Origin of the sequence: Streptomyces sp. NPDC006798 (assembly GCF_040635975.1) — a bacterium.
Taxonomy (GTDB): domain Bacteria; phylum Actinomycetota; class Actinomycetes; order Streptomycetales; family Streptomycetaceae; genus Streptomyces.
This window is the reverse complement of record NZ_JBEYIS010000009.1, coordinates 49,187-105,451: the sequence shown is the minus strand read 5'-3', so window position 1 is coordinate 105,451 and position 56,265 is coordinate 49,187. Positions and strand designations below refer to the sequence as shown.

At 71.1% G+C, this 56,265-nt stretch carries 53 protein-coding genes and 2 pseudogenes (1 of these 55 running past the window's edge); 12 read left to right on the top strand and 43 right to left on the bottom strand.

The genetic code is table 11. The annotated features are described in order from the left end of the window. The 9 genes and pseudogenes from nuoI to ABZ714_RS08310 form a co-directional block, all read right to left on the bottom strand. Positions 1-564: pseudogene (nuoI, locus tag ABZ714_RS08350) on the bottom strand (NADH-quinone oxidoreductase subunit NuoI) (its annotated part extends 15 nt beyond the left edge of the window); the annotation flags it as partial. Between the two features lie 91 nt (positions 565-655). Then, positions 656-2,056, bottom strand: coding sequence for an NADH-quinone oxidoreductase subunit NuoH (gene nuoH / locus ABZ714_RS08345; protein WP_358824360.1), 1,401 nt, complete (start codon positions 2,054-2,056; stop codon positions 656-658). Beyond that, positions 2,053-4,563: an NADH-quinone oxidoreductase subunit G gene (locus ABZ714_RS08340; protein WP_358824359.1), complete on the bottom strand. Its 2,511-nt coding sequence runs from the start codon at positions 4,561-4,563 to the stop codon at positions 2,053-2,055. The genes nuoH and ABZ714_RS08340 overlap by 4 nt, the downstream gene beginning before the upstream one ends. Next, positions 4,560-5,936 (bottom strand): NADH-quinone oxidoreductase subunit NuoF, encoded by a 1,377-nt coding sequence (gene nuoF / locus ABZ714_RS08335; protein WP_358824358.1) that lies wholly within the window; start codon positions 5,934-5,936, stop codon positions 4,560-4,562. Before nuoF ends, ABZ714_RS08340 begins: the two co-directional genes overlap by 4 nt. Next, entirely contained in the window at positions 5,936-6,733 is a 798-nt protein-coding gene (gene nuoE / locus ABZ714_RS08330; RefSeq protein WP_358824357.1) for an NADH-quinone oxidoreductase subunit NuoE, read from the bottom strand. Before nuoE ends, nuoF begins: the two co-directional genes overlap by 1 nt. After that, on the bottom strand, positions 6,730-8,070 hold the full coding sequence (locus ABZ714_RS08325; protein ID WP_358824356.1) for an NADH-quinone oxidoreductase subunit D: 1,341 nt from the start codon (positions 8,068-8,070) through the stop codon (positions 6,730-6,732). Before ABZ714_RS08325 ends, nuoE begins: the two co-directional genes overlap by 4 nt. Continuing rightward, complete coding sequence (locus tag ABZ714_RS08320) at positions 8,067-8,795, bottom strand: NADH-quinone oxidoreductase subunit C (RefSeq protein WP_358824355.1); 729 nt, start codon at positions 8,793-8,795, stop codon at positions 8,067-8,069. Before ABZ714_RS08320 ends, ABZ714_RS08325 begins: the two co-directional genes overlap by 4 nt. Positions 8,796-9,069: 274 nt before the next feature. Next, positions 9,070-9,624, bottom strand: coding sequence for an NADH-quinone oxidoreductase subunit B family protein (locus ABZ714_RS08315; RefSeq protein WP_358824354.1), 555 nt, complete (start codon positions 9,622-9,624; stop codon positions 9,070-9,072). 16 nt (positions 9,625-9,640) lie between these two features. After that, positions 9,641-10,000, bottom strand: coding sequence for an NADH-quinone oxidoreductase subunit A (locus ABZ714_RS08310; protein WP_358824353.1), 360 nt, complete (start codon positions 9,998-10,000; stop codon positions 9,641-9,643). Positions 10,001-10,192: 192 nt separating this feature from the next. Between ABZ714_RS08310 and ABZ714_RS08305 the strand changes: the two genes are divergently transcribed. Further along, the gene (locus ABZ714_RS08305) at positions 10,193-10,342 is read left to right on the top strand and encodes a hypothetical protein (protein ID WP_358824352.1); all 150 of its coding nucleotides are present in this window, start codon (positions 10,193-10,195) and stop codon (positions 10,340-10,342) included. A 520-nt stretch (positions 10,343-10,862) separates the two neighbouring features. After that, positions 10,863-11,675, top strand: coding sequence for a C40 family peptidase (locus tag ABZ714_RS08300; protein ID WP_358824351.1), 813 nt, complete (start codon positions 10,863-10,865; stop codon positions 11,673-11,675). 170 nt (positions 11,676-11,845) lie between these two features. Here ABZ714_RS08300 and ABZ714_RS08295 read toward each other — a convergent pair whose 3' ends face one another. Together ABZ714_RS08295 and ABZ714_RS08290 are read right to left on the bottom strand one after the other, a co-directional pair. Then, positions 11,846-12,619 (bottom strand): SDR family oxidoreductase, encoded by a 774-nt coding sequence (locus tag ABZ714_RS08295; protein ID WP_358824350.1) that lies wholly within the window; start codon positions 12,617-12,619, stop codon positions 11,846-11,848. Positions 12,620-12,924: 305 nt separating this feature from the next. Continuing rightward, entirely contained in the window at positions 12,925-13,851 is a 927-nt protein-coding gene (locus ABZ714_RS08290; RefSeq protein WP_358824349.1) for an NAD(P)-binding domain-containing protein, read from the bottom strand. A 194-nt stretch (positions 13,852-14,045) separates the two neighbouring features. Here ABZ714_RS08290 and ABZ714_RS08285 point away from each other — a divergent pair, with 194 nt between their 5' ends. Together ABZ714_RS08285 and ABZ714_RS08280 are read left to right on the top strand one after the other, a co-directional pair. Next, positions 14,046-14,390 (top strand): helix-turn-helix domain-containing protein, encoded by a 345-nt coding sequence (locus tag ABZ714_RS08285; protein ID WP_358824348.1) that lies wholly within the window; start codon positions 14,046-14,048, stop codon positions 14,388-14,390. A gap of 142 nt (positions 14,391-14,532) precedes the next feature. Next, positions 14,533-15,036, top strand: coding sequence for a hypothetical protein (locus ABZ714_RS08280; protein ID WP_358824347.1), 504 nt, complete (start codon positions 14,533-14,535; stop codon positions 15,034-15,036). A gap of 135 nt (positions 15,037-15,171) precedes the next feature. Here ABZ714_RS08280 and ABZ714_RS08275 read toward each other — a convergent pair whose 3' ends face one another. Together ABZ714_RS08275 and ABZ714_RS08270 are read right to left on the bottom strand one after the other, a co-directional pair. Beyond that, positions 15,172-16,125: a hypothetical protein gene (locus ABZ714_RS08275; RefSeq protein ID WP_358824346.1), complete on the bottom strand. Its 954-nt coding sequence runs from the start codon at positions 16,123-16,125 to the stop codon at positions 15,172-15,174. A gap of 96 nt (positions 16,126-16,221) precedes the next feature. Further along, positions 16,222-17,508: a geranylgeranyl reductase family protein gene (locus ABZ714_RS08270; protein ID WP_358824345.1), complete on the bottom strand. Its 1,287-nt coding sequence runs from the start codon at positions 17,506-17,508 to the stop codon at positions 16,222-16,224. 100 nt (positions 17,509-17,608) lie between these two features. On the opposite strand from ABZ714_RS08270, the gene ABZ714_RS08265 reads away from it, so the two are divergent. Next, positions 17,609-18,121 (top strand): GNAT family N-acetyltransferase, encoded by a 513-nt coding sequence (locus tag ABZ714_RS08265; RefSeq protein WP_358824344.1) that lies wholly within the window; start codon positions 17,609-17,611, stop codon positions 18,119-18,121. 433 nt (positions 18,122-18,554) lie between these two features. On the opposite strand, the gene ABZ714_RS08260 is transcribed toward ABZ714_RS08265, so the two are convergent. From ABZ714_RS08260 to ABZ714_RS08240, 5 genes are all read right to left on the bottom strand, one after another. Next, positions 18,555-19,247, bottom strand: a complete 693-nt coding sequence (locus ABZ714_RS08260; protein ID WP_358824343.1) for a demethylmenaquinone methyltransferase — start codon at positions 19,245-19,247, stop codon at positions 18,555-18,557. Positions 19,248-19,342: 95 nt separating this feature from the next. Next, positions 19,343-19,969, bottom strand: coding sequence for a hypothetical protein (locus ABZ714_RS08255; RefSeq protein WP_358824342.1), 627 nt, complete (start codon positions 19,967-19,969; stop codon positions 19,343-19,345). Positions 19,970-19,982: 13 nt separating this feature from the next. Continuing rightward, positions 19,983-21,182: a cyclic dehypoxanthinyl futalosine synthase gene (gene mqnC / locus ABZ714_RS08250; protein ID WP_358824341.1), complete on the bottom strand. Its 1,200-nt coding sequence runs from the start codon at positions 21,180-21,182 to the stop codon at positions 19,983-19,985. Between the two features lie 95 nt (positions 21,183-21,277). Beyond that, entirely contained in the window at positions 21,278-23,236 is a 1,959-nt protein-coding gene (locus ABZ714_RS08245) for a serine/threonine-protein kinase (RefSeq protein WP_358824340.1), read from the bottom strand. A 100-nt stretch (positions 23,237-23,336) separates the two neighbouring features. Continuing rightward, entirely contained in the window at positions 23,337-24,158 is an 822-nt protein-coding gene (locus ABZ714_RS08240; protein ID WP_358824444.1) for a menaquinone biosynthesis protein, read from the bottom strand. Between the two features lie 586 nt (positions 24,159-24,744). Here ABZ714_RS08240 and ABZ714_RS08235 point away from each other — a divergent pair. After that, complete coding sequence (locus tag ABZ714_RS08235; protein WP_017948713.1) at positions 24,745-24,948, top strand: cold-shock protein; 204 nt, start codon at positions 24,745-24,747, stop codon at positions 24,946-24,948. 290 nt (positions 24,949-25,238) lie between these two features. Here ABZ714_RS08235 and ABZ714_RS08230 read toward each other — a convergent pair whose 3' ends face one another. From ABZ714_RS08230 to ABZ714_RS08180, 11 genes are all read right to left on the bottom strand, one after another. Continuing rightward, on the bottom strand, positions 25,239-26,666 hold the full coding sequence (locus ABZ714_RS08230) for a M1 family metallopeptidase (protein ID WP_358824339.1): 1,428 nt from the start codon (positions 26,664-26,666) through the stop codon (positions 25,239-25,241). 45 nt (positions 26,667-26,711) lie between these two features. Further along, positions 26,712-30,800 carry a Pls/PosA family non-ribosomal peptide synthetase gene (locus ABZ714_RS08225; RefSeq protein ID WP_358824338.1) on the bottom strand — a complete coding sequence of 1,363 codons (4,089 nt, stop codon included), beginning with the start codon at positions 30,798-30,800 and terminating at the stop codon, positions 26,712-26,714. Positions 30,801-31,528: 728 nt separating this feature from the next. Beyond that, positions 31,529-32,914: a dicarboxylate/amino acid:cation symporter gene (locus tag ABZ714_RS08220; protein WP_358824337.1), complete on the bottom strand. Its 1,386-nt coding sequence runs from the start codon at positions 32,912-32,914 to the stop codon at positions 31,529-31,531. 497 nt (positions 32,915-33,411) lie between these two features. Continuing rightward, positions 33,412-33,702 (bottom strand): DUF4229 domain-containing protein, encoded by a 291-nt coding sequence (locus ABZ714_RS08215; protein WP_358824336.1) that lies wholly within the window; start codon positions 33,700-33,702, stop codon positions 33,412-33,414. Positions 33,703-33,872: 170 nt separating this feature from the next. Continuing rightward, entirely contained in the window at positions 33,873-34,397 is a 525-nt protein-coding gene (locus ABZ714_RS08210) for a GNAT family N-acetyltransferase (RefSeq protein WP_358824335.1), read from the bottom strand. 16 nt (positions 34,398-34,413) lie between these two features. After that, the gene (gene mqnE, locus ABZ714_RS08205) at positions 34,414-35,577 is read right to left on the bottom strand and encodes an aminofutalosine synthase MqnE (RefSeq protein ID WP_358824334.1); all 1,164 of its coding nucleotides are present in this window, start codon (positions 35,575-35,577) and stop codon (positions 34,414-34,416) included. A 161-nt stretch (positions 35,578-35,738) separates the two neighbouring features. Continuing rightward, positions 35,739-36,194 (bottom strand): Lrp/AsnC family transcriptional regulator, encoded by a 456-nt coding sequence (locus ABZ714_RS08200; RefSeq protein ID WP_358824333.1) that lies wholly within the window; start codon positions 36,192-36,194, stop codon positions 35,739-35,741. A 167-nt stretch (positions 36,195-36,361) separates the two neighbouring features. Then, positions 36,362-37,150, bottom strand: coding sequence for a UbiX family flavin prenyltransferase (locus ABZ714_RS08195; RefSeq protein WP_358824332.1), 789 nt, complete (start codon positions 37,148-37,150; stop codon positions 36,362-36,364). A gap of 111 nt (positions 37,151-37,261) precedes the next feature. Further along, positions 37,262-37,822, bottom strand: coding sequence for a Uma2 family endonuclease (locus ABZ714_RS08190; protein WP_358824331.1), 561 nt, complete (start codon positions 37,820-37,822; stop codon positions 37,262-37,264). A gap of 46 nt (positions 37,823-37,868) precedes the next feature. Continuing rightward, positions 37,869-38,822, bottom strand: coding sequence for a menaquinone biosynthesis prenyltransferase MqnP (gene mqnP / locus ABZ714_RS08185; RefSeq protein WP_358824330.1), 954 nt, complete (start codon positions 38,820-38,822; stop codon positions 37,869-37,871). Beyond that, entirely contained in the window at positions 38,819-40,264 is a 1,446-nt protein-coding gene (locus ABZ714_RS08180) for a menaquinone biosynthesis decarboxylase (RefSeq protein ID WP_358824329.1), read from the bottom strand. The genes mqnP and ABZ714_RS08180 overlap by 4 nt, the downstream gene beginning before the upstream one ends. A 90-nt stretch (positions 40,265-40,354) precedes the next feature. Here ABZ714_RS08180 and ABZ714_RS08175 point away from each other — a divergent pair, with 90 nt between their 5' ends. Both ABZ714_RS08175 and ABZ714_RS08170 read left to right on the top strand, forming a co-directional pair. After that, the gene (locus tag ABZ714_RS08175; RefSeq protein ID WP_358824328.1) at positions 40,355-40,765 is read left to right on the top strand and encodes a PLD nuclease N-terminal domain-containing protein; all 411 of its coding nucleotides are present in this window, start codon (positions 40,355-40,357) and stop codon (positions 40,763-40,765) included. Positions 40,766-40,793: 28 nt separating this feature from the next. Next, positions 40,794-41,768 (top strand): LysR family transcriptional regulator, encoded by a 975-nt coding sequence (locus ABZ714_RS08170; protein WP_358824327.1) that lies wholly within the window; start codon positions 40,794-40,796, stop codon positions 41,766-41,768. Here the strand turns inward: ABZ714_RS08170 and ABZ714_RS08165 are convergent. The 4 genes from ABZ714_RS08165 to ABZ714_RS08150 form a co-directional block, all read right to left on the bottom strand. After that, complete coding sequence (locus ABZ714_RS08165; RefSeq protein WP_358824326.1) at positions 41,650-42,600, bottom strand: DMT family transporter; 951 nt, start codon at positions 42,598-42,600, stop codon at positions 41,650-41,652. The genes ABZ714_RS08170 and ABZ714_RS08165 overlap by 119 nt on opposite strands. Before the next feature lie 92 nt (positions 42,601-42,692). Then, on the bottom strand, positions 42,693-42,944 hold the full coding sequence (locus ABZ714_RS08160) for a DUF397 domain-containing protein (protein WP_358824325.1): 252 nt from the start codon (positions 42,942-42,944) through the stop codon (positions 42,693-42,695). Positions 42,945-43,091: 147 nt separating this feature from the next. After that, positions 43,092-43,334, bottom strand: a complete 243-nt coding sequence (locus ABZ714_RS08155; RefSeq protein ID WP_358824324.1) for a DUF397 domain-containing protein — start codon at positions 43,332-43,334, stop codon at positions 43,092-43,094. After that, positions 43,331-44,212 (bottom strand): helix-turn-helix transcriptional regulator, encoded by an 882-nt coding sequence (locus ABZ714_RS08150; RefSeq protein ID WP_358824323.1) that lies wholly within the window; start codon positions 44,210-44,212, stop codon positions 43,331-43,333. Before ABZ714_RS08150 ends, ABZ714_RS08155 begins: the two co-directional genes overlap by 4 nt. 152 nt (positions 44,213-44,364) lie before the next feature. Between ABZ714_RS08150 and ABZ714_RS08145 the strand changes: the two genes are divergently transcribed. Next, entirely contained in the window at positions 44,365-44,817 is a 453-nt protein-coding gene (locus ABZ714_RS08145; RefSeq protein ID WP_358824322.1) for an ATP-binding protein, read from the top strand. A 15-nt stretch (positions 44,818-44,832) separates the two neighbouring features. Here ABZ714_RS08145 and ABZ714_RS08140 read toward each other — a convergent pair whose 3' ends face one another. Continuing rightward, positions 44,833-45,606, bottom strand: a complete 774-nt coding sequence (locus tag ABZ714_RS08140) for a glycosyltransferase family 2 protein (protein ID WP_358824321.1) — start codon at positions 45,604-45,606, stop codon at positions 44,833-44,835. Positions 45,607-45,776: 170 nt separating this feature from the next. Here ABZ714_RS08140 and ABZ714_RS08135 point away from each other — a divergent pair, with 170 nt between their 5' ends. The 3 genes from ABZ714_RS08135 (at position 45,777) to ABZ714_RS08125 (ending at position 47,435) form a co-directional block, all read left to right on the top strand. Beyond that, positions 45,777-46,037 (top strand): type II toxin-antitoxin system Phd/YefM family antitoxin, encoded by a 261-nt coding sequence (locus ABZ714_RS08135; protein WP_358824320.1) that lies wholly within the window; start codon positions 45,777-45,779, stop codon positions 46,035-46,037. Beyond that, entirely contained in the window at positions 46,034-46,279 is a 246-nt protein-coding gene (locus ABZ714_RS08130; protein WP_358824319.1) for a type II toxin-antitoxin system RelE/ParE family toxin, read from the top strand. Before ABZ714_RS08135 ends, ABZ714_RS08130 begins: the two co-directional genes overlap by 4 nt. Positions 46,280-46,601: 322 nt before the next feature. Next, positions 46,602-47,435 carry a sugar nucleotide-binding protein gene (locus ABZ714_RS08125; protein WP_358824318.1) on the top strand — a complete coding sequence of 278 codons (834 nt, stop codon included), beginning with the start codon at positions 46,602-46,604 and terminating at the stop codon, positions 47,433-47,435. A gap of 87 nt (positions 47,436-47,522) precedes the next feature. Here ABZ714_RS08125 and ABZ714_RS08120 read toward each other — a convergent pair whose 3' ends face one another. From ABZ714_RS08120 to ABZ714_RS08080, 9 genes and pseudogenes are all read right to left on the bottom strand, one after another. Further along, positions 47,523-47,966, bottom strand: a complete 444-nt coding sequence (locus ABZ714_RS08120; protein WP_358824317.1) for an NUDIX hydrolase — start codon at positions 47,964-47,966, stop codon at positions 47,523-47,525. A 77-nt stretch (positions 47,967-48,043) separates the two neighbouring features. Further along, a pseudogene (locus ABZ714_RS08115) lies at positions 48,044-48,568 on the bottom strand (DUF6879 family protein); the annotation flags it as partial. Positions 48,569-49,163: 595 nt separating this feature from the next. Beyond that, positions 49,164-49,532 (bottom strand): hypothetical protein, encoded by a 369-nt coding sequence (locus ABZ714_RS08110; RefSeq protein WP_358824443.1) that lies wholly within the window; start codon positions 49,530-49,532, stop codon positions 49,164-49,166. 5 nt (positions 49,533-49,537) lie between these two features. Further along, on the bottom strand, positions 49,538-49,795 hold the full coding sequence (locus ABZ714_RS08105; RefSeq protein WP_358824316.1) for a hypothetical protein: 258 nt from the start codon (positions 49,793-49,795) through the stop codon (positions 49,538-49,540). Between the two features lie 298 nt (positions 49,796-50,093). Then, entirely contained in the window at positions 50,094-51,176 is a 1,083-nt protein-coding gene (gene ccsB / locus ABZ714_RS08100) for a c-type cytochrome biogenesis protein CcsB (protein ID WP_358824315.1), read from the bottom strand. Beyond that, on the bottom strand, positions 51,173-53,080 hold the full coding sequence (locus ABZ714_RS08095) for a cytochrome c biogenesis protein ResB (protein ID WP_358824314.1): 1,908 nt from the start codon (positions 53,078-53,080) through the stop codon (positions 51,173-51,175). The genes ccsB and ABZ714_RS08095 overlap by 4 nt, the downstream gene beginning before the upstream one ends. Positions 53,081-53,085: 5 nt before the next feature. Next, positions 53,086-53,862 (bottom strand): cytochrome c biogenesis CcdA family protein, encoded by a 777-nt coding sequence (locus ABZ714_RS08090; RefSeq protein WP_358824442.1) that lies wholly within the window; start codon positions 53,860-53,862, stop codon positions 53,086-53,088. A gap of 7 nt (positions 53,863-53,869) precedes the next feature. Then, positions 53,870-54,469, bottom strand: coding sequence for a TlpA disulfide reductase family protein (locus ABZ714_RS08085; RefSeq protein WP_358824313.1), 600 nt, complete (start codon positions 54,467-54,469; stop codon positions 53,870-53,872). A gap of 88 nt (positions 54,470-54,557) precedes the next feature. Next, on the bottom strand, positions 54,558-55,823 hold the full coding sequence (locus ABZ714_RS08080) for a hypothetical protein (RefSeq protein ID WP_358824441.1): 1,266 nt from the start codon (positions 55,821-55,823) through the stop codon (positions 54,558-54,560). Positions 55,824-56,265: the final 442 nt, after the last annotated feature.

The following is a 56,265-nucleotide window of genomic DNA, read 5'->3' as shown; positions in this document are numbered from 1 at the left end:
CTCGCCCTTCTCCCCCTTGGATACGGCGACCTGGCGGACCGTGCCGGGCGCGGCCTCGGTGACCTGCCCCCGGTAGTAGTCGCCCTCGTCGGTGCCGGGGTAGATGGCGTGGGGCGTCTCGACCATGCCTTCGGTGAGCCCGGCGAGAAGCTGTTCCTTGGTGTAGATCAAGTTCTCGCGGGAGCTGTCGGCCAGCTCGAACTCGTTGGTCATGGTCAGCGCCCGGGTGGGGCACGCCTCGATGCAGAGCCCGCAGAGGATGCAGCGGGCGTAGTTGATCTGGTACACCCGGCCGTACCGCTCACCGGGGGAGTACCGCTCCTCCTCGGTGTTGTCGGCGCCCTCCACGTAGATGGCGTCGGCGGGGCAGGCCCAGGCGCACAGCTCGCAGCCGACGCACTTCTCCAGGCCGTCCGGATGGCGGTTCAGCTGGTGCCGGCCGTGGAAGCGCGGCGCCGTGACCTTCGGCTGCTCCGGATACTGCTCGGTCAGCCGCTTCTTGAACATGGCCTTGAAGGTCACGCCGAACCCGGCCACCGGATTCAGGGACTTCTCCTCCGAAGCCGAAACCGAAGCCGAATCCGGCCCCGAGCCCGCTCCCGGAGACTCCGCAGCGCCCCGAGCACGCTGCACGTCCTTCGAACTCTCCGCTCGCTCAGACACCGTCGGCCTCCTTTCCGTCACGCGAGGGTCCGCCTTCCGAACCGTCACTCACAGTATTGACGCCACCACTGACAATGAGTTCCCGCTCCCGCCTCGGCCGCCTGCGCGGTACCGGGGGCAGCGTCTGGCCGGGCAGCGGCGGTACCGGATATCCGCCCGCCATCGGGTCGAACACCGGGGGCGGCTCGTGCGCCGCCTCGGCCTCGGCCCGCTTCTCCCGCCCGCCGCGGAACATGTCGGCGACAAAGGTGAGCAGCAGGATCGCCAGGATCGGGCCGCCCAGATAGAGCAGGATCTGCTGGAAGTCGTACTCCTCGTTCCGCAGCGCCCGCACGGTGGCGACCAGCATCAGCCAGACCACGGAGACCGGGATGAGGACCTTCCAGCCCAGCTTCATCAGCTGGTCGTAGCGGACTCGCGGCAGGGTGCCGCGCAGCCAGATGAAGAAGAAGAGGAGCAGCTGCACCTTGATGACGAACCAGAGCAGCGGCCACCAGCCGTGGTTCGCGCCCTCCCAGAACGTGGAGATCGGGTAGGGGGCGCGCCAGCCGCCGAGGAAGAGGGTGACGGACACGGCGGAGACGGTGACCATGTTGACGTACTCCGCCAGCATGAACATCGCGAACTTGATCGAGCTGTATTCGGTGTTGAAGCCGCCGACCAGGTCGCCCTCGGACTCCGGCATGTCGAACGGCGCCCGGTTGGTCTCCCCGACCATGGTGACGACGTAGATGATGAAGGAGACCGGCAGCAGGATCACGAACCAGCGGTCGGCCTGCGCGTCCACGATCGCCGAGGTCGACATGGACCCGGAGTAGAGGAAGACGGAGGCGAAGGCGGCGCCCATGGCGATCTCGTACGAGATCATCTGGGCGCAGGAGCGGAGCCCGCCGAGCAGGGGGTACGTGGAGCCGGAGGACCAGCCCGCGAGGACGATGCCGTAGATCCCGACGGACGCGATCGCCAGTACGTACAGCATGGCGATGGGCAGGTCGGTGAGTTGCATCGTGGTCCGCTGCCCGAAGATCGAGACCTCGTTGCCCGCGGGTCCGAAGGGGATGACCGCGATCGCCATGAACGCCGGGATGGCGGCGATGATCGGGGCGAGGACGTAGACGACCTTGTCCGCCCGCTTGACGATGACGTCTTCCTTCAGCATCAGCTTGATGCCGTCGGCGAGCGACTGGAGCATGCCCCAGGGGCCGTGCCGGTTGGGGCCGATCCGCAGCTGCATCCAGGCGACGACCTTGCGCTCCCAGACGATGGAGAAGAGCACGGTCACCATCAGGAAGGCGAAGCAGAACACGGCCTTGATGACGATCAGCCACCAGGGGTCGCGGCCGAACAGCGACAGGTCCTCGGCCGCGAGCACGGTCAGCGTCTGGCCGGTCATGAGCGCACCTCCGGGGCTTCCGCGACCGCGTCGGCGGGCCCGATCCGGACCCGGTGGCCCGGTACCGCCCCGGTGTCGGAGGCGACGCCGCCGCCGGTGGAGTTCAGCGGCAGCCAGACCACCCGGTCGGGCATCTCGGTCACCTGGAGCGGCAGGGTGACGGTCCCGGCGGGGCCGGTGACGGCGAGCGGGTCGCCGTCCTTCACCCCGGTCTCGGCGGCGGTGGCCGCCGACAGCCGGGCGACGGCGGCGTGCCGGGTGCCCGCCAGCGCCTCGTCGCCCTGCTGGAGCAGGCCCTGGTCGAGCAGGAGCCGGTGTCCGGCGAGTACGGCATCGCCGTCGCCGGGCCCTGGCAGCGGCTGCGGGACCACGGGGGCTTCCAGGGGATCGGTGGCGCGCGGCCCGGTCCAGGAGCCGAGCCGGTCCAGCTCCCGCCGTACCGCCTTCACATCGGGCAGGGCGAAGTGGACGTCCATCGCGTCGGCGAGCATATGGAGGACCCGGGCGTCGCCGGGGGCGAGGGTCCGGGTCATCTGTTCCGGCTTCAGCGCCGCCTCGAACATCCGGGCCCGGCCCTCCCAGTTGAGGAAGGTGCCGGACTTCTCGGCGACGGCGGCGACCGGGAGTACGACATCGGCCCGGTCGGTGACCTCGGAGGGCCGCAGCTCCAGGGAGACCAGGAAGCCGACGGCGTCCAGGGCCTCGCGGGCGCGGGCCGGGTCGGGCAGGTCGGCGATCTCGACGCCGCCGACGACCAGGGCGGCGAGCGCGCCGGTGGCCGCGGCCTCGACGATCTGGCCGGTGTCGCGGCCGTAGCCGTGCGGGAGTTCCCGTACGCGCCAGACCTCGGCGACCTCCTCCCGGGCCCGCGGGTCGGTGGCCGGGCGGCCACCGGGCAGCAGGGACGGGATCGCGCCCGCCTCGACGGCGCCCCGCTCGCCGGCCCGGCGCGGGATCCAGACCAGGGTCGCGCCGGTCGCGGTGGCGGTCCGGACGGCGGCGGTGAGTCCGCCCGCGACGCCCGCGAGCCGTTCGCCGACGACGATCACGGAGCCGTCGCGGCGCAGGTCTTCGGCGGCCCGGGAGCCGTCGCCTTCCAGGCCGACGGTGCCGCTGAGCGCGTCCAGCCACTCGGTCTCGGTACCGGGCGCGGCGGGCAGCAGGGTGCCGCCCGCCTTGGCCAGTCCGGGGGTGGCGTGGGTGGCCAGGGCGTAGGTCCGCTGGCCGTGCTTGCGGTTGGCCTTGCGGAGCCGGAGGAAGACGCCGGGGGCCTCCTCCTCGGACTCGAATCCGACGAGCAGGACGGCGGGCGCCTTCTCCAGTGCGGCATAGGTGATTCCGCCGCCGTCGATGTCCCGGCCCCGGCCCGCGACCCGGGCGGCCAGGAAGTCGGCCTCCTCGGTGGAGTGGACCCGGGCCCGGAAGTCGATGTCGTTGGTTTCGAGGGCGACCCGGGCGAATTTGGCGTAGGCGTACGCGTCCTCGACGGTCGGCCGTCCGCCGGTGAGGACCCCGGTCCGGCCGCGGGCGGCGGTGAGTCCGCCGGCGGCGGCGGCCAGGGCCTCCGGCCAGCTCGCGGGCCGCAGTTCACCGTCGTCGCCGCGGACCAGGGGGCTGGTGAGCCGGTCGGGCCGCTGGGCGTAGCGGAAGCCGAACCGCCCCTTGTCGCAGATCCACTCCTCGTTGACCTCGGGCTCGTCGGCGGCCAGCCGCCGCATCACCTTGCCGCGCCGGTGGTCGGTGCGGGTGGCGCAGCCGCCCGCGCAGTGCTCGCAGACGCTCGGCGACGACACCAGGTCGAAGGGGCGGGAGCGGAACCGGTACGCGGCCGAGGTGAGGGCGCCGACCGGGCAGATCTGGATGGTGTTGCCGGAGAAGTACGACTCGAAGGGGTCGCCCTCGCCGGTGCCGACCTGCTGGAGGGCGCCCCGTTCGAGGAGTTCGATCATCGGGTCGCCGGCGATCTGGTTGGAGAACCGGGTACAGCGGGCGCAGAGCACGCACCGTTCGCGGTCGAGCAGGACCTGGGTGGAGATCGGGACCGGCTTCTCGTACGTCCGCTTGCGGCCCTCGAACCGGGAGTCGGCGTCGCCGTGCGACATGGCCTGGTTCTGGAGGGGGCATTCGCCGCCCTTGTCGCAGACCGGGCAGTCCAGCGGATGGTTGATCAGCAGCAGCTCCATCACGCCCTTCTGCGCCTTCTCGGCGGCGGGCGAGCTGAGCTGCGACTTGACGACCATGCCGTCGGTGCAGGTGATGGTGCAGGACGCCATCGGCTTGCGCTGGCCCTCGACCTCGACGATGCACTGGCGGCAGGCGCCCGCGGGGTCGAGGAGGGGGTGGTCGCAGAACCGGGGGATCTCGATGCCGAGGAGTTCGGCGGCCCGGATGACCAGGGTCCCCTTGGGCACGCTGATCTCGGAGCCGTCGATGGTCAGGGTCACGAGGTCCTCGGGCGGTACCGGTGCCTGGTCGCCCCCGGAGGGAGCGCTGGTGGTCACCGTCATGCGTTCACCTCCGTGGTGGTGGGGTTCCGGTCGGCCCAGACGGTCGACTTGGCGGGGTCGAAGGGGCAGCCGCGGCCGTCGAGGTGGCGCTCGTACTCCTCGCGGAAGTACTGGAGCGACGAGAAGATCGGGGCGGCGGCGCCGTCGCCGAGGGCGCAGAACGACTTGCCGTTGATGTTGTCGGCGATGTCGTTCAGCTTGTCGAGGTCGGAGGCGACGCCGATGCCGTTCTCGATGTCGCGCATCAGCTGGACCAGCCAGTAGGTGCCCTCGCGGCAGGGGGTGCACTTGCCGCAGGACTCATGGGCGTAGAACTCGGTCCAGCGGGTGACGGCGCGGACCACGCAGGTGGTCTCGTCGAAGCACTGGAGGGCCTTGGTGCCCAGCATGGATCCGGCGGCGCCGACGCCCTCGTAGTCGAGGGGTACGTCGAGATGGGCGTCGGTCAGCATCGGGGTGGAGGAGCCGCCGGGGGTCCAGAACTTCAGCCGGTGTCCGGGGCGCATTCCGCCGCTCATGTCGAGGAGCTGGCGGAGGGTGATCCCGAGCGGGGCCTCGTACTGGCCGGGGTTGGCGACATGGCCGCTGAGCGAGTAGAGCGTGAAGCCCGCGGACTTCTCGGTGCCCATGGAACGGAACCAGTCCTTGCCCCGGTTGACGATCGCGGGAACCGAGGCGATGGACTCGACGTTATTGACGACAGTGGGGCATGCGTACAGTCCGGCGACCGCGGGGAAGGGGGGTCGCAGCCGGGGCTGGCCGCGCCGTCCCTCCAGGGAGTCCAGGAGAGCGGTCTCCTCGCCGCAGATGTACGCGCCCGCGCCCGCGTGCACCGTGATGTCGAGGTCGAGACCGCTGCCGAGGATGTCCTTGCCGAGATAGCCCGCCGCGTACGCCTCCCGTACCGCCTCGTGGAGCCGGCGCAGGACCGGGACGGTCTCGCCGCGGAGGTAGATGAAGGCATGGCTGGAGCGGATCGCGTACGAGGCGATGATCATGCCCTCGATGAGGGAGTGCGGATTGGCGAAGAGCAGCGGGATGTCCTTGCAGGTCCCGGGCTCCGACTCGTCGGCGTTGACGACGAGGTAGTGGGGCTTGCCGTCGCCCTGCGGGATGAACTGCCACTTCATCCCGGTGGGGAAGCCGGCGCCGCCGCGGCCGCGCAGTCCGGAGTCCTTGACGTACGCGATCAGATCGTCCGGCGCCATCGCCAGGGCCTTGCGGAGCCCTTCATAGCCTTCGTGGCGGCGGTAGGTCTCCAGGGTCCAGGAGCGGGGGTCGTCCCAGAAGGCGGAGAGTACGGGGGCGAGCAGCTTCTCCGGGGCGCCGTCGGCTCCCGTTCCGGTGTCTCCGTAGTCGGTGGACACGGTCATCACTCCCCCTCCTCGACGGCCGGTCCGGCGGTGGGGTGCGCCGGGCCGGAGGCGGACATGTCCCGGCCGGCGCGCGGGGAGACCACCTTGGGCGGCAGTCCCTCGCCCTTCGCCAGGCGCAGCCCGATCAGGGACGCGGGTCCCGCGCCGCCGCTCGCCTCGACGGCGCCGGGGCGCTCGTCGGGGAATCCGGCGAGGATCCGGGCGGTCTCCTTGAAGGTGCAGAGCGGCGCGCCGCGGGTGGGTTCGACGGGACGTCCGGCGCGCAGGTCGTCGACCAGGCGCTTGGCGGACTCGGGGGTCTGGTTGTCGAAGAACTCCCAGTTCACCATCATCACGGGCGCGAAGTCGCAGGCCGCGTTGCACTCGATGTGCTCCAGCGTGACCGCGCCGTCCTCGGTGGTCTCGCCGTTGCCGACGCCCAGATGTTCCTTGAGGGTGTCGAAGATGGCGTCGCCGCCCATCACCGCGCAGAGCGTGTTGGTGCAGACGCCGACCTGGTAGTCACCGGACGGCTTGCGCCGGTACATGGTGTAGAAGGTGGCGACCGCGGTGACCTCGGCGGTGGTGAGTTCGAGGACGTCGGCGCAGAACTGGATCCCGGTCCTGGTGACATGGCCCTCCTCCGACTGCACCAGGTGCAGCAGGGGCAGCAGGGCGGAGCGGGAGCCGGGATAGCGGGCGATGATCTCCTTGGCGTCCGTCTCCAGCCGGGTGCGGACCTCGGCCGGATAGTCGGGTGCGGGGAGCTGGGGCATCCCGAGCTGCACCCCTGGGTTCGACGACTGGGCCGTCATCGGTCGACGCCTCCCATCACGGGGTCGATGGACGCCACGGCGACGATGACATCGGCGACCTGGCCGCCCTCGCACATCGCCGCCATGGACTGAAGGTTGGTGAACGACGGGTCGCGGAAGTGGACCCGGTAGGGGCGGGTGCCGCCGTCGGAGACGACATGCGCGCCGAGTTCGCCCTTGGGGGACTCGACCGCCGCGTAGGTCTGTCCGGGCGGAACCCGGAAGCCCTCGGTGACCAGCTTGAAGTGGTGGATCAGGGCCTCCATGGAGGTGCCCATGATCTTCTTGATGTGGTCGAGCGAATTGCCGAGGCCGTCGGGCCCGAGGGCGAGCTGGGCGGGCCAGGCGATCTTCTTGTCGGCGACCATGACCGGTCCGGGGGCGAGCCGGTCGACGCACTGTTCGATGATCCGCAGGGACTGGCGCATCTCCTCCAGCCGGATCAGGAACCGGCCGTAGGAGTCGCAGGTGTCGGCGGTCGGTACGTCGAACTCGTAGTTCTCGTAACCGCAGTACGGATCGGTCTTGCGCAGATCGTGGGCGAGTCCGGCGGCCCGCAGGATCGGCCCGGTGGCGCCCAGCGCCATACAGCCGGTGAGGTCGAGATAGCCGATGTCCTGCATCCGGGCCTTGAAGATGGGGTTGCCGGTGGCGAGCGCGTCGTACTGCGGCAGGTTCTTCTTCATGGTCCGGATGAACTCGCGGAGCCGGTCGACCGTGCCGGACGGCAGGTCCTGGGCGAGTCCGCCCGGGCGGATGTACGCGTGGTTCATCCGCAGGCCGGTGATCAGCTCGAAGAGGTCCAGGACGAGTTCCCGGTCCCGGAAGCCGTAGATCATGATCGTGGTGGCGCCCAGCTCCATCCCGCCGGTGGCGATGCACACCAGATGAGAGGAGAGCCGGTTCAGCTCCATCAGCAGGACGCGGATGACACTGGCCCGGTCCGGGATCTGGTCCTCGATGCCGAGCAGCTTCTCGACCGCGAGGCAGTACGCCGTCTCGTTGAAGAACGGCGTCAGATAATCCATCCGGGTCACAAAGGTGGTGCCCTGCGTCCAGGTCCGGAATTCGAGGTTCTTCTCGATCCCGGTATGGAGATAGCCGATACCGCACCGGGCCTCGGTGACGGTCTCGCCGTCGATCTCCAGGATCAGCCGGAGCACCCCGTGGGTGGAGGGGTGCTGCGGGCCCATGTTGACGACGATCCGCTCGTCGTCGGCCTTGGCCGCCGACTCGACGATCTCGTCCCAGTCGCCGCCGGTGACCGTGTAGACGGGGCCCTCGGTGGTCTCGCGCGCGCCGGCGGAGCCGGGCGCGGACGGTGAGGATGTGCTCACGAGTACGACCTCCGCTGGTCAGGAGCCGGGATCTGGGCGCCCTTGTACTCGACGGCGATACCGCCGAGCGGATAGTCCTTGCGCTGCGGGTAGCCCTGCCAGTCGTCCGGCATCATGATCCGCGCCAGGGCCGGGTGGCCGTCGAAGACCAGCCCGAAGAAGTCGTAGGTCTCGCGCTCGTGCCAGTCGTTCGTCGGATAGACGGCGACCAGCGACGGGATATGCGGATCGGCGTCCGGGGCGGACACCTCGACCCGGATCAGCCGGCCGTGGGTGAGCGACCTCAGGTGGTAGACGGCGTGCAGCTCCCGCCCCTTGTCGTCGGGGTAGTGGACCCCGCTCACCCCCGTACAGAGCTCGAACCGCAGGGCCGGGTCGTCCCGGAGGGTGCGGGCCACGGCGGGCAGCTGCTCCCGGGCGATATGGAACGTCAGCTCGCCCCGGTCGACCACCGTCTTCTCGATGGCCTCCTCGGGGACGATGCCCTGTTCCTCCAGGGCGCCCTCCAGTTCGTCGGCGACCTCGTCGAAGTAGCCGCCGTAGGGGCGGGTGGCCGGGCCGGGGAGGCGTACGGACCGGACGAGTCCGCCGTAGCCGGAGGTGTCGCCGCCGTTGTCGGCGCCGAACATGCCGCGCTGGACGCGGATCTCCTCACCGTGCTCCCCACGCCGGCCGGGAAGGTTCTGCTCGCTCAGTTCCTTCTCGGGGTTCGGTACGTCCGTCACCGCGTCCCCCCGTGAGCTTCTCCGCCCGCACGGCTCAGAGGTGCGGCCATCACTGTCATCTGCGGCCCGGCGGCCGTGCGTGCGTCGCTCACCCCTCTTGTCCCGTGAGCTTCTCCGCCCGCACGGCTCAGAGGTGCGGCCATCACTGTCATTTGCGGCCCGGCGGCCGTGCGTGCGTCGCTCACCCCTCTTGCCCCGTGAGCTTCTCCGCCCGCACGGCTCAGAGGTGCGGCCATCACTGTCATCTCCGGCCCGGCGGCCGTGCGTGCGTCGCTCACCTCAGGAGCCCCTTCATCTCAATCGTCGGCAGCGCCTTCAGCGCCGCCTCCTCCGCCTCGCGGGCCGCCTCCTCCGCGTTGACCCCGAGCGGGGACGCCTGGATCTTCTGGTGGAGCTTGAGGATCGCGTCCAACAGCATCTCGGGGCGCGGCGGGCAGCCGGGCAGATAGATGTCCACGGGGACGATGTGGTCGACGCCCTGCACGATGGCGTAGTTGTTGAACATCCCGCCGGACGAGGCGCAGACACCCATGGAGATGACCCACTTGGGGTTGGGCATCTGGTCGTAGACCTGACGCAGTACGGGGGCCATCTTCTGGCTCACCCGGCCCGCCACGATCATCAGATCGGCCTGGCGGGGCGAGCCGCGGAAGACCTCCATACCGAACCGGGCCAGGTCGTAGCGGCCCGCGCCGGTCGTCATCATCTCGATGGCGCAGCAGGCCAGTCCGAAGGTGGCGGGGAAGACGGACGCCTTGCGCACCCATCCCGCGGCCTGCTCGACGGTGGTCAGCAGAAAACCGCTCGGCAGCTTTTCTTCGAGTCCCATAGGTGCCCCTCAGCCCCTAGTCCCATTCCAGGCCGCCGCGACGCCAGACATAGGCGTAGGCGACGAAGACGGTGAGCACGAAGAGCAACATCTCGACGAGACCGAAGATCCCGAGGGCGTCGAAGCTGACGGCCCAGGGATAAAGGAAGACGATCTCGATGTCGAAGATGATGAAGAGCATCGCCGTCAGGTAGTACTTGATCGGAAAACGCCCGCCACCCGCCGGGGTGGGAGTGGGCTCGATGCCGCACTCGTACGCCTCGAGCTTCGCCCGGTTGTACCGCTTGGGGCCGATCAACGTGGCCATGACCACGGAGAAGATCGCAAACCCTGCCCCGAGGGCGCCGAGTACAAGGATGGGCACATACGCGTTCACCCTCCTCGCTCCTTCCAGTCGTCGCTGACCGTGGACCGCGCCGGGCCGTTTCACGGCTGACCGCCTCGAAGATCGCGTACATGTGAGGCAGTTCACAAGCCCGGCTGCCCCGCATCTTATGCCCGCCGTCCTGTGATCTGCGACACGGGGTCACGCATCGCCTTTGTGATCTCCACCACCTGACGGACGATCATGCGCCGCAAAAAGGAACGATCTTCATACGGGGCGCGTCCCGAAGATCACCAGGAGTTACGACGGGTGGCGTTTACGCTGGTCGGAGCGGTGGCCCTCTATCAAGGCATCGACCATCCGGGCAAATTGGCGATGGGCCGCTTCGAGTGATAAAAGGCGCCACAAGCTGACATCGCCTCACCCGGGCGGGGAGTGCCGGAAACGGCGCCGGACGGCGCCTCCCGGGGCCGGGTACCGCTCACGCCGGAGCACCCCCCGGGGCGCGCCGCACGGGATCCGATCCGATACGCTGGGTGACATCGAGCGCCCCTCGGGGCGGGTGCGACACGGATGCGTGCGCGGGTTCACGAACTTCTGTCGGTAACTACCGGACGGGGAACGTCCGTGTCCGGAAACGCACCCCCACGCCCCGCGAGGCTGTGACCTGCGCCACAGCCCGGAAGCCCGCGAACAAGGGGGCTTGGCCATCGGAGGGCCCTGGTGGTAGGCACTCGGCAATTCGGACTATTTATAGAAACCACATGCTCATGGGCGTGATCATGAATGTCCGGATTGCCCGTGACGGCGTCAATAAAGGCCCGTCAGAAGCGGATTGATAGATTCCGGTCGCAACTGTGGCGCAACCCACGTTTCTTGATGGCGACTATGTACGACTGATAACGGTGTACCCATGTCCCACACCGCTCACATACCCAGCCACCGGAAGCCCCGCCGGCGCAGCGCCTCGAACATCGCGCTCCGGGCGGGGGTTGCCGGTGGCGTCCTCAGCACCGTCGCAGTGGCCGGTGCGGCCGGGCCGGCCAGCGCCGACCCCGTAACCGAGACCATTGAGATGCCCGCGTTCGACGCGGCCTCCTCGATCTCCCACGTCGTCGCGCAGTCCGCCGCCAACTCGCAGCAGGTCGCGCTCGACCAGAAGCTCCAGGACACCGAGAACGCCTCGGCGGCCAAGGCGTCCACGTCCGCCAAGAAGGCGAAGGCGGAGGCCCTGCGCAAGGCGGAGGCCGCCCGCGCCGAGGCGAAGAAGCGCGCCGCCGACCGCGAGCGCGCCGCCCGTGACGCCGCCCGTACGACCCTCGCCTCCGCCAAGAGCGCGGCCAAGGCCCCGAAGTCCTCGTCGTCCGCCTCGGGATCCGTGGCGACCGTCATCAACTTCCTCAAGGCCCAGGTCGGCGACGCCTATGTGATGGGTGCCACCGGCCCCAACTCGTGGGACTGCTCCAGCCTGGTGCGGGCCGCGTTCCGCCAGGTCAACATCGAGCTGCCGCGGGTCTCCCAGGACCAGTCGCGGGCCGGGGTCGAGGTCGGCACCAGCAACCTCAAGGTCGGCGACATCCTCTACTGGGGTGCCAAGGGCAACGCGTACCACACCGGCGTCTACATCGGTGACGGCAAGTACCTGGACGCGGCGAACTCCCGCAAGGGCGTCGTCATCCAGGACCTGTCGGGCTACCCGGCGACCGGCGCGGTCCGGGTGCTCTGACCCGGCGGTCCGCACGGACACCTCATGAGGGCCGCGGCTCCCCCGCTCGGGGGCGGAGCCGCGGCCCTTGTGCGTCTTCACGGAGTTGGCGCCGTTCTCCCGCCTTCCCCGATTACGGACATGTCTGTCCATATCTTCCCGCCTTCATCCACCCGGGTCCGCGGGCGGGTTCAGTGCACGGACAGCCCGCCGTCCACGAAGAGCGCCTGCCCCGTGACGTACGCCGAGGCATCACTCGCCAGGAAGACCGCCGCGCCCGCGAAGTCCGCCGCGAGACCGTTCCGGCCGACCATGGTCCGCCCGGCGAGTTCGGCGACCTTCGCGGGGTTCTCGGCCAGCCGGGCGTTGAGCGGGGTCAGCACCACACCCGGGACGAGGGTGTTGACGGTGACGCCGTACGGGGACCACGCCTCCGCCTGCGAGCGGGCCAGCGACTCCAGGCCGCCCTTGGAGACCCCGTAGGCGCCGCTCTGGACGAAGGCCCGGTGCGCCTGCTGCGAGGTGATGTGGACGATCCGGCCGTGGCCCCGGCTCGCCATCCCCGGGCCGAACCGCTGTCCGAGCAGGAACGGCGCCGTCAGATTGACCGCCATCGTGGTGTCCCAGACCTCGTCCGCGAGGTCGTTCATCGGCGGACGCAGATTGATTCCGGCCGCGTTGACCAGAATGTCCGGCTCGCCGAAGACGGCCGCGGCCTCGTCCGCCGCCCGCCGGACCGCCGCCCGGCCGCCGAGATCGGCGCTCACCCACGCCGCCCGGTGGCCCGCGGCGGTCAGCTCGTCGACCGCGGCGGACAGTTCGGCCTCCCGCCGGGCCACGATCACCACCCGCGCCCCGGCTCCGGCGAGCGCCGTGGCGATCGCCCGGCCGATTCCGGAACTGCCGCCGGTGACCACGGCGGTACGGCCGACGAGCGAGAACAGCCCGGCGAGATGGCGGGCCACCTCCGGCGGAACCGGAGCGGAACCGGAAGCGGCGGGCCCGGCGGAATCAGAGGAACGGCCCGCCGAGGCGACGCGGGAAGGGGTGGCGGGAGCGGAAGCGGAACCGGATCTGGAACCGGAACCGGCGGATTCGGGGATCATCTCGTCACCCTAGGCCGTGTCTTCGGGATCCCGCCCGGCCCGCGACGCCCCGCGGGCGGACGGCGCTGTTTCGACGACACGCCCAGGCCGTCCTCCGGGGAACGCCCCGGGCACGCGGACCGCCGAACCGGGCGGGGGCCGGAAGCCGGCCCCGCCCGTACCGGTCATCCCGTCGGACCCGGCCGCCGCAGTACCTCGGTCAGGGCCGACACGCTCTGCTCGGTCCGGCCTTCGGCGACGGCCCGGCGGATCAGCTCCTGGAGCGGTTCCAGCCAGCCGGTGTCCAGCCCGCCCTCCTCGGCCTGCCGGGACTCGTCGCCCATCCCGGCGGCGAAGACACCGACCGAGGCGAACGGCCGGTCGTAGTCTCCCCGGTCGATCTCGTCGGCGAGGGCCGGGAGGATCGAGGCGATCATCTCCAGCCACTTCACGCTGAACGGCACCATCGAAGCGGCCGTCCGGCCCCGGCCGGTCAGCAGCGCCGCGCCGTGGAAGAAGCCCACGAGGGCCGGGAGGAGGGTGGCGCCGACGGCCATCTCGTACAGGGCGGCGAGATCGATCTCCTCGCCGAGATGGACGGTGTCGCCGCCGAGGACGCGCAGTACGGGCTCGTAACCGTCGAAGACCGCCCGGTCCCCGGCGTACAGCAGCTGGGTCTCGGGGGCGCCGACCGCCTGCGGGACGTTCTTCACCGCCCCGTCGAGGAAGGCGGCTCCCGCGGCGGCGGCCCAGTCCGCCATCTCGCGCGCCCCCTGCGGGGAGCCGCTGTTGAGGGTGACGAGGGTACGGCCCGCCAGCTCGGCGACGGCCGGTTCGAGTACGGCCCGGGCGTCCTCGTACCGAGTGAGGCAGGCGACGACCAGCGGGCTCGCGGCCACCGCCGCCGCCGCCGAAGGGGCGTGCGCGGCGCCCAGTTCGACCAGCGGGGCGGCCTTGGCGGAGGTGCGGTTCCAGACGGTGGTGGGATGTCCGGCGGCGACGAAGGCGGCGGCGAGGGCGCTGCCCATGGAGCCGAGGCCGAGCACCGTCACCGGGACGGGGGCCGGACCGGAGGCAGGGACGGAGACGGGGGCCGAGTTGTGCGCGGGCATACGGAAGAACTCCTACCAGGAGGACAGAAATCAGAAAGAGGGCAGTAATCGGGAGAAGAAGAAGGGGATGGAGCGGCTCGGCCGGCCTTTCCCTCATCCTGGATGCGCGTGTACATCGAAACAAGTACCGACAATTCTGTCGGGTACGCACACTTCTGTCAGTGACCGTACGGGGAACGGAGCAGTCGGGGAGCATGAAGAAACGCAGCTACACCTGTGGTCTGGACGCGGCGATCGACATCATGGGCGGCAAATGGAAGGGATTGATCCTGTTCTCCCTCGGTGCCGGGCCGCTGCGGTTCGGGCAGTTGCGGCGGGAGGTCGAGGGAATCAGTGAGCGGATCCTGACGCTTCAGCTCCGCGAGATGGAGAGCTGCGGGCTGGTGCACCGGGAGGAGTTCCCGGAGATTCCGCCGAGGGTGGAGTACTCCCTCACGGAATTCGGTCACTCGCTCAACCGGGCGATGACACCGCTCGGCGAGTGGGGCGAGGAGCACATGGGCCGGATCGAGGCCGTCCGGCGGGGCGCCGCGGGCTGAGTACACCCCGTCGTATGCCCCTGCTTGTCCAGTGCGCTCCCCGGTTCGGGTGGTTTCGCCCGGTCCGCTCGGTCCATCCCGTGATCCGCTGGGTAGACCAGGGTCCGACCGTCGCCGTCAGACCCGTCGAGAGGTGACCGCCGTGCGTGCCCTGCCCAGCTTTCTGGAGATCAACGACGACCTCGCCGCCGCCTGGTGTCACACCCCGTGGACGGCCACCGACATGAGCTACGACGGCGACGCCTACCACGGGGTGTTCGATGTCGATCTGGCGGCGGACGTCAGCGACCGGGCGCCGTACCGGCCGGTGCTGCACGGCTCGATCCTGGCGCAGATCGTCTCGTACCACACCCTCGCGTCCATGCTGTACGCCTACACCAACGACCACATCCTGTCCCTGGCGACGCTGCCCAAGGTGGGGCTGCCGGAGGCCCGGAAGCGGATCCTGGTCACCTCGATGAAGCTGTCGCTGCGGCGCGAGGTGGCCCAGACCCGGATTCCGGTCCGGCTCACCATCGACCGGGTCACCGACAAGTGGGACAGCCACCGGATGGCGTTCGCGGCGGTCTCGGTGGATGTCGCGGGCGGGCGGCAGACGGCGGAGCTGGAGGGCTGCTTCAACTTCCGGGACCGGATCGACAGATGAGAACCGGCCACCGGCCGTCGGGGACGGCCCTCGCCCCGGGGCGGCCCGGTCAGCCCTCGGCAAGCGCCGAGGCACCTGGGGGCCGGGCCGCCCCGGGGCGAGGGCCGGTTCGGAGGCCGGGGTTGGTCCGGGTGTCTAGTCCGGCTCGGAGACCAGGGCCGAGCGCAGTCGCTCGTACGTCGGTGCCAGCCGTTCCAGTCCGGCGGTCAGCGCCTCGTCGTCGCCGCCGACCACCGGCCGCTGGAGCGCGCCGATCAGCCGCGCCTGTTCCCGGGCGATCACGGCGGCGTCCCGCAGTCCGAGTCCCGCCAGGCAGTCGGCCGCGTCGGAGACCCGGCGGGCTCCGACGCGTACCGCGAAATGCCCCAGCAGTTCCCTGGTCTCCGGTGCCAGCCCCGCCTTCACCAGGGCGGCGAATCCCTCGATCCCGGCCGCGCCGCCGAGCGTGCCCGGCGGGACCGGCAGATCGTCCCGGCCGCCGAGCCAGCGGGCGGCGAGCGGCAGTCCGTCCCGCAGGGCCCGTTCGGCGGTGACGGCCCGCTCCCCGGCGAAGGATGCGCGCATCACGAACGGTTCGTCCGTGTACGCCACGGTCTCGGCCCGCCACGCCTCGATGAGGGCCGGGGCGTCGAGGGTGGCGTACGGATGCCCCTGCGGATCGTGCAGCAGTACGGTCCCGTCGGCGGCGACGTCCAGGACCACGACGTAGTGGTCGCCGGAGCCGGGCGCCGGGGTGCCCGGCCGGTACAGCAGCAGCCCCATGTCGACCGGCCCCACCAGGACGGGCCCGTCCTCCACCGCCGACCGCAGCCGGTCCAGCGCCTCCTCGCCGGTACCGCCGGCCGTCCGGACACAGCTCAGCCCGAGCAGGCCGATCGCCTGGTCGAGGCCGAGTTCGGGATCCCAGCCGTACGGGTCGAACAGCGGCAGCGACCCGGCGATCAGCTCGAACCCGAAGGGCGAACCGGTGAGGGTCTCCACGGCCGCGGGCGGCGGGGGCGCGGCGCCCGCCGCCGTAGCGACCATGATCAGCGAATGGGTGTAGCAGTACGGGCCGGAGCCCGCGTACGAGGGGAACAGTGGTGCCATGGGCGACATGACCGGATCTCTTCTCGGACGGGTCGGGATGCGAACGGCCTCAGTGCATGCCCTCACACGGTGAGAAGGTCAAGGTGACGGTCGTGGTCACGCCTTGGGCGTCACCTTGGTCAGACCGTTGATGACCCGGTCCATCGCGTCGCCGCCGGTCGGGTCGGTCAGGTTCGCCAGCAGCTTCAGGGTGAAGCGCATCAGCATCGGATGCGTCAGTCCGCGCTCCGCCGCCAGCTTCATGATCTTCGGGTTGCCGATCAGCTTCACGAAGCCGCGGCCCAGGGTGTAGTAGCCGCCGTACGTGTCCTTGAGGATCTTCGGGTAGCGGTGCAGGGCCAGCTCCCGCTGGGACGCCGTCGACCGGGCGCTCGCCTGGACGATGACGTCCGCGGCGATCTGGCCGGACTCCATGGCGTACGCGATGCCCTCGCCGTTGAACGGGTTGACCAGGCCGCCCGCGTCACCGACGAGCAGCAGCCCGCGGGTGTAGTGCGGCTGCCGGTTGAAGGCCATCGGGAGGGCGGCGCCGCGGATCGGGCCCGTCATGTTCTCCTCGGTGTAGCCCCACTCCTCCGGCATCGAGCCGCACCACGCCTTCAGCACCTCGCGCCAGTCCAGCTCCTTGAAGGAGTCGGAGGTGTTCAGCACGCCGAGGCCGACATTGGACGTACCGTCGCCCATGCCGAAGATCCAGCCGTAGCCGGGCAGCAGCCGGTCCGGGCCCGGGCCGCGCCGGTCCCACAGCTCCAGCCACGACTCCAGGTAGTCGTCGTCGTGGCGCGGGGAGGTGAAGTACGTCCGGACGGCAACGCCCATCGGACGGTCCTCGCGGCGGTGCAGACCCATCGCCAGCGACAGCCGGGTCGAGTTGCCGTCGGCGGCGACCACGAGCGGGGCGCGGAAGGTGACCGGCCGCTTCTCCTCGCCGAGCTTCGCCTCGACACCGATGATCCGGCGGGTGCGCTCGTCGACGATCGGAGCGCCGACGTTGCACCGCTCGTACAGCCGGGCGCCCGCCTTCTGGGCCTGCCGGGCGAGCTGCTCGTCGAAGTCGTCGCGCTTGCGGACGAGTCCGTAATCCGGGTACGAGGCCAGCTCCGGCCAGTCGAGCTGGAGCCGCACTCCGCCGCCGATGATCCGCAGGCCCTTGTTCCGCAGCCAGCCCGCCTCCTCGGAGACGTCGATCCCCATGGCGACGAGCTGCTTGGTGGCGCGCGGGGTGAGGCCGTCGCCGCAGACCTTCTCGCGCGGGAAGGCCGTCTTCTCCAGCAGGAGGACGTCCAGGCCCGCCTTGGCCAGGTAGTACGCGGTCGTGGCACCGGCCGGGCCTGCCCCGACGACGATCACATCCGCGGACTGTTCGGTGAGGGGCTCGGTCACGGCTGGTCTCTCCCGAGTCTCGGAATTGGGCGTGCCGGCGGCACGGGACACGGGCAGTCTATGTGGACGTACCGATCAGCCGACCGAAGGGCTCCCCCTCATGAGCACCCTCCTCCCCGCCGTACAGCTGCGTGTACCGACCGACGAGGACGCGGTGGCATGGCACCGGATCTTCGCCGATCCCGAGGTGATGGAGTTCCACGGCGGGCGGGCGGCGGAGTTGTCCGAGTACGAGGAATTGACGGCCCGCCAGCGGCGGCACGACGCGGAACGGGGCTTCTGCCTGTGGACTCTGCTGGACGAGGACGGCGAGGCGATCGGCTTCACCGGCGCGCAGCCGTGGCCCCGCGAGGACTTCGGCCCCTGGGGCGAGATCGAGATCGGCTGGCGGCTGGCCCGCCGGGCGTGGGGACGGGGGTACGCGACGGCGGCGGCCCGGACGACGCTGGAACGGGTACGGGCGGCGGGGGTATCGAACGTGGTGGCGATGGTCGACGTACGCAACGAGAGGTCCATAGCCGTCACCCGGAGACTCGGCATGCGCCGCGCGGAGGACTTCCCCGTCCCGGGCACGGAGCGCCGCGCGCACTGCTTCCGCCTCGACCTGGAGTAGCCCCGGGGCGCGGCGTTCTTTGGGCGGGAACCCGCCGTAGGGGCCGGGGCTGAGACCCGACCGCGCGCCAGTAGTGGGCTTGTCGCGCAGTTCCCCGCGCCCCTGGGCCCCTCGGCCGTGGGGGCCCCAGCGCCTTGGCCCTCCGGGTGAGGTCCACGCCATCCGCCCAGCCGGGTGTGTGTCGTCGGGCGACCGCGCGCCGTCGTGGGCCGTTCGCGCAGTTCCCCGCGCCCCTAAAAACCCTCCCCTCGCCGCACCTGAGAAGGGGCACCGCCCCCGGGGATGAGGGGCCCGCCTTTTGGAAGGGGCGGTCAGAAGGGCAACCCAGGGGCTCGGGGAACTGCGAGACAAGCCACCGACGGCGCGCGGACCGCGAACAAGATCAGGCACCCGGGGCGCGGCCCGGACAGTGGCGCGGCGCCCCGCAGAGGCGTTAGGGCTTGCTGCCGCGGTGGAGGGCGACGATGCCGGCGGAGAGGTTGCGCCAGGCGACCTTCGTCCAGCCCGCCTTCTGGAGGAGCGCCGCCAGTTCGGGCTGTTCCGGCCAGTTCTGGATGGACTCGGCCAGGTACTCGTACGCCTCCGGGTTGGAGCAGACCTGGCGGGCCAGCGGCGGCAGGGCCCGCATCAGGTACTCCTCGTAGACCGTGCGGAACGGCGCCCAGGTGGGGTGGGAGAACTCGCAGATCACCACGCGCCCGCCGGGCTTGGTGACCCGGTACAGCTCGCGCAGCGCGCCCTCCGTGTCCTGGACGTTCCGCAGCCCGAAGGAGATCGTCACCGCGTCGAAGACGCCGTCGCGGAACGGCAGCCGGGTCGCGTCCCCCGCCGTCAGCGGAAGCCAGGGGTTCCGCTTCTTGCCTTCGGTGAGCATTCCGAGGGAGAAGTCGCAGGGGACGACGTATGCACCGGTACGAGTGAAGGGCAGGGACGACGTTCCGGTACCGGCCGCCAGGTCGAGCACCTTCTCGCCGGGACGGGCGTCGATCGCCTCGGCGACCCGCTTGCGCCAGCGGCGGTCCTGGCCGAGGGAGATCACGTCGTTGGTGAGGTCGTAGTTCTTCGCCACCTTGTCGAACATGGAGGCGACTTCGTGCGGCTGCTTGTCCAAGGAGGCTCGGTTCACGTCTCCCATTCTGCCGGGCGGGCGCCCGGTCCGGACGCCGGGCCCCACCGGGACCGGCGGAACCGGAACCGGGCGGCAGAGGCGGCGGCGACGACTCAGCGGCGCCGGTGGACCAGCCGCCCCGCGAGGACCGTCGCCACGCACTCCCCCGCGTCGAAGACGGCGAAGTCGGCACGTACCCCGGCGGCCCGGGGGTCGTCGAGTACGGCGGCGTACGACTCCTCGGGCGCGCCGTACCCCGGCACGGCCCCCGGCTCCGGTACCGCGCCGCCCCCCGGGACCGCCACCGCCGGCAGCACGGTGAGCCCCGTCCGGGCGATCGCGTCCGCGACCGAAGGGCGGACCGGTGTTCCGGCCAGCGCCGTCACCCCGTGGGCCAGCAGCCGCTGCGCCCCGCGCCGGGCGCTCCCGCCCCAGCGCGCGTCATCGAGCCCGAGCGCCGCGAGGGCGGCGCCGGTGAGCGGCGCGGTCCCCAGGGCGTCGGCCTCGCGCGGGTCGGGGTGGTAGGCGTTCTCCAGCAGCCATACCCCCGACGGATGGACCAGCCCGGGGGTGATCGTGCCGGGCCAGCGGCGGACCCGGGCGCCCGGGTGGGCGGCGAGCACGGTCTCGTACGGCCCGACGGTCTCGATCCCGCGGCCCCGGACGGCGACGGCCCCGCCGGGCACGGCGGGCGATCCGCCGCCGGGCAGCAGTGATCCGGCGGTGTGGACGGTCAGCACGGGCGGCCCGCGATCAGGTGGTGGGGAGGAGCTTCAGCTCGGGGTGCGCGGTGCCGCCCTCGATCGCGGTGGACGAGATGTGGGAGGCGACCCGCTCGTCGACCGGGTCGTTCGCGGGGTCGTCGTGGACGACCAGGTGTTCGTAGGTGGTGGCGCGCTGCGCCGGGACCCGGCCCGACTTGCGGATCAGGTCGATGATCTCCTGCCGGTTGGAGCGGTGCTTGGCGCCCGCCGAGGAGACCACGTTCTCCTCCAGCATGATCGAGCCGAGGTCGTCCGCGCCGTAGTGGAGGGAGAGCTGGCCGATCTCCTTGCCGGTGGTCAGCCAGGAGCCCTGGATATGGGCGATGTTGTCCATGAAGAGCCGGGCGATCGCGATCATCCGCAGATATTCGAAGATCGTCGCCTGGGTGCGGCCCTTGAGGTGGTTGTTCTCGGGCTGGTAGGTGTACGGGATAAAGGCCCGGAATCCACCGGTCCGGTCCTGTACGTCCCGGATCATCCGCAGATGCTCGATCCGTTCGGCGTTGGTCTCACCGGTGCCCATCAGCATGGTGGAGGTGGATTCGACGCCCAGCCGGTGGGCGGTCTCCATGATCTCCAGCCATCGCTCGCCGGACTCCTTCAGCGGCGCGATCGCCTTGCGCGGCCGGGCGGGCAGCAGTTCGGCCCCGGCTCCGGCGAAGGAGTCGAGTCCGGCGGTGTGGATCCGGCTGATCGCCTCCTCCACGGAGACTCCGGAGATCCGGGCCATGTGCTCGACCTCGGAGGCGCCGAGGGAGTGGATCACCAGCTGGGGGAAGGCCGCCTTGATGGCCGAGAAGTGCTGCTCGTAGTACTCGACGCCGTAGTCGGGGTGGTGGCCGCCCTGGAACATGATCTGGGTGCCGCCGAGTTCGACGGTCTCGGCGCACCGCCGGAGGATGTCGTCGAGGTCCCGGGTCCAGCCCTTGTCCGTGTCCTTGGGCGCCGCGTAGAAGGCGCAGAACCGGCAGGCGGTGACGCAGACGTTGGTGTAGTTGATGTTCCGCTCGATGATGTACGTCGCGATGTGCTCCGTACCGGCGTAACGGCGGCGGCGTACGGCGTCGGCGGCCCGGCCGAGCGCGTGCAGGGGGGCGGAGCGGTAGAGGTCGAGCGCTTCCTCGGGGGTGATGCGCCCGCCGTCGGCGGCACGGTCCAGGACGGACTGAAGGTCGGCCTTCTCGGTCACCGGGTGTCACCTTTCGGCGGTTCTTCTGGGTTCGTACGGGTCGCGGGCCGATCGGGCTCGGTGGACGTACGGACGTTTCGACGGGCCGCTCCAGCCTACGCCAGGGGGCCGGGACCGCCCCGGACGGGCCCGGGGGCGGCCAGGTCCGGCAGTGTCGGCGGCGTCCCGGCCGGACCGGGGCCGGGAGCCGACGGCCGGGTGAGCACGGCCTCGTCGGTCCCCCAACCGGCGGCGCTCCGGGCCGAATAGTGGAGCCGGTCCTCTCCGTCCGAGCCCTCGGTGTAGCGGAAGGTGAACCGCCGGACCCCGGCCGCGCAGCCGTCGCCCCGCTCTCGCTCGGCGTCGGCGACCAGCCGGGTGGCCGTGACGCTGCGCAGCGTCAGCGCGTACTCGCAGATGATCTCGCCGCGGGGGTCGGTCTCCGTCGTCGTACCGACCTTGCCGCCCGGCTTGCCGGGGCTGATGTCGGCGACGAGCTTCGTACCGCGCGCCGTCGAGTCGGCGGTCCGGGGCGGGATCGTCCCGTTCCAGGTGTCGACGTAATGCCCGGGTACGCGGGCCAGCTCGCGCGGTGCCGGCTCGGAGGAGGAGCGCGGCGCGCTCGCGGAGGGGACGGGCTTCGTGCCGGAGTCCGCCATGTCCTTGTCCGCACCGGAGCGGTCCGGAAGCATGTCCTCAAGGATCCCGGTCCCGAGGAGCGCGCCGAGCAGGGCGAGCGCGAGGGTGAGCGTCACGGAGCAGGTGACCCGGCGGCGGCGTACGGCCGGACCGGGCGACGGCTCGGCGGGCGTGGCGGTGACGGTGTCCGTCGAGGCTTCGACGGAGGGCCCGGGGCCCGGTGCCCGGGGCGGGGCTTCGTCGCGGAAGTACGCGGCCCGGGGGTCGGGGGTCGGCGGGGACCCGCCGGAGTCCGGGGCCGGGCGGGGTTCCGGAACGGCTGTCCCGGGCGCCGGTACGGGAAGGTCCGGCGCGGCCGTCGGGGGTACGGGCGGCGTCGGCGGCCCGAACCCGCCGGAGCCGGGCCGCGCGACGGGCCCGGCCGCGCCCTCCGGACCCGGACCGGATATCGGCTCCGCCGAGAACTCCGTGAACGGTACGAGCCCGGAGGCGGCCTCGCCCTCGCCGGGACCCGGCTCCCGGACAGCCGCGGGACCGTCGCCCGCCTCCAGGTCCAGCAGCCCGACCGCCGTCCGGGAGACCTGTTCCACCAGCGCCCCCGGCAGCCAGCCGGGGCCGATCAGCGCCGAAGGACCGTCGGGCGCGAGCAGGGTGAGGATCTCCCCCGGCTCCGGCCGGGCGGCCGGTTCCTTCTCCAGACAGCGGAAGACGAGTTCGCGCAGCTCGTCGTCCATGGGGCCGAGTTCGGGCTCCTCGTGGACGACTTTGTAGAGCAGGGTCGCGGTGGTGCCGCCCCGGAAGGGGGTGTGGCCCGAGGCGGCGAAGGCGAGCACGGCGCCGAGGGAGAAGACGTCGGCCGCGCCCGTGACGTCCTTGCCCAGGATCGCCTCGGGCGGCATGAACCCGGGCGAGCCGACGGTGACCCCGGTGCTGGTGAGCGCGGAGGTGCCGTCCACGGCCCGGGCGATACCGAAGTCGATCAGCCGGGGCCCGTCGAGGGTCAACAGCACATTGGACGGCTTCACATCGCGGTGGACGAGCCCCAGGCCGTGGACGGCGGCCAGGGCCTCGGCGAGCCCGGCGCCGAGTCCGCGTACCGCCCGGCCGGACAGCGGGCCGTGCTCGTCGACCGCCGCCGACAGCGGCGGGCCCGCGAAGAAGCCGGTGGCGACCCAGGGCACGGCCGCCTCCGGGTCGGCGTCGAGTACGGGCGCGGTCCACCGGCCGCCGACCCGCCGGGCGGCCTCGATCTCGCGCCGGAACCTGGCCCGGAACGACGGGTCGTGCGCGACATACGGATGGACGGCCTTGACCGCGACGGTCCGGCCGCCCGAACTGCGCCCCAGATAGACCCGTCCCATGCCGCCCGCGCCCAGCCGTCCGACGAGGCGGTACGGGCCGATGACACGCGGCTCGTCGGGACTCAGCGGCTCCATCCGTACTCAACTCCCCCTCGCCCGTGGGCGCCCAAGGCCCCGTACGGCCCCCCGGCTGTACGCCACCCACAGCCTAGGCCCAGGGCGTCACCCGGGGCGGTCAGGGAGTGAGCAGGTCGACGGTCACATCGGCGGGGAAGCCGGTCGTGGGGCCGACCCGGCGGGCGAACTCGCGGACGCCCGCGAGCTGGTCGGGGCCGAACCGGAAGTCGAGAGTGCGGAAGTAGCGTTCGAGGAGGTCCGCGTCGAAGACCTCCCAGCGCGCGGCCTGTTCGGAGACCTTGGCGACCTCCTCCAGGGACAGATCGCGGGAGTCGAGGAACGCCCGGTGGACCTCGTGGACGACCTCCGGCTCCCGGGCCAGGTAGTCCCGGCGGGCCGCCCAGACCGCGAAGACGAACGGCAGCCCGGTCCACTCCTTCCACATCCGCCCCAGGTCGTGGACCTGGAGGCCGAGCCGGGGGGCGTCGTGGAGGGCCGCGCGCAGGGCCGCGTCGCCGATCAGGACGGCCGCGTCGGCCTCCTGCATCATCAGCCCGAGGTCGGGCGGGCAGGTGTAGTAGTCGGGGGCGACTCCGTACCGCTCGGCGAGCAGCAGCTGGGCCAGCCGGACGGAGGTGCGGGAGGTGGAGCCGAGGGCGACCCGGGCGCCGTCGAGCTGTTCGAGGGGGACCTGGGAGACGATCACACAGGACATCACCGGGCCGTCGCAGCCGACCGCGATGTCGGGGAAGGCGACGAGCCGGTCGGAGTTGCGCAGGAACTCCACCAGGGTGATCGGCGCGATGTCGAGTTCACCGCGTACGAGCCGCTCGCTGAGCTTCTCCGGGGTGTCCTTGGTCAGCTCGAAGTCGATCAGCGTGCCGGTTCTGGCCAGCCCCCAGTAGAGGGGCAGGCAGTTGAGGAACTGGATATGGCCCACCCGGGGCCGGGACCGGGGAAGGCCGCCCGCCGGGGCTCCCGTGCCGCCGTCGCCACCGCCGTCTCCAGCGGCGCCCGGGCCGCCGCCCGGCACACCGTCCGGACCGGTGGCACCGCCCGTGCTCGCGTACGCGCTCTCGGTGTCCGGGCCGCCGGCCCGGCTGTCGTGGCGCTCGTGGCGGCCCTGGTGCTCCTCGGAGATGTCCACATCGTGAGGCTAACGGCCGGGGTGCCCGGTCCGTGGCACGGGCCCGGGCGGCGGGTCCGCGCACCCCTCCCCACGCCCTCCTCCGCGCCCTCCTCCGCGCCCGGCGAGCGGCCCGGGACACGGCCCTGACGCGCCCCGGAACACGGCCCCGGACAGGTGCCGGGCCCGTCAGCCCGAGAGCACCCGTTTCAAGCGTCCGAGTGACGTGATCTTCACCTCTACCGAAGACAAGTCCCTGCGTGCTAGGCTCGTCGCAAGTTGCAGTTTGGTTTCCCTTGCAGTACAGAGCCTGCGGAGCATGTGACCCGCAGGCTTTTGTAGTTTTCAGACTTGTTTGCAGGTTCTGGAGCAGGGCAACCCTTTGGCCCAAGGAGGGCTTATGGCTACCGGAACCGTCAAGTGGTTCAACGCTGAAAAGGGCTTCGGCTTCATCGCCCAGGACGGCGGCGGCCCGGATGTCTTCGTCCACTACTCCGCGATCAACGCGACCGGCTTCCGCTCCCTCGAGGAGAACCAGGTCGTGAACTTCGACGTCACCCAGGGCCCGAAGGGCCCCCAGGCGGAGAACGTCACCCCGGCCTGATGCCAGGGCGTCGGCGATCGCGTCCGACTTAGCAGTACCCAAGAAGCCCCGTCCGCGAGGAACGGGGCTTCTGCCTTTCTTCCCGGCACCTTCCCAGGACCCTCCCGGCACCTTCCCGGCCGCCTCCCGTCGACTTCTCGCCGACTTCTCGCGGAAACGGCCGAAACGGTTCGGAACGGCCCGACCGGAACGATCCGGAAGCGCCGGAGGCCCCCCGGGGCCGCCGGATTCCGCAATCCGCCCGGGCCCGGCCAGGACGGAAAGGCCCGGGAATTCCCGATGGCGCGGAATCAAACATTCCGCAGCCCTGGAAGATCCCGGAATTCCACCCCCGGGGCCGGTACGGAACCGGTGTCGGCCGCAAGGCCGGGACCCGGCGGATCCGGCAGCCGCTTCTCGTACAGCCAGGCCCGGAACAGCCCCTCCAGCGGCTCGGCCGTATGACGGGCCGCCAGCGCCGTGAAACCCTCCGTGGTGACCAGCCCGTGCCGGTGCGCCGTCGTCCACTCCCGCAGCAGGGCCCGGAACGCGGCCTCCCCGATCACCGTCCGCAGCGCGTGCAGCGTGAGCGCGCCCCGCTCGTACACCCGGTCGTCGAAGAGCCGCCGCAGTCCCGGGTCCGCGATCCGTACGTCCTGCGGCAGCAGGGCGAGCCGGGCCCGGGAGCGGGCCGCGTGCTCCGCCGCCGACGGGCCGCCGGACGCCTCGGACCAGAGCCATTCCGCGTACTTCGCGAACCCCTCGTTCAGCCAGATATGCCGCCAGTCGGCGACGGTCAGACTGTTGCCGAACCACTGATGGGCCAGTTCATGGGCGATCAGCCGCTCCGAACCCCGCGCGCCGTCGACATGGTTGGCGCCGAACACGGCCAGGCCCTGGGCCTCGACCGGCACATCCAGCTCCTCGCCGACGACGACCACACCGTAGGAATCGAAGGGGTAGGGCCCGAACAAGTCCGCGAAGAGGGTCATCATCCGGGGCTGACGGGCGAAGTCGTGGGCGAACCGGGTGAGCAGGGCGCGCGGTACGGCGGCGTTCTGCGGCACCTCGCCACCGAGCCCGGCACCGGCACCGGCACCGCCACGGAGCCCCGCCAGGAGCTCCGTCCCGGGCACGGAGACCAGTTCGTACGGCCCGATCTGGACCGTCGCCAGATAGGTCGCCATCGGCACGGGCTGCTCGTACACCCAGCGGGTGGTCGAGGCCCCGACCGTCCTGGCGGTCAGCCGGCCGTTGGCGACGACGGTGTACGGAGTCGGGGCGGTCAGCGCGATCCGGTACGCGGCCTTGTCGTCGGGCCGGTCGTTGCAGGGGAACCAGGACGGCGCGCCGTGCGGCTGGGCGGCGACGAGGGAGCCCTCGTCGAGCTGCTCCCAGCCGAGTTCGCCCCACTCCCGGGTCCGTACCGGCTGGGGCACGCCCTGGTAGCGGACCTCGACGGAGAACCGCCCCCCGGGCGGAACCGGCCGCTCCGGGGTGATCAGCAGCTTCTCGCCCCGATGCGCCCAGCGCCCCGGGCGCGCCCCGTCCACCAGGACCTTGGTGACCCGGAACGGCCCCAGGTCGAGGGCGACGACGGGCAGCGCGCTGCGGGCGGTGCCGTACACGGTGGCCCGCCCCGCGAGCCGTCCGGTGTGGGGCACGTACTCCAGATCGAGGTCGTAGGAGGTGACGCGGTAGCCGTCGTCACCGTGGTACGGAAGGTACGAGTCGGACACGCGGCGCCGCCTTCGGTCGGAGGATCAGGGGTACGGATACCGCCGCTACCGGCCCGGCGGCCAGGACGCGATCGGATTGCCCAGCCAGCGGGTGCCGGGCGGGACGCGTTCGGCGCGGAGGACCAGGGACGCCGGGCCCGCGACCGCGCCCGCGCCGAGCACCGCGCCGGGGAGGGCGATGCCGTGCGGGCCGAGGGTGGCCCCGGGGCCCAGTTCGACCGGGCCGAGCCGCATGATCCGGTCGTGGAAGAGATGGGTCTGGAGTACGCATCCCCGGTTGACGCTCGCGCCCGCGCCGACGGTCACCAGATCGGCCTCCGGCAGCCAGTACGTCTCGCACCAGGCCCCCCGGCCGACCCGGGCGCCGAGGGCCCGCAGCCACAGACTGGTCAGCGGGGTGCCGGGGACCGCGCCGATCAGCCAGGGCACGGCGAGTACTTCCACGAAGGTGTCGGCGAGTTCGGCCCGCCAGACGAAGCCGGACCACAGGGGGTGCTCCCCGGCCCGGAACCGCCCGTTGAGCAGCCATTTCGCCACCACGGCGGTGGCACAGGCGACCACTCCGCCCGCCGCGATCAGCGCCCCGGTGGCGGCGACGGCGACCCCGGCGCCGTAGCGGCCCGCCACGGCCGTGAAGGCGTACAGACCGGTGACGGCGAGCCCGGCCGAGCAGAGGACGGGCACGATCCGGCAGGCTTCGACGGCCGCGCGGGCCCGGCGCAGCCGCGCGGGCGGATCGTAAGTACGGCTCTTCTCGCCCCGCTCCCGTTCGCGGCGGAGCCGGATCGGCGGCATCCCGAGCCAGGAGCTGCCCGCCTCGGCGCGTTCCGGGGCGGCGGAGAGCACCCCGACGAGGCCGCGTTTGGGGACCCGGCGGCCCGGGGCGGTCATCCCGGAGTTGCCGAGGAAGGCGCGTTTGCCGACCCGGGCGGCGGCGATCCGCATCCGTCCGCCGCCCAGTTCGTACGAGGCGACCATGGTGTCGTCGGCGAGGAAGGCGCCGTCGCCGACGGTCGTCATCGACGGCAGGGCGAGCACGGTCGACGCCTCCACGTCCCGGCCGACCCGCATACCGAGGGCGCGCAGCCAGCCGGGGGTGGCGAGGCTGGCGTAGAGGGGGAAGAGATGGGCGCGGGCGGTGTCCATCAGCCGTTCGACGGCCCAGGCGCGCCAGGCGACCGGGCTGTGGACGGGGTGGCTGCCCTCGCGGAGCCCGGCGCCGAGGGCGCGTACCCCCGCCAGGATCAGCAGGGCGTACGCGGCCAGGCCGGTGAGGGCGGCGAGCGGGGTACCGGCGGCCGGGTGCGGGGCGGCGCGCAGGACCAGCAGGGCGGGGAGGGCGGCGACGGCCGGCAGCACGCCGAGGAGCAGGGACGTCAGGGCGTAGACGGCGGTCCAGCGGGCCCGGCGCGGCGGGCGGTCGCGGCGGGCGGCGCTCCGGGCCCGGCCCTCGCGTACGGCGGGGACCCCGGACCAGCGCTCCCCCGCCGGGACCCGGCCGGTGACCCCGGAGCCGGGGGCGATCTCGGCGCGCTTGCCGATCCGGGCGCCGGGGAAGAGGGTGCTGCGGGCCCCGACGACGGCGTCGGCGCCGATCCGGATCGCCCCGATCCTGAGGGTGTCGCCGTCGAGCCAGTGCCCGGCGAGATCGGTCTCGGGTTCGACGGCTGCGCCCCGGCCGAGCCGCAGCATGCCGGTGACGGGCGGCAGGGCGTGCAGATCGACGCCGTCGGCGACCCGGACGCCGAGGGCGCGGGCGTAGTAGGTGAGCCAGCAGCCCGCGAGCTGGGTGGCGCCGGTGAGTTCGGCGAGCCGTTCGGCGGTCCAGAGCCGCAGATGGACGGCGCCCGCGCGGGGGTACGTCCCCGGGCGCACCCCGGTGAGCAGCAGCCGGGCGCCACCGGCGGCGAGCACGATCCGGCCGGGCGGGCTGGCGGTCAGCAGCCAGCCGGCGGCCAGCCACCACCAGGAGAAGCCGGGCCCGGCGCCGACGACGTTCGCGGCGGCGGCGGCCAGGACGCCCCAGCGCAGCCCGCCGACGGTGAGCAGGGGCCCCAGCAGGGCGAGCTGGAGGGCGCGGGCGCGGCGGGGCACGGGGGTGACGGGAGCGACGGGGCGGTCGTCCCCGGCCCGGGTGTGCGCCTGCTCCCGTCCGTCGAGTACGGCGGCGAGGGCGCCGAGGGTCGGATGGCGGTAGACGTCGCCGACGGAGCCGGTGCCGTACCGCTCCCGGATCCGGGAGACCAGCCGGGCGGCGGCGAGGCTGCCGCCGCCGTGGGCGAAGAAGTCGTCCCCGGCCGCGACACCGGTCGCCCCGAGCAGTTCGGACCAGCGCGCGGCGAGCCAGGCCTCGGTCCCGGTGAGGGCCGGGGCCCCGGCGGGGGCGGGGTCGGCGGGCAGGGGCCAGGGCAGGGCGTCCCGGTCGACTTTCCCGGAGGTCCGGGTGGGCAGCCCGGTGACGACGGCGAGTACGGGCACGAGCCCGTCGGGCAGGATCTCCCGCAGCCGGGCGAGGGCGCGGGCCTTGTCGAAGCGGGGCGCGGGGGCGGGGTCGGGCGCTGGTGTGCTGCCGGCGCCCGGCTCCGGAACCGGGCCGATGCCGGGGGCGGGACCGGCGGCACGACCGGCGCCCGGCTTCGGCGCCCGGACCGGAGCCGGAGCCGAGGCCGGGCCCGCGCCCGGTTCCGGCCCATGGCCCGGAGTCCGCGTCGCCTCCGGCGCCGGATTCGGGGTGGGGTCCGGCTCCGGGACCACGTAACCGACCAGGATCCGGGTCCCCGCCGGAGTCGTACGGATCGCGGCGGCAGCGGCCCGGACGCCGGTCAGACCCAGCAGCGCCGTATCGATCTCGCCCAGTTCGAGCCGTCGCCCGCCGAGTTTGACCTGGTCGTCGGCGCGGCCGGTGAAGACGAGCCCGGCGGGTTCGGCCCGGACCAGATCGCCCGAGCGGTAGGCGCGCCGCCAGCCGGTGGCGGCCAGGGGCGCGTAGGCGGCGGCGTCCCGCTCCGGGTCGAGGTAGCGGGCGAGCCCGGCGCCCCCGATGACGAGTTCACCGGTACCGCCCATCGGTACGGGGGTGCCGTCGCCGTCCACGACCGCGAGGTCCCAGCCGTCGAGCGGCAGCCCGATCCGGACCGGCCCGCCGTCGGCCGTGAGCCGGGCCGCGCAGGACACCACGGTCGCCTCCGTGGGGCCGTACGTGTTCCACACCTCCCGGCCCGGTACGGCGAGCCGCGCCGCCAGCTCGGGCGGGCACGCCTCGCCGCCCAGGATCAGCAGCCGTACGCCGTCGAGCGCGGCGGACGGCCAGAGCGCGGCCAGGGTGGGGACGGTGGAGACGACGGTGATCCGGCGCTCCGCCAGCCACGGCGCGAACTCGGCGCCGCCCCTGACCAGGGCGCGCGGCGCGGGCACCAGACACGCGCCGTGCCGCCAGGCCAGCCACATCTCCTCGCAGGACGCGTCGAAGGCCACCGAGAGCCCGGCGAGTACCCGGTCCCCGGGCCCGAGGGGCGCGTCGGGCAGGAAGAGCCGCGCCTCGGCGTCGACGAACGCGGCGGCGGCCCGGTGGGTGACGGCGACACCCTTGGGGCGGCCCGTGGAGCCCGAGGTGAAGATGATCCACGCGTCGTCGCCCGGTCGCGGGGGCGGGCCGTCGGTACGGGCTCCGCCGGGGGCGCCGTCGCCGGTGATCGCCCGGCCTTCGCCGAGTACGACGGCGGTGCCCGCCTCGGCGAAGACGGTCGCGGCCCGCTCGGGCGGGTCGTCGGCGTCGACGGGGACGTACGCGGCACCGGCGGCGAGGGCCGCGAGAACGCGGACATACAGCTCGGCACCCCCTGAGGGCACCCGAATCCCGACCCGCGCCCCCCGCCCGACCCCCCGTGCCAGCAGCTCCCGGCGCACCCGGGCCACCTCGGCGAGCAGCGCGCGGTACGTGAGCGGGGCGACCCCGTCGTCGAGCGCGAGCGCGTCGGGGTGACGGAGGGCGGTGGCGGCGAGTATGTCGACCAGGGTCCGTTCGGGTGCGGCGGCCCCGCCGGGGAAGACGGCGGCCCGCGGCCCGGAGTCGGCGACGGCCGTCCCGAACCCCGCGCGGCCGGGGGCGGGGGGTCGGGTGGTGCGTATCGCCATCGGTCGCGCTCCGTCCGTCGGGTGACAACGGAGGAGCCTATGGCGGTTTGCCCGCGTATGCCGGTTATGCGGACCGGTCATGACGGTGCGAGGCGCCACCCCGAACTACCCGGGCCGCGCCCAGCGCCCAGGCGTTGTCGGCGGCCTGCGGACCGCGGCTGGCTTGTCGCGCGGTTCCCCGCGCCCCTATGCCCTTCGTGACGGGGAACCTCAGCGTCTTGGCCCTCGTAGGCGCCGCCCGCGCCTTCTGCCCTGCCGGGCTGGTGTTTCAGTCGCGCCCGCGGCCCGCCTGTGGCCGTTCGCGCGGTTCCCCGCACCCCTGGGTTGCCCTCCCGACCGCCCCCCGGAAGGACACCGGCCCTCGGGGAGCGGGTCCCTTTTCAGGGCCGGTGCCGGGGAGTGCATTCAGGGGCGCGGGGAACTGCGCGACCAGCCACAGACCGCGCGCGGTCGCCCGACGACACCCGCCCGGCCGGGCGGATGGCGCGGGCCCCACCCGGAGGGCCAAGGCGCTGGGGGTCCCCCCATCGCCGAAGGCATAGGGGGCGGAACCGCGCGAACAGACACCAGCGGGGCGCCGTCCGAAACGGCCGAGCACCCCCACGCGCGGCGCACCCGGGACGCACCGGAGCCCCCGCTCCCCGTGAGGGGGAGAGCGGGGGCTCCGGTGAGCACAAGGGCCGAGGGGCCGAGGGGCAACAGGGCCCCTCAGCGCGCGGCGCGAGCGGTCACGCAGGCGCGGGGATCGACACCTTCCCCTTACCCGAGTCACCGGCGTCGCCCGACGCCCCCGGCACCGTCTCGTCGTCGATCGACGTCGACCCCGCCGCGTCGTACTGGTCGCGGTCGAGGATCTTCTCCCGGGCCGCCACGATGACCGGTACGGCCGCCTGTCCGGCGACGTTCGTCGCGGTGCGGATCATGTCGAGGATCGGGTCGATGGCGAGCAGCAGGCCGACGCCTTCCAGCGGGAGGCCCAGCGTGGAGAGGGTCAGCGTCGTCATCACGGTCGCGCCGGTGAGTCCGGCGGTCGCGGCCGAGCCGACCACCGAGACGAAGACGATCAGCAGGTATTCCTTGAGGCCCAGCTGGATGTCGAAGATCTCCGCCACGAAGATCGCGGCCAGGGCCGGGTAGATCGCGGCGCAGCCGTCCATCTTGGTGGTGGCGCCGAACGGGACCGCGAAGGACGCGTACTCCTTCGGCACACCGAGCCGCTCGGTGACCCGCTGTGTGACGGGCATGGTGCCGACGGAGGAGCGGGAGACGAAGGCGAGCTGGATCGCGGGCCAGGCGCCCTTGTAGAACTGGAGCGGGTTGACCTTGGCGACGGCCCAGAGCAGCAGCGGGTAGACGCCGAAGAGGACGAGCAGGCTGCCGATGTAGACGTCGGCGGTGAAGGTCGCGTACTTGCTGATCAGGTTCCAGCCGTAGTCGGCGATGGCGTAGCCGATGAGGCCGACGGTGCCCAGCGGGGCGAGCCGGATGACCCACCACAGCGCCTTCTGGAGCAGCTCCAGCACGGACTCGCTGAAGGTGAGGACGGGCTTGGCCTTCTCGCCGAGGGAGAGCGCCGCGATACCGGCGACGGCGGCGAGGAAGACGATCTGGAGGACCTTCAGCTCGGCGAAGGGGGTGATGATGTCCGTCGGGATGATCCCGGTCAGGAAGTCGATCCAGGAGCCGGTCTTCTTGGGGAGTCCGCCGTCCTTCGGGGTGAGCCCGGTGCCCTCGCCGGGGTTGGTGAGGAGGCCGATGGTGATACCGATGGCGACCGCGATCAGGGATGTGATCAGGAACCAGAGCAGGGTCTGGCCGGCCAGCCGGGCGGCGTTGTTGACCTTGCGGAGGTTGGTGATCGAGATCAGGATCGCGAAGAAGACGAGCGGCGCGACGGCCAGCTTCAGCAGCCGGACGAATATGTCTCCGACCTGCTCCAGCGTGTCCTTGAGCCAGCTGATGTCCTGTTCCCGGGCGAGCCAGCCGAGCAGGACGCCGAGGACGAGACCGGCGACGATCTGGGCCCAGAAGGGGATTCTCGGCAGTCGGGGACGGGCGCCGGGCTCGGATGCCTCGGGCTTCCGGTCGGCGGGGGACGTCGTGTTCGCGGACACGGACACACTCCAGTGATGGCTGAGGTAATGGGTGAGCGGAAGACGGCGCCCGTGCGCGAGTAGGGCCGGATTCGGTTGCGAGTCGGGGCTGCCGCTGGGGAGAGATGCCGGGGTCAGACCGAGCGGCGACAGACCGCGGACATGCAGCGGCAGAGGTCGACATGCAGGCGCGCCACGAGCGGGGGGCTCGCGGCAAGGCGGAGGCGCACTGATGTCTGCATGGGGAACACGTTAACACCGGAGCTTTGAGGTCCTCAAAGGTCATCTTGGGGGCGTGGGGGCGGGTTTTCCTCGGAATCCACACCGCGCCATCGGGACTGCCTGCATAAACACGGACATCCCGGGCGGGATCTCAAGATCACCACCCGGGATGTGTGACACATCCGATATGCACCCGATACCGGGCTTCATCCGCCGGACACGAGACGACGCGCCCCATGGCTCCTCGGCCCGCGTCCGCGCCCGTACGAACCCGGCCGTACGAGCCCGCCCGCGCGTCAGGCGATGCCGTCCTCCCGCGTACGGTTCGCGTGGAGGCGGTCCTTCGCCCGGTCCACGGAGTCCACGATCTGCTCGGACATGGCGTCGCGCTGCCTCCGCAGCAGGATGAAGCTCAGCGGCGCCGACAGCACCAGCGCCAGCAGCACGACCCAGACGAAGTTGGAGTCGCCGAGGCCCTTGGGCAGGACCCCGAACTGGACGAGGACGGCCACGACCGCGAAGCAGCCCGCGAAGACGGCGAGGCGCAGGCCGGTGTACTTGATCGCGGCGCTCGACTTGGCAGACACGGAGGCCCTTCTCTCTTCCGTACGCACGCGCTGTTCACGTACGCGACTGGGGATTGAACGTGCTGTTCCAGTGAAGCATGTACCGAAATCGAGCTATACGGCGGCTCTGCGCGGCCCCTCGAACGGCCCCGCGACCACCGCGTTCACCACCGCCATCACCGTTACCACCGTCACCGCAGCGCCAGCAGCATCGTGATGTCGTCCCGGTACTCCCCGTCCCCGACCCTGATCGCGTCGGGCACCCGCCCGACCTCCCGGTAGCCGCAGGACGCGTAGAACCGTTCCAAACCGAGCCCGCCCCGGCAGCCGAGCCGGATCGCCTCGACGCCGCCGAAGCCCCGGGCGGCCTCGGCCGCCGCCGCCATCAGTCCCCGCCCGGCGCCCCGGCCCTGCTGGTCCGGGTGGACCATGACCGTGTAGAGCCAGATCCAGTGGGTCATCAGCCGATGGCTGTTAAAGGTGAGGAACGCGGTGGCCGCGACCCGCCCGTCGGTGTCGTGGCCGACGAGCAGCCGGGACCGCCCCTCCGCCAGGGCGGCGAGCTGGCGGACCAGCTCGGGCCGGATGTCGTCCGGTGTGACGGGCGGTACGAATCCGACCGCGCCGCCCGCGTTGGTGACATCGGCCCAGAGCCGGAGGATTCCGTCGCGGAGCGCCGGGTCGACGGCGGGGTCGAGGGTGTACGTCAGGGGCAACGCGCGCACTCCCCGGTCAGACCCGCATGGGCTGCGGCGACTCGCGCCGCCCGGCTTCCGGGCCGGGGTACTCGCGGATGATCTCGTACCGGGTGTTCCGCTCCACCGGGCGGAATCCGGCGTCGCGGATCAGCTCCAGCAGATCGTCGCGGGTCAGCTTGTTCGGCGTGCCGTAGTTGTCGGCATCGTGGGTGATCTTGTACTCGACCACCGAGCCGTCCATGTCGTCGGCGCCGTGCTGGAGCGCGAGCTGCGCGGTCTGGACGCCGTGCATCACCCAGAACACCTTGACGTGCGGCACGTTGTCGAAGAGCAGCCGGGAGACGGCGAAGGTCTTCAGCGCCTCGGCGCCGGTGGCCATGGTGGTCCGGGCCTGGAGCTTGTTGCGGACCTTGCCGTCCTTCATGTCGACGAAGTCGTGCTGGTAGCGCAGGGGGATGAAGACCTGGAAGCCGCCGGTCTCGTCCTGGAGCTCACGCAGCCGCAGTACGTGGTCGACCCGGTGGCGCGGCTCCTCGATATGCCCGTAGAGCATGGTGCTCGGGGTCTTGAGTCCCTTGCTGTGCGCCAGCCGGTGGATCCGCGACCAGTCCTCCCAGTGGGTCTTGTGGTCGACGATGTGCTGGCGGATCTCCCAGTCGAAGATCTCGGCGCCGCCGCCGGTGAGCGATTCCAGACCGGCTTCGATCAGCTCGTCCAGGATGTCGGAGGCCGACATTCCGGAGATGGTCTCGAAGTGGTGGATCTCGGTGGCGGTGAACGCCTTCAGTGAGACGTTCGGCAGCGCCTCCTTGAGGGCGGAGAGCGACCGGGGGTAGTAGCGCCACGGCAGGTTGGGGTGGAGCCCGTTGACGATGTGCAGCTCGGTGAGGTTCTCGTTCTCCATCGCCTTGGCGAGGCGGACGGCCTCCTCGATCCGCATCGTGTACGCGTCCTTCTCGCCCGGCTTCCGCTGGAACGAGCAGTACGCGCAGGACGCGGTGCACACATTGGTCATATTGAGGTGCCGGTTGACGTTGAAGTGGACGACGTCACCGTTCTTGCGGGTACGCACCTCGTGGGCGAGGCCGCCGAGCCAGGCCAGGTCGTCGGAGTCGTAGAGCGCGATCCCGTCCTCACGGGTCAGCCGCTCACCGGCCAGGACCTTCTCCTCCAGCTCGCGCTTGAGCCCAGCGTCCATGCGCCCGCCTCCCACTTTCCTGATCCGTCGAGCCTCGTCCATCGGGCTCCGTCCACGGTACTTGGCCCGCCCCCGGCGGGCGGGAGTGCCCCCACCGAGCCCCCCGCCGAGCCCCCGCCGAGCCGCCGGCCGGGGCCGTGCAGCCCCAGCCGTCCGCCGGGTCATTCCTGGGCGGGCAGATCCCCGACGCGGTTCTCCCACTTGGTGGAGAGGACGATCGTGGTCCGGGTCCGGGAGACGCCCCGGGTGCCGCTGAGCCGCCGGATGGTCTTCTCCAGGCCGTCGACGTCATTGGCCCGGACCTTGAGCATGTACGAGTCGTCGCCCGCGATGAACCAGCAGTCCTCGATCTCGTCCAGATCGCGGAGCCTGCGGGCCACGTCCTCGTGGTCGGCGGCGTCGGAGAGGGAGATCCCGATCAGGGCGGTGACACCGAGCCCGAGGGAGGCGGCGTCGACGGTGGCGCGGTAGCCGGTGATGACCCCCGCCGCCTCCAGCCGGTTGATCCGGTCGGTGACGCTGGGCCCGGAGAGCCCGACGAGCCGTCCCAGCTCGGCGTAGGAGGCCCTGCCGTTTTCGCGTAGGGCCTGGATGAGCTGCCTGTCCACCGCGTCCATAAACCTGGCGCCTTCCATTATTCAGCAATCCAGTGAGTATCAGAATGAAACTAAGGGATGCGGGGAGTTGTCCCTGCGATCCCTGGAGAGTCCGTCGGTATGTCTGTCGGTACGGATCTTCTGCCGCCCGACTCGGCGGGCGGGCCGGTACGGTACGGCCGGCGCCCTCAGCCCGTCCCCGTCGCCGTTCCCGTCCCCTCGGCCGCGTCGGCGGCCTTCTCGGCTCCGGCCGGGCCATCGGCCCCGGCGGCCTTCCTCGCCGTGCCGCCGATCTCGCCCTTCCAGCGCCCGTAGAGGGTGTGCGGCACCCCCACGGCGTCGAGCGCCCGACCGGCGACGAAGTCCACCAGGTCCTGGATGTGCGTCGCCCCGGCGTAGAACGCGGGCGACGCGGGCAGGACGACGGCCCCGGCCTGGTCGAGGGTGACGAGATGCCGCAGGGTCTGCCCGTTGAGCGGGGTCTCGCGTACGGCGACGACCAGCGGCCGCCGCTCCTTGAGCGTCACGCTCGCCACGCGCTGGAGCAGATCCTTGGAGAGCCCGAGGGCCACCCCGGCGACGGCGGCGGTCGAGGCGGGCACGATCAGCATGCCCTTCGCGGGGTACGACCCCGAAGACGGCCCGGCCGCGAGGTCCCCGGCGTTCCAGTACCGCAGCCCGTCGAGATCCCCGGTCCCGACGCCGAACGTCCCGGCCCGCCCGTCGGCGCCCCGTCCCAGCCACTCGGCGAGGTCGTCCCGCCAGTGCGCGTCCCGGAAGGAGATCCCGGTCTCGTCCAGCAGGGTCAGCCGCGAGGCCCGCGACACCACGAGGTCGACGCTCTCGCCCGCGTCGATCAGCCCCCGCAGCACGGCGGCGGCGAACGGCGTCCCGGACGCCCCCGACACCCCGACGACCCAGGGCCGCCGTACCCCGTCCCGCGGTTCTTCCCGTGCTGCTTCTCGTACTGCCTCCACACGGGGAGCCTATCCGGGTCCGCGACCGGGCCACTCACCGTCCTCAGCCCTCGGTGAGCCATCGGTCAGCGGCCCCTTTCCGGCCCGCTCGGGCCATCGGGGAAGAGCCGGTCACTTCCCGGGGTCGACCGGCAGCACGGAGGTGTCGAAGACCAGCTTGCCGAGTGATGTGCCGACGGTGATCCGCTCCCCGTACGGAAGAGTGTCGCCGCCCCGGTAGCCGTCGGGGCCGGGGTGCCGGCGGATGCGCAGTTCGCCCTTGGTGGGGTCGAAGATCAGGTAGTGGGCGATGCCGCGGGCCGCGTAGTGGCGGTCCTTGATCTCGTAGTCGTTGCGGACACTGCTCGGCGACACGACCTCGACGGCCAGTTCGAGCAGATCCGCCGGGTACCAGGACAGATTGCGCCGCTCCTCCGCCGCCGGAATCACGGCGAGATCGGGGCAGAACTCGTTCTCGTCGGTGAAGGGCACGGCGACATCGCTCACCAGAGCCCACTCCGCCGCGAGCTGCGGCTCCAGCAGCATCCACAGACGCATGATCGTCTCGTTGTGGAACGGCCGCAGGGGGCACAGCACGATGTTGCCCTCGACCAACTCGGTCCGATGGCCGGGGAACATGTCCTCGAACCGGCCGAGCCGCGAACGAGGGCGTTCCGCCTCGGGGTCGATCACGGCGACGGCACCTCCACAGTTGCCCCTCACAGAGCCCGGAGACTAATCACACCGTCAGACCACGCACCACCAGATCCAGCAGGGCGAACACGAAAAGGGTAATTCCGATAAAACCATTGACCGTGAAGAACGCCCGGTTCAGCCGGGACAGGTCGTGCGGCCGGACGATGGTGTGCTCGTAGCCGAACGCCGCCGCGACGATCACCAGGCCCACCCAGAAGAACGCCCCCGCGTCGGTCGCCAGGCCGTACCAGGCCAGCAGGGCCGTGGTGATCACATGGCAGGCGCGGGCGCCGTGGAGCGCGGCCGGGACGCCGAAGCGGGCCGGGACCGACTTCACGCCCTCCGCCCGGTCGGCGGCCACGTCCTGCGAGCCGAAGATCAGATCGAAGCCGCCGATCCAGACGCCGACCGCGACACCGAGGATCACCGCGTCCCACGACCAGGTGCCGGTGACCGCGAGCCAGGCGCCGATCGGGCCGATCGCCTGGGCCAGGCCGAGAATGGCGTGCGGGAAGTTCGTGAACCTCTTCCCGTACGGATAGACCACCATCGGGACCACCGCGACCGGCGCCAGCGCCAGACACAGCGGGTTCAGCGCCGCCGCCGCGCCCAGGAAGACCGCCAGCGCGATCAGCGCCCCGGTCCAGGCGGACCGTACGCTCACCGCGCCCGTGACCAGTTCGCGCCCGGCGGTCCGGGGATTGCGGGAGTCGATCTCCCGGTCGATGATCCGGTTGCAGGCCATGGCGAAGGTCCGCATCCCGACCATGGCGACGGTGACGATCAGCAGCTCGGTCCAGTGGACGCTCCTGTCCACCTGGTACATCGCGGTGAGGGCGGCGATATAGGCGAACGGCAGGGCGAAGACCGAGTGCTCGATCATCACCAGCCGCAGAAACGCCTTGACCTTGCCGCCGCCGGAGGCCGCCGGGCCGCCGCCCTGCTCGGTACCGGGGACGGCCCCCGCCGGAGAGGCCGCGGCGCCGTCCGCCGTCACAGGCCGTACTCCTTCCAGCGCCGGTCCACCAGCGCCGAGGTGTCGGCGTCGGACTCGACCATGTTCGGCCAGCCCCGGGTATACCCCTCCTCGGGCCACTTGGCGGTGGCGTCGATACCCGCCTTCCCACCCCAGAACTGCTGGTAGGAGGCGTGGTCCAGATGGTCCACCGGCCCTTCGGCCACGGTCAGGTCGCGGGCGTAGTCGGTGTTCCCGAGGGCCCGCCAGGCCACCTCGTGCAGATCGTGGACGTCGCAGTCCTTGTCCACCACGATGATCAGCTTCGTCAGCGACATCATGTGGGCGCCCCAGATCGCGGACATCACCTTCTGCGCGTGCTTGGGGTACCGCTTGTCGATGGAGACGATCGCGCAGTTGTGGAAGCCGCCCGCCTCGGGCAGGTGGTAGTCCACGATGTCCGGCACGATGATCTTCAGCAGGGGCAGGAAGAACCGCTCGGTGGCCCGGCCCAGCGGACCGTCCTCCGTCGGCGGCCGGCCGACCACGATCGACTGCAACAGCGGGCGCTTCCGCATGGTGACGCAGTCGATGGTGAGCGCCGGGAAGTCCTCCTGCGGCGTGTAGAAGCCGGTGTGGTCGCCGAACGGCCCCTCCGGCAGCATCTTCCCCGGCTCCAGCCACCCCTCCAGGACCACCTCGGCCTGTGCGGGCACCTGCAACGGCACGGTCTTGCAGTCGACCATCTCGATCCGCTTGCCCTGGACGAACCCGGCGAACAGGTACTCGTCGATGTCGCCGGGCAGCGGCGCGGTGGAGGCGTACGTCACCGAGGGCGGGCAGCCGAAGGCGATCGCGACCGGCAGCCGCTCACCGCGCCGGGCGGCGACCTGGTAGTGGTTGGCGGAGTCCTTGTGGATCTGCCAGTGCATACCGATGGTCCGGCGGTCGTGCCGCTGGAGCCGGTAGAGCCCGAGGTTCCGTACCCCGTTCTCCGGGTGCTTCGTATGCGTCAGCCCCAGGTTGAAGAAGGAGCCGCCGTCCTCGGGCCAGGTGAAGAGGGCGGGCAGCGCGTCGAGATCGACCTCGTCACCCTGGAGGACGACTTCCTGCACGGGAGCGTCCTTCACCTTCTTCGGCGGTACGTGGATCATCGTGCCGAGCTTGCCGAACGCCTCGCGGACCCCGATGAAGCCGTGCGGCAGCTCGGGCTTCAGCAGCCCGCCGATCTTCTCGGAGATCTCGGAGTACGACTTCAGCCCCAGCGCCTTCAGCAGCCGCCGGTCCGTACCGAAGACATTCATCGCCAGCGGCATGGACGAGCCGCGGACGTTCTCGAAGAGGAGGGCGGGCCCGCCCGCCTTGTTCACCCGGTCGACGATCTCGCCGACCTCCAGGTGCGGGTCGACCTCGGCCTTGACGCGCTTGAGGTCTCCCTCGCGCTCCAGGGCCCTGAGCAGGGAACGAAGATCCTCATATGCCATGGGCCCCAGTATCCGGTACCGGCTACCCTGGCCAGGTCACCGGGTGCCCGCCCGCGCCCCGCAGCCTCTCCTTGGGGGACCGTCACCACCATGCTCCGGTATCTGCCGTTCCTCCTGGTCCTGGCGCTGTGGATCTATGCCTTCATCGATGTGCTGAACACCCCGGAGAAGGAAGTCCGCAACCTTCCCAAGCTGGCGTGGATCTTCATCGTGCTGCTCTTCGGCGAGGTGCTGCTGGGCCCGATCGCCTGGTTCGTCGCGGGTCGCCCGCGCCGTACGGCCGCGTACGGCGGCGGCTCCGGCGGCGGCATCTTCTCGGGCGGCGGCGGCCGGGGCGGCGGCTGGGTGGCGCCCGACGACAATCCGGACTTCCTGAAGTCGCTCAACGACGAGACGAAGCGGAACGGCCCGGCGGGCGGCGCGGACGGCAAGCCGGACGAGGAGAAGGCGCCGGAGCGCCCCGAGGACGACACGAACAAGAAGAAGGACGACGAGAAGTAGGCCGAGTAGTCGTCCCGGAGGAGCACTCGTGGAGCTGCGCCTGCTGATCACCTTCGCGAAAGTGGCGGAGCTGGGCGGTTTCACCGCTGCGGCAACCGAGCTGCGGTACGCCCAGTCCAGTGTGACGGCGCAGGTCAAGGCGCTGGAGTCCGATCTCGGCGTCCAGCTCTTCGACCGTCTCGGCAGCCGGATCCGGCTCACGGCGGAGGGTGAGCGCCTGGTGCCGTACGCCCGCCGGATCATCGATCTGCACGACGAGGCGCGGGCGGCGGTCGCGGAGACCGGGGAGCCGGAGGGCGCGCTGACCGTCGGGACGATGGAGTCGCTGACGTCGTACCGGCTGCCGCCGCTGCTGGAACTCTTCCACCACCGCTATCCGGCGGTACGGCTCGCGCTCCGCCCGGCCCTCGGCGACGAGACCCGCCGGGCGGTGCTGAAGGGCACGTACGACCTCGGCTTCCTGATGGACCCCGCGACCGAGCACCCGGGGCTGACCACGGAGGTCCTCACCCAGGAGCGCCTGGTCCTGGTCGCGGCGCCCCGCCACCGGCTGGCCGCGCCCGGGACCGCGCCGCTGACCTCGGCGGACCTGGTGGGCGAGCAGTTGCTGGGCACCGAGCCGGGCTGCCCGTACCGCGACCTCTTCGAGGCGGAGCTGCGCCGCGTGTCGGGCACGGCGCCGCCGTTCCGGGAGTACGGCACGCTGGAGGCGGCCAAGCAGGGGGTGGCGGCGGGCCTGGCGATCGCCCTGCTGCCCCGGGTGACGGTCCGCTCGGAACTGGCGGCCGGTTCGCTGGTGGCGCTGCCGTGGGAGCCGCCGTTCCGGCTGTTCACGCAGGTGGCGTGGCGGGAGGGGAAGCGGCTGCCGGGCCATGTCCGGCTCTTCATCGACGAGACGCTGAGGCTGATCCGGGAACAGGAGTCGGAGCCGGGCCCGGAACAGGAGCCGGGGCCGGGGCCGGGGCCGGATCTTGAGCCGGGGCTGTCCGGGACGGCCGGTTGACGCGCAGGCTCGCGGCGACGATCAGCGGCAGCCCGAGAGCCTGGAGGGGCCCGATGTGGTGCCCGTACACCGCCCAGTCGACGAGCAGCGCGACGGCCGGATAGACGAAGGCGAGTACGGCGATCCCGGCGGTGGTCAGCCGCTGGTAGGCGGCGTACATCAGGACGTACATCACCCCGGTGTGCAGCACCCCGAGACCCACCAGCCACGCCCACCCGGCGCCGAGCCCGCCGACCTCGGCGAACTCCGCGAGCGGCAGCAGCAACGGCAGCCCCACCAACACCTGTACAAGCGCCACGAGATGCGGCCGGACCCCGGTGACCCGCTTGGTGATCAAGGTGGAGGCGGCGTAGAGCAGGGCCGCGAGCAGGGCGAACCCGACCCCGGAGAGGGACGCGGAGTCCCCGGGCCGTACCCCGGACACGAGGACGAGCCCCCCGAAGGCGACCACGAGCCACCCCGACTGCCCCCGCGTCAGCCGCTCCCGCAGCACCACGGCCCCCAGCAGCACCAGGAAGAACGGCTGGGTGTGATAGACGACGGTGGCCAGTGAGATCGAGCTGTTCTCATAGGCGGAGAACAGGAACACCCAGTTCAGCACGATGAGCACCCCACCGAGGGCGGCCAGTCCGAGGTTCCGGGGGGTGAGCCCGTGATCCTTGAAGTACCCGCGTACGAGGGCGTATCCGGCGAGGGCGAGCGCCCCGAAGAGGCACCGGAAGAGTACGACGGTGGAGGGCGCGGCGGTCGACTCGACGACGAACACCCCGATGGTCCCGGAAAGCACCATGGCGGCGGTGAGCTGCACCGCGCCGGTCTGGTCACTGGTCATACCGGCGACGCTAGGAGGGGAGGGGCCCGGGGATCGAGCGCGTACTGGGCAGTCCTGCCGATGTTCCGATCGGCGCGACCGATACCCGCAGGTCAGGGGCGTCCAGTGGCGTACGTCAGAAACCCGCCCCAGGCCCGCGCGCTGAGATCGAGCCAACCCCCGCCAGGATTCTTGGAGTCCCGGACGTGGATGGTGGCGGGGCAGGTGGCGACCTCGACGCAGTCGTCGCCGGAGCCGCCGCTGTAGCTGGACTTGTGCCAGTCCATGGCCACCTCGACACAGTTGCCGTGCCCGCCGCTCTTGCTGTAGCTGCTCTTGAGCCAGACCAGATCGGTGGCGCGCATCGGGGCTCCTCATCTCGGCCGGGACGGCTTGACGCGACGGCCCAGCGTAGGGGCCGGACCGCGCGCCCGGCAGAGCATCGGCGAAAGAACGGCCGGAACAGGCCGCCGAGGCTATTGGCTTCCGGCCCGGCGGCCTGTTCGGGGCGATCAGCTCCGGGCGTAGGAGAGGAAGCTCGTCCAGACCCCGGGGTCGACGGCGAGCCGGGGCCCGTCGGGAACCTTGGAGTCACGGACGTGGATGGTGGTGGGGCAGGTGGCGACCTCGACGCAGTCGTCGCCATCACCGCCGCTGTAGCTCGACTTGTGCCATGACAGGGCCACCTCGACACAGTCCCCGTCGCCACCACTGCTGTAACTGCTCTTGAACCAGGCCAGGTCTGTGCTGCTCATAGCGCTCCTCGCATCCGCTGCAACAGGCCCAGGGAGTCTTCGAAGGAGAGGGCCTGTGAGCGCATCCTGGCATGCCTCGTCTGGAGCACGCTGATCTCTTTGGCCTCGGAGATGAACTGACCTCCGCGCTGCCCCTCGCAGTAGGCGAACCACCGGTTCTCGGGCGTCTCCAGCAACCGCATCGGCCCGTCCAACCCCGCATGATGCCCTTGCCTCAACGGCATGATCTGAAGCTCCACATTGCGCAGTTCGGCCACCTCAAGCAGCCGGTCGATAGACGCACGGGTGACTTCGGGACCACCGGTTCCCCGGAGCAGAACGTGCTCCTCCAGGATGAAACTGAAGATGGTGTCCGGCCGGTCCCGCAGCAGTCGCTGCCGCTCCATGCGCTCGGCCAACCGTGCCTCTATCACGGTGTCGTGCGACGACGGCAGCTGATTCTCAAAGAGGACCCGCGCAAACGACTCGGCTTGCAGCAGCCCCGGGATCAGCCGGTTCTCATAGGTGTAGAGGGTGATCGCCTGCTCCTCCAGCAGGGCCCACTGCCGGAACCAGTCCGCCAGCCCCGGCCGCCGCGCCAGTTTCTTCGCCGCGCCCTCGATCGCGCCGAAGCCGTCCAGGACGTCCTCCGACCGCGCCACGAAGGCGAGTGACGGAAAGCGGCGCCCCTGCTCGATCGACCCGACCGTGGGCACGGAGTACCCGACGACCGACGCGAACTGCTCCTGCGTCAGCTCGGCGCGCCGCCGAAACGCCTTGATGACCTCCCCGAAGACCCGGAGACTGTCCAACGCCTCCGGCTCCGCGCTCTTGCCCGCCCAGGATTCGGGCTCGCCGTCACCCTCCGGGCTCTCGACGTCATGCGTCTCGTCCGTCATGACAGGGCACCTCCCGCACACATGCCTCGGTGAACCAACTCACCGATCGTGACGGCGTGTTCACGGTGCGTCCAGTCCGGGAACTCGTACAGTGCGGCAGCGTACGAGTCGCCGAGCTGGAGACCCGGGCACCTCGTCGCCACATTGACCCCATGGCACCCCCCGCAACCCACCCGGCGCCGGTCACCGTACGTATGTTCTGTCAGCGGTTCAGTTCCACGCCGCTCGGCGCGCACCTCGCCCGCCACGCGGCGCTCCGCCAACTCCGTTGCTGGAACGTCCCGTACGAATCCGATGCCGTCCACACCACCGGGCTGATCGTCGCCGAACCGGCCGCGAACGCCGTCACCCACGGCCGGATCCCCGGCCGCGACTTCGAGCTCCGCCTCGCCTTCTCGCCGGCCCTGCTGCGGATCGAGGTCTCCGACACACGCGGCGAACGGCGCCCGCCGAACCCGGGCGAGCTGGCGGATCCGGGTGGGGGTTCCGTCAGCGGCCGGGGGTTACTGCTGGTGGAGGCGCTGGCCGACAGGTGGGCCGTACTCGATCGCGTACCGGTCGGAAAGACGATCCGAGCCGAGATCGACCTCCCGCCGCCGAGCTGACCTCACCGGGACGGGTCAGATCCGGGACTTGCGCAGCGAGTGCCATACGTCCCCGGACAGCGCCAGGGCGGACCACGGCAACGAGAGATGCTCGTGCTTCCGGTACAGCCGCCAGTTGTGCTCGACCAGCGCCAGCTTGTTGGAGGACAGCGACCCCGCGCGACCGGCCCGGTAGACGGCCAGCGGCTCCCGCACGCCCCGGGCGGGGTGCCCGTCCCGCATGATGTCCAGCCACAGCGCGTAGTCCTGCCGCTTCGGCATGTCCGGCATGAGCCGGGTACCGAGCGCCTTCCGGTCGTACATGGCGGTCAGGGCCCCGATGTGGTCCTGCATGAGCATGTCCCGGTACGTCACGCGCTCGCGCGCCTCGACGACCCGCCCGTTCGGTACGAAGTCGCACGCCTCGCCCGTGTAGTCGCCGTCGACCTTGTAATAGGAGGTGAACGTCAGCGGGGCGTCGCCCTCGGCGGCGAAGGCGATCTGCCGCTCCAGCTTCTCCGGGAGCCACATGTCGTCACTGTCCAGAAACGCCACGTAGTCGCCACGCGCCCGGGCCATTGCGAGGTTCCGGGCCTTGGCCGCGCCGCCCTGCTCGGGCGCCGCCTCCGGCAGCACGCGCTCGTCCTGGTCGGCCAGCTCCCGCAACATGTCCATGGAGCCGTCGGTGGACGCGTCGTCGGTGATCAGCAGTTCGACGTCGGCATGGGTCTGCGCGAGAACGGAGCGCACCGACGCGCCCAGAGTGACGGCCGAGTTGTATACCGGCATCACCACGGAAACCAGGGGCACGGCGGGGTTCCTTACTGGTGAGGACTGTGCGAGAGGGGCCTCCGACGACACGTGCCGCCGGGGATGGCCACGGTATCAACCCGCTCACCGGCCCTCGAATCCATCCTCCGGAGCACTTCGCCCCTGCGGGACACCACCCGGAAAGTGCCTGTTTCCGTAAGCTGGCGCACATGATGGAGACGACGTACTCGATCGAGGAAGCCGGTGAGCGTCTCAGCGCCATCGCGCACGAGGTCAGCGCCACCGGTGAGCCGGTCGCCATCACCGATCACGGACAGACCATCGCGATACTGATCAGCCCCGCCGACGCTCTGGAGCTCCAGGAGCTGAGGGCACTCGCCGCCTACCGCGCGCGCCAGGAGCACGAAGAGAATCTGGGCGTACCGCATGACGAGGCGTACCGCCGCATTTTCGGCGGGGCAGACTCGTGAGCTACGAGATCATCTGGGAACCCGAGGCCCTCACCCAGGCCGAACGGCTCGCCAAGACCGACCCCGCCGGGGTACGGCAGGTATTCACCGCCGTCGACCGCCTGGCCGACAACCCCCGGCCCAAAGGCGCGTTCGGAAGCTCGGACGTGCTGCGTATCCACGTCGGGATCTACCGTGTTCTGTACGAGATCAGTGATCGGCAGGTCCGCGTCAGCGTGATCCACCTCGGCCGGGTGCGCTGATCGCCCCTGATCACACCGCGCGGCCGCACACCGGCCGGTACATGTGCGCCAACTAAATGAGATCCGGCTTGATCGCTGGAAGAATCGCAGATCAACAAGTGTCGGCCCTGCGTATGCGGGGGTGTTCCCCGGCGGCGACCCGTACGGCGAGTGCTCCTGCTGTCGGCCCCGCGCATGCGGGGGTGTTCCGGACTGCGACGAAACGCAGACCCTGGTCGTCGCGTCGGCCCCGCGTATGCGGGGGTCGACTCATTCAGGAACAAGGCAGCACCCCACCCCATCCGTGACACCCCTCTAGGGCGCTCCGGGCTACCTTGCTCGTATGACAGTTCTGATCATCGGCGGCAGCGGATTTCTGGGTTCCCAGCTCGTCCGGCAGGCGAGATCCGCAGCGCACACGACAATCGCGACGTACGCCACCAAGCCCGGTGACGCCGCCCCGACCGAGTGGCGCCGCCTCGATCTGCGGGACGCGGACAGGCTGGACGCCGTCTTAGCCGAGGTGAACCCGAGCGTCGTCATCAACGCGTCGAGCGGCGGGGCCGACTGGGCGGTTACGGCGCGAGGCCCCGTCCGGCTCGCGATCGTCGCGGCGAAGCGCGGCATCCGCCTGGTCCATGTCTCCTCCGACGCCGTGTTCTCCGGCGTCGGCCGGGCGCTCTACGACGAGTCGTGCCTCCCCTCCCCCGTCACCCCGTACGGCGCGGCCAAAGCGGCGGCCGAAACCGGGGTTCTCGCCGTGTACCCGGAGGCCGTGGTCGCCCGTACGTCGCTGATCGTCGGAGACGGGGACTCCGAGCACGAACGCCTGGTCCACCGGCTCGCGACCGGCGCCTTCGACGGTGCCCTGTTCACCGACGAGTTCCGCTGCCCCGTCCACGTCACGGACCTCGCGGCGGCGCTGCTGGAACTGGCGTCGAGTGACGCGTCCGGCATCCACCACATCGCGGGGCCGGACACCCTCAGCCGGTACGAGTTCGGCGTCCTCGTCGCAGAACGGGACGGCCTCGAAACCGCCCGGTTGCCCCAGGGCACCCGGGCGACGAGCGGCCTCCCCGGAGCACTCGACGTCCGCCTGGACAGCCGGGCGACTCAGCGCCGCCTCCGCACGACGCTGCGGGGCGCTCGGCAATTCATTCGGAACGCGACGACGTAAGTAGCTGCCGGGACGGGCCCGCTCGGCGCCGAGACGCGGTCGGGCGCGGCCGGCTCCTGCTTCAGGGCCACAGCGCTGCGCGCGGCCCTACGCTCGACGGCAGTCTCGCCCGACCCACGTCGCGATGGCCTTCTTGTACCCCTGCGGCATGACAAGACCCGATACCTCGTCGGGCGCGAAGAGCCCGATCTGCTTGTGCTCGTGACTCAGCACAGGGGCGCGGTCGGGGGTCAGGACCGTACAGCCGTAGGTCACGATCAGCACTCGGCGCCCCGGGATCGGCTCGTAGATCCAGACCCCGCCGTCGATCAGAGGACCGGCCTCGACGGTCCAGCCCGTCTCTTCGCGGAGTTCGCGTTCGACGGCGCGCTCCGGGCTGTCGTCACCGGGACCGCCGTCGAAGGGCAGCTCCAACCGTCCACCGGGGAGTTCCCACTCCTCCCGCTCGTTCTTCAGCAACAGCACCCGACCCTGCCGGTCCAGGGCCACGGCCTTGACGGATACGGGCCAGCGGGAGGGTGTGTACGCCATGAGGTCCTCGATCTGCGCTGCGTAGGCCGGGCCGTCTCGGGGTCCGCAGATGTCGCACCGGCGGCGGATGTCGACCCTCGGATCTCGTACTGCTCGTGAGGTACGGCCCGAGCCCACACGGATTCGAAGGCGTCGGCGCAGAGCTTCGCGACCGCCGGATCGTCGCTGATCTCGCCGTCGCCGGGCGCTCCGTCGCCGCTGAAGTGGTTCCAGCGGATCGTCTTGCCGTCGATGAGCCAGAAGTCGTTCCCCGGGAGCGCCAGATCGGATGCCCGCCGCCGAGGCAGCCACCGCACCTGCTCACCCGAGGCCACGTTGGCGGTGGTCTCGTCGTACTCGTACCGGATGTACTCGGTCACGGGTTCGGAGACGATCCGGGCCCGGCGTACGACGACACCCCGCGCGACCAAGCCGGAGATCAAGGTGTGCCAGGGACCCCACCAGGAGTCCCGGTCGCCCCAGTCGGTCCGGTGCCCCGCCTGCCACGCGTCGAATTCCTCCTGCTCGTCCGCTACGGCGTAGACATCACGCATCTCCAGGTGCACGGCGGACTGACGGGCGGAGCCGAGCAGTTCATCCCAGGTGGGGATCGGCGGATGCATAGCATGCCTCCTTGAGGGTGGGATCGTCCGAACGGGAACCCGGACAACTGTCTCGTTCGGCAGAACCTCGTCCGCGCGCCCGGGGCGAGGCCCGCCTGTCGGTAGTCGCAGATCGCCTCAGTAGTGGCCGCTTACGACTGGCTCGGCAGGTCGGTCAGAGGACGTGGAATGCCCTGCGCTCAGGGCTCCGATCCGCAAGATCGGTGCGCACGGCGGAAAGCTAGCGGGAGCCGGACCCTCTTCACAATGGCGCAAATGCCCGATCGCCGCGATCTGCTCTGCCCGGTCGGAAGTACGCGTCAAGTCCGGCTCTGCTGCTAGCCTGCCGGTCCGTCCAGGAGGCCCGCGCCTGTGTCCGACACTCACGTCTTCTGCGCTCGTCAAAGCACGGCCCGCTCGTTCCAACTAAATGAAACGCGCACTCCCCGCTGAAGAAACACCAGCTCAGGAAGTGTCGGCCCCGCGCTTGCGGGGATGGTCCCGTCCGCCGGTGGCAGGTGTCGCCGAGCGGGGTGTCGGCCCCGCGCCTGCGGGGATAGTCCGCGACCCGCGGCCGCAGAGCACTCACCGTCCCAGATCCGCCGACGTCGCGCCGTCACGGGTTGAGGTCAAGAACGCGGACCGGTCTACCGTCCCATCGCTTCGGCATGGTGGTGGCGATGACGGCCCCCTCCGGCCGGTCCGCAGTGGGCTGGGCCGCGTGCCGGCTGTGGGCCGCGGCCCAGGTCTCCTCCCGGGCGACGGCCAGCGCGGCGGCCAGGTCGAGGTCGAGGACGGTGATGCCCGGCAGCGTCGCGAGGTGCTCGGCGGTCCCCGGCCGGGCGCGGTCGGCCTCGACCAGCGCGCACGCAGGGGCGTAGAGGAACCAGCCCGGCTCGGCGTGAGCCCGGTGGATGAGACGGGAGGCCAGGATGTTGCCCTGCCCGGCCGCGGTCATCGCGGTCTCGTCCAGGACGATGTGCATGCTGCTCACCGGCCGCCCGCCAGCCCGAGACGCCGGTCCAGCTCGCTGTCCAGGTCCCGTTCCCCGGCGGGGCTGGGGGCGTAGCCGTTCCACGCCGCGAGAGCGGCCTTCGCCTGTTCGGCGCGTTCGGCGCGTTCGGCCGGGGTGAGCAGGGTCTCGGCGAGGCGGGCGAGGTACGCGCGCAGGGACAGGCCCTCGGCCGCGGCAATGGCGGCGAGCCTGTCCTTGGCTTCCTCGGGGATACGGACATTGGCGTCGGACATCAGCGTGCTCCTTCCCATCCCTTTAGAGTACGGGTACGTACCCGTACCCGTACTCGATCTGCGTCAGCCCGTCGTCGGCCCCGCGTCCGCGGGGATGCCCCCTACCAAGGCCCGCACATCATCGGCGCCGCGCCCTGCTCCCCGCGACCTGCGGGGATGGTCCCCTCACCGACGAACAGAACGACTTCGACATCGCGCCCTCCCCGCCGTCGCGGGGTTCACACAGCACCATCAACGCGCGGAGCCCGCCGCCGCGAACATGTCGCGGGGGCGGGCTCCTGGAGCAAAGAGGTCCGGGCTACGCGTACGAGTGCAGACCCTGGACGAACATGTTGACGCCGTAGTAGTTCCAGAGCCAGCAGGCGAACGCGATCAGGCCCAGGATCGCCGCCTTGCGGCCCTTCCAGCCGGCGGTGGCGCGGGCGTGGAGGTAGCAGGCGTAGGCGACCCAGGTGATGAAGGACCAGACCTCCTTGGGGTCCCAGCCCCAGTAGCGGCCCCACGCGTCGCCCGCCCAGATGGCGCCGGCGATGATCGTGAAGGTCCAGAGGGGGAAGACCGCCGCGTTGACGCGGTAGGCGAACTTGTCGAGTGTCGCGGCCGACGGCATGCGTTCGAGGACCGAGGACGCGAAGGCGCTCGGCTTGTCGCCGCGGGCCAGCTTGGACTCGTAGGAGTCGCGGAAGAGGTAGACGATGGAGCCCGCCGCGCCGATGTAGAAGACCGCGCCGCAGAAGATCGCCGTGGAGACGTGGATGACCAGCCAGTACGAGTCCAGCGCCGGGACGAGCTGGTCGCTCTCGGTGTAGAAGACCTTCACGGCCAGGCCGAGGTCCGTCAGGATGGTGCCGGTCAGGAGCAGGCCGAGCCAGCGGACGTTCTTCTTCGCCGCGAGGAGGGCGAGGTACGCGCCCACGACGACCGCGCCGAGCGTGATCGAGAACTCGTACATATTGCCCCACGGCACCCGCTCCACCGAGAACGCGCGGGTGACGACGCCCGCCGCCTGGAGCCCCCAGGCGAGGACCGTGAGGGCGATCGCGATCCGGCCGTACAGGTCGCCCTTCTCCGTGCCGCCGGCCGCGCCGGGGCCGTCCGGGACGTCGCGGCTGCCCGTGGCGGAGCGGGTGACGACCTTGGGCTTGTCGAGGACGGCCGTGCCGCCCTCCTTCCCGCGGACCGCGACGGCGGGGGCCTTCGCCGACGAGGACGCCGACGCCGGGGTCAGCGCCGCCGCCGTACGGCCGACTTTGCTGCGGCTGCCGAAGATCCACTCGGCGATGTGCGCGAGGAAGGCCAGGGTGTAGACGGCCATCGCGGAGTAGATGAGGTTGTTGCTGTACTCGGCGAGGGTCTCGTTCGTCGCGGCGGCGAGATTCACTTCTCAGCCCCTTCGGCAGTCACTGCGGGATCTTGGGGGTCGTCGGGTTCGGAGGAGGAAGAGGAAGCGGAGGCGGAGGCGGAGGCGTCCTTGGAGGTCGGCTTCGAGGCATTCTCCTCGGGTTTCCCCGCCGATTTGCCGCCGGGGGTCTCTTCCGGCGTGGTGTCGCCCGCCACCTGCGGCTCCGCCGCCGTCGGCGCCTCCGCGTGCAGCAGTGCCACCAGCTCGCCCAGCTCCTCCGGGAGCTTCGCCGACTCGCTGCGGCCCAGGCCCGCCATCTCGATCACCGTCACACCGTCCCGGCCGGTGACCGCCCGGACCCACACCCGGCGGCGCTGGATGAAGAGCGACGCCGCCAGGCCGACGATCGCGGCGATACCGCCCGCCAGCGCCCAGCCGTTGCCGGGCTGCTCGGAGATCTGGAAGCTGGCCCACTCCTTGATCTCCGTCTCGAAGGTGATCGAGCCCGCGCCGTTGGGGAGGGTCATCGTCTCGCCCGGCATCAGGAGGGCCTTGAAGATCTCGCCCTTGTCGTCCTTGAACTGGGTGAGCTTCCGGGTGTCGAGCTGGTACACGTTCTGCGGCAGGCCGGAGTCGACGCCGAGACTGCCGTGGTACGCGTTGAGCGCCAGGACCGGGAAGTCGAGTCCGGGGTACGTGGAGAACATCGGGCCGCCCAGCGGGGTGTCCTCGCCGCCGTGCTTGCCGTCGCTGCCGAACGTCGGCACGAACCACGCCTTGAAGGCGAGCTGCTCCTTCTTGCCGTTCTTGTCGCGGTAGCCGTCCATCACCTTGACCGCGCCGGACGAGGTGATGTTGCCGTCGACCGGGAGCATCGGTACGGCGACCTTGTCGTAGACGATCTTGCCCCGGCCGTCGCGGACGGTGACCACGGGTGCGTAGCCGTGGGAGAGGAGGTGGACCTTGGTGCCGTCGATGTCGAGCGGCTTGTTGACCTCGATGACGCGCTCGCGACCCTCTTCGCCGATCTTCCCGGCGAGAACCTTCGCCTCGAAGGTACGGGCGGTGCCCTTCTGCGGGCCGCTGCGCTCGTACGTCGCGTCGAAGCTCTTCAGGTCGAACCAGAACGGGTCGAGCTTGTCGTTGTCGTAGAGGGCGCCCGAGCGGAAGTCGTCGTACTGGGTGAGCGTATTGGCGAAGCCGTCGCCCTCGACGATCAGCTTGCCGCCCTCGGACTTGAAGAGCTGGCCCGCGGCGAAGGCGATCAGCATCACGATCAGGGAGACATGGAAGATCAGGTTCCCGGCCTCGCGGAGATAGCCCTTCTCGGCGGCGACGGCGTTCTTGACGACATGGACCCGGAAGCGGCGCTTCTGGAGCAGGGCGAGGGCGGCCTCGCGGACCTGCTCGGGCTCGGCTTCCGTACGCCAGGTCGTGTACGCGGGCATCCGGTTGAGGCGGCCGGGGGCGCCCGGCGGCAGGGAGCGGAGCTGGCCGACGAACTGCCAGGTGCGCGGGAGGATGCAGCCGATCAGGGAGACGAAGAGCAGGATGTAGATCGCGGAGAACCAGATCGAGCTGTAGACGTCGAAGAGCTGGAGCTTCTCGAAGATCGGGGCCCAGAACTCGTTCTCCTCCTTCCAGGTCCGCACCTTCAGGTCGTCGACCATCCGCTGCGGGATCAGGGATCCGGGGATGGACGCGAGGGAGAGCAGGAAGAGCAGGAGCAGGGCGACCCGCATGGAGGTGAGCTGGCGCCAGAACCAGCGGGCCCAGCCGATCACTCCGAGGGTGGGGCCGCCGACGGCGGTGGGGCTCTCCTCGCGGGGGGCGGTGGAGAGCTGGGCCCCGGCCGCCGCCTCCCGGCTCGCCTCGTCGTCGGCGCCGCTGCCGTCGGCCGCCCGGCCGTCGCGGTTCCGGGTGTCGGTGTCGGTGTTGCTCATCGGGGTCAGATCCCTACCGTGAAGTCGCTCGTCCAGACCTGCACCTGCTGCATCATGGTGTCCCAGACGCCGGTCAGCATGAGCACTCCGGTCGCGATCATCATGATGCCGCCGATCCGCATGACCCAGACGTAGTGCCGCTTCACCCAGGCGAACGCGCCGAGCGCCTTGCGGAAGGCGACGGCGGTGAGGATGAAGGGCAGTCCGAGGCCGACGCAGTAGGCGAAGGTCAGTGCGGCGCCGCGGGTGGCGCTCCCCTGATCGGCGGCGAGTGACATCGCCGCGGTGAGGGTGGGGCCGATACAGGGCGTCCAGCCGACGCCGAAGAGCGCGCCCAGTATCGGCGCGCCGACCAGCCCGGTGGCCGGGCGGGTGTGGAACCGGAACTCGCGGCGGGTGAGCCAGGGCATACCGCCCATGTAGAAGGCGCCCATCAGCACCATCACCACACCGAGGACCCGGGTCAGCGTCTCCTGGTGCTCCATGAGCGTCGCGCCGAAGTAGCCGAAGAGCGCGCCGCCGGAGACGAAGACGGCGGAGAAGCCGAGGACGAAGAGGCTGGCGCCGGCGAGCATCCGGCCGCGCCGGGCGTCGGCCAGATCGGTGCCGCCGGTGCCCGTGACGTACGACAGATAGCCGGGGACCAGCGGCAGCACGCACGGGGAGAAGAACGAGATCAGGCCCCCGAAGACCGCCACCGGGACGGCGAGCAGCAGGGTGCCGGTCATCACGGTGGGGTTGGGGTGCGTCGAAGCGAGCAGGGCCACCGGCTCCGCGTACATCACCGGATCACTTCTCCGCGATCACGGGGTCGAGCATCGAGCGGAGCTGCTTCTCGGAGAGTCCGCCGAGGAAACGCGCCGCGATCTTTCCTTCCCGGTCGAGGACGACCGTGGAGGGAATGGCCTGCGGATTCAGCGTGCCCTTGGGGAAACCACTGATGATCAGTTTGCCCGTGGGGTCGTAGATGCTGGGGTAGTTGACCTTGTAGTCCTTCTCGAACTCGATCGCCGGGCCCTTGTCGCGGTCCCGGACGTTGAGGCCGACGAATTCGACGCCCTTCGCCTTGGTGTCGGCGGCGACCTTCACCAGGGCCGGTGCCTCGGCCCGGCAGGGCGGGCACCAGGAACCCCAGGCATTGATGACGACGATCTTGCCCTTGAGGTCGGCGATGTCGAGCGCTTCGCCTTCGAGGGTGTCGCCCGCGATCTTGCCGACGGGCTTGCGGTCGCCCTTGGCGACGGTCGAAATTCCGCTGTTGCTGCTGACGAAGTTCGTCTGACCGCCGCCACCGGACGTGCCCCCGTCCGTGCACGCGGACAGGGTGAGCGCCCCGGCCGCCGCCAGGGCGGCCGTGAGGGCGGCGCGATGCGCACGACTATGGCTCATGTGAAAAGTTTCGCATGGCCTATTCGGCGATCTTCCGGGCACCCCCTCGGTGCCCGGAAGCGACCCATTGGACGGCGGGCGCCCTTTGTCAGACGGCCTTAAGGAAAGTGTTCCAGCCGCCGGTGGGGGCCTGTCCGACATCGAGGGTACGGAGCTTCGCGAGGACTCCGGCGTCCTGGACGTCGAGCCAGTCGCAGAACTGCCGGAAGGAGACCAGGCGGACGTCCTTCTTCCCGGCCATGCCCTTGATCGCGTCCTCGACGGCGTCCATATAGATGCCGCCGTTCCACTGTTCGAAGTGGTTGCCGATGAAGAGGGGCGCGCGGTTGCCCTCGTAGGCGCGCCGGAAGCCCTCCAGGTACGCGCCGGTGGCCTGCTTGCGCCAGCCGGGGCGCTTGGCGGTGACGCCGTTGGACGAGAAGCCGGACTGGTTGACCATGAAGTTGTAATCCATGGAGAGCACCTCGAAGCCCCGGCCGGGGAAGGGCAGGGACTGCAGCGGCAGATCCCAGATTCCCCGGCGCTCGACCGGCCAGGTCTGCCGGCCGCCGGGTGAGCTGGCGTCGTACCGCCAGCCCAGCTTCCTCGCGGTCGGCAGCAGCCGGTCCTGGCCGAGCAGGCAGGGGGTGCGGCCGCCGACGAGTTCCCTGGTGTAGTCGAAGGGCAGCGGGTCGAGATCGGTCCAGCCGGTATGGGTGCGCCACTTGGTGACGAAGTCCACGGCCTGGGATATCTCGTTCTCCCAGTCGGCGGGGGTCCAGCGGGCCACGGAGCGCGAGCCCTCGCCGCAGAAGTGGCCGTTGAAGTGCGTGCCTATCTCATGGCCGTCGAGCCAGGCCGCGCGCAGCCACTTCAGGGTGTTCTTGATGTTGGCGTCTTCGAGATAGCCGATGTCGGAGGCGCCGACCCGGTTGTTCGGCGGGCGGTAGAGATTCTTCTTCGATTCCGGCAGCAGATATATGCCGGAGAGGAAGAAGGTCATCGTGGCGTCGTACTCTTTCGCGATCTTGAGGAAGCGGGGGAAGAGTCCGTCGCCGACGTCCCCGGCACCGTCCCAGGAGAAGACCACGAATTGGGGCGGCGCCTCGCCGGGGCGGAGCGGGGTGGCGGCGGGCGGCTGGTTCGGCTGGGGTCCGGTATCGGCGGTGGAGCCGTCCCCGATCGGGCGGGAGGGCCGCCCTGAAGGGTCGTTTTTCGTACGGCCGGGATCCCCGGCTCCGGCACCGCCGCCAGGGGCGCTGTCGACGCTTCCGCCCGAGCCGCCGGAACCGCCGGTACCGCAGCCGGCGAGCCCGGCCGTCGCGGCGACGGAAAGCCCCGTCCCCAGAAGTCCCCTACGGCTGATGTCACGCATAAAGATCTTTCCCATCCGCTTCCGTCCCCCGTGTACGCGATAAGAGGGGGGACTCGGCGGGCGGGTTCCCGATAACTCACTCAATATGCCCGGAGTTTCAGGATGGTTATAAGGAGAGAGGAAGAAGGGGGCGGCGGGTGCGTGGTGGTTCGGTATCCGGTTCCAGGGGCGTATGTGACAGGCGGGAAACAACCCGGGAAATGGTCGGGAACACGGGGGCGGGTCGGGGAACCGATTCGACGCGAATTCCGTCGCCCCGGCCGCGCGGGGCGGAATCGATGAGCCGGGGGGGGAGCCCGGGGCCGGTGAGCCGGGAGCCCGGGGCCGGTGGGCCGTACGGCGGTACGGCGGTACGGCGGTACGGCGGTACGGCGGTACGGCGGTACGGCGGTACGGCGGTACGGCGGTACGGCGGTACGGCGGTACGGCGGTACGGCGGTAC

Coding starts and splice junctions, on each gene's coding strand:
- nuoH (WP_358824360.1), bottom strand. CDS start 2,056: ATGACCGGCCAGACGCTGACCGTGCTCGCGGCCGAGGACCTGTCGCTG.
- ABZ714_RS08340 (WP_358824359.1), bottom strand. CDS start 4,563: ATGACGGTGACCACCAGCGCTCCCTCCGGGGGCGACCAGGCACCGGTA.
- nuoF (WP_358824358.1), bottom strand. CDS start 5,936: ATGACCGTGTCCACCGACTACGGAGACACCGGAACGGGAGCCGACGGC.
- nuoE (WP_358824357.1), bottom strand. CDS start 6,733: ATGACGGCCCAGTCGTCGAACCCAGGGGTGCAGCTCGGGATGCCCCAG.
- ABZ714_RS08315 (WP_358824354.1), bottom strand. CDS start 9,624: ATGGGACTCGAAGAAAAGCTGCCGAGCGGTTTTCTGCTGACCACCGTC.
- ABZ714_RS08305 (WP_358824352.1), top strand. CDS start 10,193: ATGCGCCGCAAAAAGGAACGATCTTCATACGGGGCGCGTCCCGAAGAT.
- ABZ714_RS08300 (WP_358824351.1), top strand. CDS start 10,863: ATGTCCCACACCGCTCACATACCCAGCCACCGGAAGCCCCGCCGGCGC.
- ABZ714_RS08290 (WP_358824349.1), bottom strand. CDS start 13,851: ATGCCCGCGCACAACTCGGCCCCCGTCTCCGTCCCTGCCTCCGGTCCG.
- ABZ714_RS08285 (WP_358824348.1), top strand. CDS start 14,046: ATGAAGAAACGCAGCTACACCTGTGGTCTGGACGCGGCGATCGACATC.
- ABZ714_RS08275 (WP_358824346.1), bottom strand. CDS start 16,125: ATGGCACCACTGTTCCCCTCGTACGCGGGCTCCGGCCCGTACTGCTAC.
- ABZ714_RS08265 (WP_358824344.1), top strand. CDS start 17,609: ATGAGCACCCTCCTCCCCGCCGTACAGCTGCGTGTACCGACCGACGAG.
- ABZ714_RS08245 (WP_358824340.1), bottom strand. CDS start 23,236: ATGGAGCCGCTGAGTCCCGACGAGCCGCGTGTCATCGGCCCGTACCGC.
- ABZ714_RS08235 (WP_017948713.1), top strand. CDS start 24,745: ATGGCTACCGGAACCGTCAAGTGGTTCAACGCTGAAAAGGGCTTCGGC.
- ABZ714_RS08225 (WP_358824338.1), bottom strand. CDS start 30,800: ATGGCGATACGCACCACCCGACCCCCCGCCCCCGGCCGCGCGGGGTTC.
- mqnE (WP_358824334.1), bottom strand. CDS start 35,577: ATGGACGCTGGGCTCAAGCGCGAGCTGGAGGAGAAGGTCCTGGCCGGT.
- ABZ714_RS08200 (WP_358824333.1), bottom strand. CDS start 36,194: ATGGACGCGGTGGACAGGCAGCTCATCCAGGCCCTACGCGAAAACGGC.
- ABZ714_RS08180 (WP_358824329.1), bottom strand. CDS start 40,264: ATGGCATATGAGGATCTTCGTTCCCTGCTCAGGGCCCTGGAGCGCGAG.
- ABZ714_RS08175 (WP_358824328.1), top strand. CDS start 40,355: ATGCTCCGGTATCTGCCGTTCCTCCTGGTCCTGGCGCTGTGGATCTAT.
- ABZ714_RS08165 (WP_358824326.1), bottom strand. CDS start 42,600: ATGACCAGTGACCAGACCGGCGCGGTGCAGCTCACCGCCGCCATGGTG.
- ABZ714_RS08160 (WP_358824325.1), bottom strand. CDS start 42,944: ATGCGCGCCACCGATCTGGTCTGGCTCAAGAGCAGCTACAGCAAGAGC.
- ABZ714_RS08155 (WP_358824324.1), bottom strand. CDS start 43,334: ATGAGCAGCACAGACCTGGCCTGGTTCAAGAGCAGTTACAGCAGTGGT.
- ABZ714_RS08150 (WP_358824323.1), bottom strand. CDS start 44,212: ATGACGGACGAGACGCATGACGTCGAGAGCCCGGAGGGTGACGGCGAG.
- ABZ714_RS08145 (WP_358824322.1), top strand. CDS start 44,365: ATGGCACCCCCCGCAACCCACCCGGCGCCGGTCACCGTACGTATGTTC.
- ABZ714_RS08135 (WP_358824320.1), top strand. CDS start 45,777: ATGATGGAGACGACGTACTCGATCGAGGAAGCCGGTGAGCGTCTCAGC.
- ABZ714_RS08125 (WP_358824318.1), top strand. CDS start 46,602: ATGACAGTTCTGATCATCGGCGGCAGCGGATTTCTGGGTTCCCAGCTC.
- ABZ714_RS08120 (WP_358824317.1), bottom strand. CDS start 47,966: ATGGCGTACACACCCTCCCGCTGGCCCGTATCCGTCAAGGCCGTGGCC.
- ABZ714_RS08110 (WP_358824443.1), bottom strand. CDS start 49,532: ATGCACATCGTCCTGGACGAGACCGCGATGACCGCGGCCGGGCAGGGC.
- ABZ714_RS08105 (WP_358824316.1), bottom strand. CDS start 49,795: ATGTCCGACGCCAATGTCCGTATCCCCGAGGAAGCCAAGGACAGGCTC.
- ABZ714_RS08095 (WP_358824314.1), bottom strand. CDS start 53,080: ATGAGCAACACCGACACCGACACCCGGAACCGCGACGGCCGGGCGGCC.
- ABZ714_RS08090 (WP_358824442.1), bottom strand. CDS start 53,862: ATGTACGCGGAGCCGGTGGCCCTGCTCGCTTCGACGCACCCCAACCCC.
- ABZ714_RS08085 (WP_358824313.1), bottom strand. CDS start 54,469: ATGAGCCATAGTCGTGCGCATCGCGCCGCCCTCACGGCCGCCCTGGCG.
- ABZ714_RS08080 (WP_358824441.1), bottom strand. CDS start 55,823: ATGCGTGACATCAGCCGTAGGGGACTTCTGGGGACGGGGCTTTCCGTC.